Origin of the sequence: Micromonospora sp. NPDC002296 (assembly GCF_040296145.1) — a bacterium.
Classification (GTDB): Bacteria; Actinomycetota; Actinomycetes; order Mycobacteriales; family Micromonosporaceae; genus Micromonospora.
Map to the genome: position 1 here is coordinate 56130 of NZ_JBEOWQ010000001.1, position 56308 is coordinate 112437.

General features: G+C 73.5%; 54 protein-coding genes (1 of these 54 running past the window's edge). 40 read left to right on the forward strand and 14 right to left on the reverse strand.

Features of this window, described 5'->3' with window-relative positions; genetic code table 11:
- The 12 genes from ABT023_RS00285 to ABT023_RS00340 all read left to right on the forward strand — a co-directional run.
- Positions 1–755, forward strand: partial view of an Fpg/Nei family DNA glycosylase gene (locus tag ABT023_RS00285; protein ID WP_350880061.1) — the 3' portion only. The gene continues 106 nt to the left of window position 1, outside the view; 755 of the gene's 861 nt are visible here — the last part of the coding sequence; its start codon lies off the left edge, out of view; its stop codon occupies positions 753–755.
- Between the two features lie 265 nt (positions 756–1020).
- Positions 1021–2592 carry a sugar transferase gene (locus tag ABT023_RS00290; protein ID WP_350880593.1) on the forward strand — a complete coding sequence of 524 codons (1572 nt, stop codon included), beginning with the start codon at positions 1021–1023 and terminating at the stop codon, positions 2590–2592.
- A gap of 40 nt (positions 2593–2632) precedes the next feature.
- A complete protein-coding gene (locus tag ABT023_RS00295; protein ID WP_350880063.1) occupies positions 2633–3856 on the forward strand; it encodes a sensor histidine kinase in 1224 nt (407 codons plus the stop codon).
- Positions 3857–3879: 23 nt separating this feature from the next.
- Positions 3880–4641, forward strand: a complete 762-nt coding sequence (locus ABT023_RS00300) for a LytR/AlgR family response regulator transcription factor (protein WP_350880595.1) — start codon at positions 3880–3882, stop codon at positions 4639–4641.
- A 73-nt stretch (positions 4642–4714) separates the two neighbouring features.
- On the forward strand, positions 4715–5449 hold the full coding sequence (locus ABT023_RS00305) for a DUF5701 family protein (RefSeq protein WP_350880065.1): 735 nt from the start codon (positions 4715–4717) through the stop codon (positions 5447–5449).
- 172 nt (positions 5450–5621) lie between these two features.
- Positions 5622–6299 (forward strand): response regulator transcription factor, encoded by a 678-nt coding sequence (locus ABT023_RS00310; RefSeq protein ID WP_350880067.1) that lies wholly within the window; start codon positions 5622–5624, stop codon positions 6297–6299.
- Positions 6296–7342, forward strand: coding sequence for a sensor histidine kinase (locus ABT023_RS00315; protein WP_350880068.1), 1047 nt, complete (start codon positions 6296–6298; stop codon positions 7340–7342). The genes ABT023_RS00310 and ABT023_RS00315 overlap by 4 nt, the downstream gene beginning before the upstream one ends.
- A gap of 298 nt (positions 7343–7640) precedes the next feature.
- A complete protein-coding gene (locus ABT023_RS00320; protein WP_350880070.1) occupies positions 7641–9302 on the forward strand; it encodes a DUF4153 domain-containing protein in 1662 nt (553 codons plus the stop codon).
- A gap of 188 nt (positions 9303–9490) precedes the next feature.
- On the forward strand, positions 9491–9868 hold the full coding sequence (locus ABT023_RS00325) for a DUF485 domain-containing protein (RefSeq protein ID WP_350880597.1): 378 nt from the start codon (positions 9491–9493) through the stop codon (positions 9866–9868).
- 1 nt (position 9869) lies between these two features.
- Positions 9870–11528: a sodium/solute symporter gene (locus ABT023_RS00330; protein ID WP_350880072.1), complete on the forward strand. Its 1659-nt coding sequence runs from the start codon at positions 9870–9872 to the stop codon at positions 11526–11528.
- A gap of 118 nt (positions 11529–11646) precedes the next feature.
- Positions 11647–12411: an ABC transporter ATP-binding protein gene (locus tag ABT023_RS00335; RefSeq protein ID WP_350880073.1), complete on the forward strand. Its 765-nt coding sequence runs from the start codon at positions 11647–11649 to the stop codon at positions 12409–12411.
- On the forward strand, positions 12396–14084 hold the full coding sequence (locus ABT023_RS00340) for an ABC transporter permease (protein WP_350880075.1): 1689 nt from the start codon (positions 12396–12398) through the stop codon (positions 14082–14084). The genes ABT023_RS00335 and ABT023_RS00340 overlap by 16 nt, the downstream gene beginning before the upstream one ends.
- Positions 14085–14130: 46 nt before the next feature.
- Here ABT023_RS00340 and ABT023_RS00345 read toward each other — a convergent pair whose 3' ends face one another.
- A complete protein-coding gene (locus tag ABT023_RS00345) occupies positions 14131–14388 on the reverse strand; it encodes a hypothetical protein (RefSeq protein WP_350880077.1) in 258 nt (85 codons plus the stop codon).
- An 80-nt stretch (positions 14389–14468) separates the two neighbouring features.
- Between ABT023_RS00345 and ABT023_RS00350 the strand changes: the two genes are divergently transcribed.
- Positions 14469–14963: an SRPBCC family protein gene (locus ABT023_RS00350; RefSeq protein ID WP_350880079.1), complete on the forward strand. Its 495-nt coding sequence runs from the start codon at positions 14469–14471 to the stop codon at positions 14961–14963.
- A gap of 688 nt (positions 14964–15651) precedes the next feature.
- On the opposite strand, the gene ABT023_RS00355 is transcribed toward ABT023_RS00350, so the two are convergent.
- On the reverse strand, positions 15652–16026 hold the full coding sequence (locus ABT023_RS00355) for a hypothetical protein (protein ID WP_350880081.1): 375 nt from the start codon (positions 16024–16026) through the stop codon (positions 15652–15654).
- Positions 16027–16920: 894 nt separating this feature from the next.
- Here ABT023_RS00355 and ABT023_RS00365 point away from each other — a divergent pair.
- From ABT023_RS00365 to ABT023_RS00420, 12 genes are all read left to right on the forward strand, one after another.
- The gene (locus ABT023_RS00365; RefSeq protein ID WP_350880599.1) at positions 16921–17565 is read left to right on the forward strand and encodes a flavin reductase family protein; all 645 of its coding nucleotides are present in this window, start codon (positions 16921–16923) and stop codon (positions 17563–17565) included.
- 189 nt (positions 17566–17754) lie between these two features.
- Positions 17755–18144 carry a DUF485 domain-containing protein gene (locus ABT023_RS00370; protein ID WP_350880083.1) on the forward strand — a complete coding sequence of 130 codons (390 nt, stop codon included), beginning with the start codon at positions 17755–17757 and terminating at the stop codon, positions 18142–18144.
- A complete protein-coding gene (locus tag ABT023_RS00375) occupies positions 18122–19795 on the forward strand; it encodes a monocarboxylic acid transporter (RefSeq protein WP_350880085.1) in 1674 nt (557 codons plus the stop codon). The genes ABT023_RS00370 and ABT023_RS00375 overlap by 23 nt, the downstream gene beginning before the upstream one ends.
- Positions 19796–19896: 101 nt before the next feature.
- A complete protein-coding gene (locus ABT023_RS00380; protein WP_350880087.1) occupies positions 19897–20874 on the forward strand; it encodes an NAD-dependent epimerase/dehydratase family protein in 978 nt (325 codons plus the stop codon).
- A gap of 77 nt (positions 20875–20951) precedes the next feature.
- A complete protein-coding gene (locus ABT023_RS00385) occupies positions 20952–22196 on the forward strand; it encodes an LCP family protein (RefSeq protein WP_350880089.1) in 1245 nt (414 codons plus the stop codon).
- 226 nt (positions 22197–22422) lie between these two features.
- On the forward strand, positions 22423–23613 hold the full coding sequence (locus ABT023_RS00390; protein ID WP_350880091.1) for an LCP family protein: 1191 nt from the start codon (positions 22423–22425) through the stop codon (positions 23611–23613).
- Between the two features lie 200 nt (positions 23614–23813).
- Positions 23814–24782, forward strand: coding sequence for an LCP family protein (locus tag ABT023_RS00395; RefSeq protein ID WP_502890558.1), 969 nt, complete (start codon positions 23814–23816; stop codon positions 24780–24782).
- Between the two features lie 78 nt (positions 24783–24860).
- The gene (locus ABT023_RS00400; protein WP_350880093.1) at positions 24861–25196 is read left to right on the forward strand and encodes a rhodanese-like domain-containing protein; all 336 of its coding nucleotides are present in this window, start codon (positions 24861–24863) and stop codon (positions 25194–25196) included.
- Positions 25197–25207: 11 nt separating this feature from the next.
- A complete protein-coding gene (locus ABT023_RS00405) occupies positions 25208–25996 on the forward strand; it encodes a glycerophosphodiester phosphodiesterase (RefSeq protein WP_350880095.1) in 789 nt (262 codons plus the stop codon).
- A gap of 98 nt (positions 25997–26094) precedes the next feature.
- Positions 26095–27591: a PAS domain-containing sensor histidine kinase gene (locus tag ABT023_RS00410; protein ID WP_350880097.1), complete on the forward strand. Its 1497-nt coding sequence runs from the start codon at positions 26095–26097 to the stop codon at positions 27589–27591.
- 29 nt (positions 27592–27620) lie between these two features.
- Complete coding sequence (locus ABT023_RS00415) at positions 27621–28040, forward strand: ATP-binding protein (protein WP_502890561.1); 420 nt, start codon at positions 27621–27623, stop codon at positions 28038–28040.
- Positions 28041–28107: 67 nt separating this feature from the next.
- A complete protein-coding gene (locus ABT023_RS00420) occupies positions 28108–28992 on the forward strand; it encodes a DUF5926 family protein (RefSeq protein ID WP_350880101.1) in 885 nt (294 codons plus the stop codon).
- 63 nt (positions 28993–29055) lie between these two features.
- Here ABT023_RS00420 and ABT023_RS00425 read toward each other — a convergent pair whose 3' ends face one another.
- Entirely contained in the window at positions 29056–30264 is a 1209-nt protein-coding gene (locus ABT023_RS00425; RefSeq protein WP_350880103.1) for an arginine deiminase, read from the reverse strand.
- A 164-nt stretch (positions 30265–30428) separates the two neighbouring features.
- Here ABT023_RS00425 and ABT023_RS00430 point away from each other — a divergent pair, with 164 nt between their 5' ends.
- From ABT023_RS00430 to pheA, 5 genes are all read left to right on the forward strand, one after another.
- The gene (locus tag ABT023_RS00430) at positions 30429–31169 is read left to right on the forward strand and encodes a hypothetical protein (protein ID WP_350880104.1); all 741 of its coding nucleotides are present in this window, start codon (positions 30429–30431) and stop codon (positions 31167–31169) included.
- 169 nt (positions 31170–31338) lie between these two features.
- Positions 31339–31797 (forward strand): hypothetical protein, encoded by a 459-nt coding sequence (locus tag ABT023_RS00435; RefSeq protein ID WP_350880106.1) that lies wholly within the window; start codon positions 31339–31341, stop codon positions 31795–31797.
- 93 nt (positions 31798–31890) lie between these two features.
- Positions 31891–32274: an ACT domain-containing protein gene (locus ABT023_RS00440; RefSeq protein WP_350880108.1), complete on the forward strand. Its 384-nt coding sequence runs from the start codon at positions 31891–31893 to the stop codon at positions 32272–32274.
- A 151-nt stretch (positions 32275–32425) separates the two neighbouring features.
- On the forward strand, positions 32426–32938 hold the full coding sequence (locus ABT023_RS00445) for a hypothetical protein (RefSeq protein ID WP_350880602.1): 513 nt from the start codon (positions 32426–32428) through the stop codon (positions 32936–32938).
- A gap of 10 nt (positions 32939–32948) precedes the next feature.
- Entirely contained in the window at positions 32949–33905 is a 957-nt protein-coding gene (gene pheA / locus ABT023_RS00450) for a prephenate dehydratase (protein WP_350880110.1), read from the forward strand.
- A 39-nt stretch (positions 33906–33944) separates the two neighbouring features.
- Here pheA and ABT023_RS00455 read toward each other — a convergent pair whose 3' ends face one another.
- The 3 genes from ABT023_RS00455 to ABT023_RS00465 all read right to left on the reverse strand — a co-directional run bounded on the left by ABT023_RS00455 (position 33945) and on the right by ABT023_RS00465 (position 35667).
- Positions 33945–34667, reverse strand: coding sequence for an AIM24 family protein (locus ABT023_RS00455; RefSeq protein WP_350880112.1), 723 nt, complete (start codon positions 34665–34667; stop codon positions 33945–33947).
- 93 nt (positions 34668–34760) lie between these two features.
- Positions 34761–35108 (reverse strand): metallopeptidase family protein, encoded by a 348-nt coding sequence (locus ABT023_RS00460; RefSeq protein ID WP_350880604.1) that lies wholly within the window; start codon positions 35106–35108, stop codon positions 34761–34763.
- A gap of 127 nt (positions 35109–35235) precedes the next feature.
- Entirely contained in the window at positions 35236–35667 is a 432-nt protein-coding gene (locus ABT023_RS00465; RefSeq protein ID WP_350880114.1) for an OsmC family protein, read from the reverse strand.
- A 144-nt stretch (positions 35668–35811) separates the two neighbouring features.
- On the opposite strand from ABT023_RS00465, the gene ABT023_RS00470 reads away from it, so the two are divergent.
- From ABT023_RS00470 to ABT023_RS00480, 3 genes are all read left to right on the forward strand, one after another.
- A complete protein-coding gene (locus ABT023_RS00470) occupies positions 35812–36582 on the forward strand; it encodes a hypothetical protein (RefSeq protein ID WP_350880116.1) in 771 nt (256 codons plus the stop codon).
- A 298-nt stretch (positions 36583–36880) separates the two neighbouring features.
- The gene (locus tag ABT023_RS00475; RefSeq protein ID WP_350880118.1) at positions 36881–37702 is read left to right on the forward strand and encodes an HAD family hydrolase; all 822 of its coding nucleotides are present in this window, start codon (positions 36881–36883) and stop codon (positions 37700–37702) included.
- Positions 37702–38514 (forward strand): HAD family hydrolase, encoded by an 813-nt coding sequence (locus ABT023_RS00480; RefSeq protein WP_350880120.1) that lies wholly within the window; start codon positions 37702–37704, stop codon positions 38512–38514. Before ABT023_RS00475 ends, ABT023_RS00480 begins: the two co-directional genes overlap by 1 nt.
- A gap of 36 nt (positions 38515–38550) precedes the next feature.
- Here the strand turns inward: ABT023_RS00480 and ABT023_RS00485 are convergent, their stop codons facing one another.
- A complete protein-coding gene (locus ABT023_RS00485; protein WP_350880122.1) occupies positions 38551–39162 on the reverse strand; it encodes a bacterial proteasome activator family protein in 612 nt (203 codons plus the stop codon).
- A gap of 73 nt (positions 39163–39235) precedes the next feature.
- On the opposite strand from ABT023_RS00485, the gene ABT023_RS00490 reads away from it, so the two are divergent.
- Together ABT023_RS00490 and ABT023_RS00495 are read left to right on the forward strand one after the other, a co-directional pair.
- Positions 39236–40033 carry an alpha/beta hydrolase family protein gene (locus ABT023_RS00490; protein WP_350880124.1) on the forward strand — a complete coding sequence of 266 codons (798 nt, stop codon included), beginning with the start codon at positions 39236–39238 and terminating at the stop codon, positions 40031–40033.
- Between the two features lie 78 nt (positions 40034–40111).
- The gene (locus ABT023_RS00495) at positions 40112–41314 is read left to right on the forward strand and encodes an ABC transporter substrate-binding protein (RefSeq protein WP_350880126.1); all 1203 of its coding nucleotides are present in this window, start codon (positions 40112–40114) and stop codon (positions 41312–41314) included.
- A gap of 159 nt (positions 41315–41473) precedes the next feature.
- On the opposite strand, the gene ddaH is transcribed toward ABT023_RS00495, so the two are convergent.
- Complete coding sequence (gene ddaH / locus ABT023_RS00500; RefSeq protein ID WP_350880128.1) at positions 41474–42307, reverse strand: dimethylargininase; 834 nt, start codon at positions 42305–42307, stop codon at positions 41474–41476.
- 59 nt (positions 42308–42366) lie between these two features.
- Here ddaH and ABT023_RS00505 point away from each other — a divergent pair, with 59 nt between their 5' ends.
- Both ABT023_RS00505 and ABT023_RS00510 read left to right on the forward strand, forming a co-directional pair.
- Positions 42367–42822 (forward strand): Lrp/AsnC family transcriptional regulator, encoded by a 456-nt coding sequence (locus ABT023_RS00505; RefSeq protein ID WP_350880130.1) that lies wholly within the window; start codon positions 42367–42369, stop codon positions 42820–42822.
- A gap of 321 nt (positions 42823–43143) precedes the next feature.
- Positions 43144–45072 (forward strand): beta-propeller domain-containing protein, encoded by a 1929-nt coding sequence (locus ABT023_RS00510; RefSeq protein ID WP_350880132.1) that lies wholly within the window; start codon positions 43144–43146, stop codon positions 45070–45072.
- Positions 45073–45168: 96 nt separating this feature from the next.
- On the opposite strand, the gene ABT023_RS00515 is transcribed toward ABT023_RS00510, so the two are convergent.
- The 3 genes from ABT023_RS00515 to mobA all read right to left on the reverse strand — a co-directional run bounded on the left by ABT023_RS00515 (position 45169) and on the right by mobA (position 47330).
- Entirely contained in the window at positions 45169–46272 is a 1104-nt protein-coding gene (locus ABT023_RS00515) for a T3SS (YopN, CesT) and YbjN peptide-binding chaperone 1 (protein WP_350880134.1), read from the reverse strand.
- A gap of 150 nt (positions 46273–46422) precedes the next feature.
- The gene (locus tag ABT023_RS00520) at positions 46423–46677 is read right to left on the reverse strand and encodes a DUF6457 domain-containing protein (RefSeq protein WP_350880136.1); all 255 of its coding nucleotides are present in this window, start codon (positions 46675–46677) and stop codon (positions 46423–46425) included.
- A complete protein-coding gene (gene mobA / locus ABT023_RS00525) occupies positions 46674–47330 on the reverse strand; it encodes a molybdenum cofactor guanylyltransferase (protein WP_350880606.1) in 657 nt (218 codons plus the stop codon). Before mobA ends, ABT023_RS00520 begins: the two co-directional genes overlap by 4 nt.
- A 169-nt stretch (positions 47331–47499) precedes the next feature.
- On the opposite strand from mobA, the gene ABT023_RS00530 reads away from it, so the two are divergent.
- Complete coding sequence (locus tag ABT023_RS00530; protein WP_350880138.1) at positions 47500–50421, forward strand: helix-turn-helix transcriptional regulator; 2922 nt, start codon at positions 47500–47502, stop codon at positions 50419–50421.
- On the opposite strand, the gene ABT023_RS00535 is transcribed toward ABT023_RS00530, so the two are convergent.
- From ABT023_RS00535 to ABT023_RS00545, 3 genes are all read right to left on the reverse strand, one after another.
- The gene (locus tag ABT023_RS00535; RefSeq protein ID WP_350880140.1) at positions 50408–50992 is read right to left on the reverse strand and encodes a flavin reductase family protein; all 585 of its coding nucleotides are present in this window, start codon (positions 50990–50992) and stop codon (positions 50408–50410) included. The genes ABT023_RS00530 and ABT023_RS00535 overlap by 14 nt on opposite strands.
- Positions 50989–53109 carry a tetratricopeptide repeat protein gene (locus ABT023_RS00540; RefSeq protein ID WP_350880142.1) on the reverse strand — a complete coding sequence of 707 codons (2121 nt, stop codon included), beginning with the start codon at positions 53107–53109 and terminating at the stop codon, positions 50989–50991. The genes ABT023_RS00535 and ABT023_RS00540 overlap by 4 nt, the downstream gene beginning before the upstream one ends.
- An 81-nt stretch (positions 53110–53190) precedes the next feature.
- Positions 53191–54381 (reverse strand): hypothetical protein, encoded by a 1191-nt coding sequence (locus tag ABT023_RS00545; RefSeq protein WP_350880144.1) that lies wholly within the window; start codon positions 54379–54381, stop codon positions 53191–53193.
- Between the two features lie 324 nt (positions 54382–54705).
- On the opposite strand from ABT023_RS00545, the gene ABT023_RS00550 reads away from it, so the two are divergent.
- Both ABT023_RS00550 and fdhD read left to right on the forward strand, forming a co-directional pair.
- Positions 54706–55293 carry a flavoprotein gene (locus ABT023_RS00550; protein WP_350880145.1) on the forward strand — a complete coding sequence of 196 codons (588 nt, stop codon included), beginning with the start codon at positions 54706–54708 and terminating at the stop codon, positions 55291–55293.
- A gap of 64 nt (positions 55294–55357) precedes the next feature.
- A complete protein-coding gene (fdhD, locus tag ABT023_RS00555) occupies positions 55358–56212 on the forward strand; it encodes a formate dehydrogenase accessory sulfurtransferase FdhD (RefSeq protein WP_350880147.1) in 855 nt (284 codons plus the stop codon).
- Positions 56213–56308 lie beyond the last annotated feature (96 nt).

Sequence of the window (56308 nt, forward strand, 5' to 3'; positions counted from 1 at the left end):
CGTACGAGCCGGCGCCGGCCGCCGTGTCGGGCCGTACGGTGACCGACGCCCGGCGGCACGGCAAGTTCCTCGCCGTGGTCTTCGGCGACGACCTGCACCTGGTGGTGCACCTGGCCCGGGCGGGCTGGCTGCACTATCGGGAGTCGTTCCCCTCCGGCGGGCCGTTGCGCCCCGGCAAGGGGCCGATCGCCCTGCGGGTCCGGCTCGACGACGACTCCGGCTTCGACCTGACCGAGGCGGGCACCCAGAAGAAGCTGGCCGCGTACCTGGTCACCGACCCGGCGGCGGTGCCCGGGGTGGCGAAGCTCGGCCCCGACGCGCTCGCCGCCGACCTGGACACCTTCGCCGGCCGGCTGCGCAGCCGGCGGGGGCAGGTCAAGGGGGTGCTGACCGACCAGACGGTGCTGGCCGGGGTGGGCAACGCGTACTCCGACGAGATCCTGCACGCCGCGCGGCTGTCCCCGTTCGCGCTGACCGACCGGCTGACCGACGAACAGGTCGCCGCCCTGCACGAGGCGACCGGTCGGGTGCTCGGCGACGCGGTGTCCCGCTCACTGGGACAGAAGGCGGCGGAGTTGAAGGGCGAGAAGCGGTCCGGCCTGACCGTGCACGCCCGGACAGGGCTGCCCTGTCCGGTCTGCGGCGACACGGTGCGGGGGGTCTCATTCGCCGATTCCAGCCTCCAGTACTGCCCCACCTGCCAGACCGGCGGCAAACCCCTCGCTGACCGTCGGTTGTCGCGCCTCGTACGCTGAGTGACCGAGAGGGGTGGTTACGGAGTGGAATCGCCGGGCGAGCACCGATCCTCCCGGTCCGCGCCTCTACCGGGGCCGTCATCCATCGGTATAGTGGCTCGGTCCCCGGCTTTCGCACCTGAGGTGGAGCCGGCCGGATCCCGCGCGGCACACCGGGCGAGAAGTCCCTCGGGTCTCCAACCGGTGCGGACCCCGCGTGGGAAACTGAACGGTGGGCGACCCGAGCCCTCACTGCGAGTGAGCGGCGCGTGTCATGCGGGAGGACATGGGTGAGGTGACGACAAGCCTCCAGCGCCCGGTAACCAACGAAGGCCGGAGCAAACTCGTGCGGCACGTCGACAGCTTCGAGATCCAGCCGCCGACACCGCCGTCACACAACGGCGTGCCTCGGTCGGCCTGGGCCCGGGCCCGCCGACGCGTCTCCCGCTGGCACCGCCCCTACACGACCGTCCTGCTCCTGCTCGACTTCGGGGCGGCGGCGCTGGCGAGCTTCCTCGCCATCCAGATCTTCGATCAGGCCGCCTCCGGCTTCTACGGCGTGAAGGAAAATCCCACCTGGTTCTACACGGTCGCCTTCGGCCTGCTGCCGCTCGGCTGGGTGGTGATCCTGTGGGGCAATCGGGCGTACGACCGGCGCTACCTGGGCCTGGGCCCGGACGAGTTCAAGCGGGTGATCCGGGGCGGCGTGGCGGTCGCCGCGACCGTCTCCTTCCTCGCCTTCGCCACCGTGACGCAGCTCTCCCGGTGGACGGTCGGCTTCGCGCTGCTCGGCGCCCTGGTGCTGATCCTGTTCGGCCGCATCCTGGCCCGCTCCACGCTGCACGCGGTCCGCCGCCGGGTCGGCCAGGCCGGGCACCGGATGGTGCTGGTGGGCACGCTCCCGGAGTGCCTGGAGGTCTACACGGCGGTCACCCGCAACCCGAGCGCCGGGCTCGTGCCGGTGGCCATCCACATCACCGACGGGTACGCCGCCGCCCGGGGCATGCAGACCCCGGTCCCGGTGTACGCCGGCCGGGACGTCCTCGCCCTGGTCCGGGAGGTCGGCGGCGACACGATCGCGGTCTGCGGCTCGGCCAGCTCCGAGCCGGGCGAGCTGCGCCGGCTGGCCTGGCAGTTGGAGGGCTCCGGCGTCGACCTGGTGGTCGCCCCGCAGCTCACCGACATCGCCGGCCCCCGGGTGCACATCCGCCCGATCGAGGGGCTGCCGCTGCTGCACGTCGAGGAGCCGACCCTGTCGGGCCCGGCGCTGCTGGTCAAGAACCTGATGGACCGGGTCGCCGCCGGGCTGGGCCTGCTCCTGCTCGTACCGGTCTTCCTGGCCGTCGGGGCCGCGATCCGGCTCTCCGACCCCGGGCCGGTCTTCTTCCGCCAGCCCCGGGTCGGCCACGAGGGCCGGACGTTCCGGGTGTGGAAGTTCCGCACCATGTACGTCGACGCCGAGGACCGGCTGGCCGGCCTGGTCGACCAGAACGAGACCGACGGCATGCTGTTCAAGATGAAGCAGGACCCCCGGGTCTTCCCGGTGGGCCGCTTCCTGCGGGCCTCCTCGCTGGACGAGCTGCCCCAGCTGATCAACGTGCTCTGGGGCGAGATGTCGCTGGTCGGGCCGCGTCCGCTGCCCGCCGACGACGGCGACTTCCTCGGCGACGTGCGCCGCCGGCTGCTGGTCCGTCCGGGCATGACCGGGCTGTGGCAGGTCTCCGGCCGATCCGACCTGTCCTGGGACGAATCGGTCCGACTGGACCTCTACTACGTCGACAACTGGTCCCTGGCGTACGATCTGAGCATCCTGTGGCGCACGGTGGGCGTCGTGCTGGCGAGCAGGGGCGCGTACTGACGGGCTTGGCGTAGCGGGCGGGACAGGCCAGGATCGCTGCGTGGCTGGCAACATCTCCGCCGTCGTCGGCGTGGTCTCGCTCGGCACCGCGCTGGCCGCGGCGCTGTACGCGGTGGTCCGGCTGCGCGCCCGGCGGGGCATCGCCACCGCCACCCAGCGGGCCACCTACGAGGTGCTGCACACCGCCGGGCTGGCCGCCGAGCCGCTGCGGGCCGGCCTGAGCGCGGCGGGCGCGGCGAAGGCCGTACGCCACCTGCGGGCCCTGGTCGGGGCGGTCGGGCTGGCCCTCACGGACCGGGAGTCCCTGCTCGCCCTCGACGGACGCGGGACGCACCACACCGACCAGCTCGTCGCGGCGGCCCGGCGGGCGGTGGCCGGCGGGCGGTCGACCGTGCTGGGGGAGCCGGAGCTGCACTGCGACCGGGTCGACTGCCCGGTCCGGGGGGCGGTGGTCGCCCCGTTGCGCGCCGACGGCCGGGTGGTCGGGGCGCTGGTCGCGGTCGCCGACGGCCCGCCCGCGCCGGGGCTGGTGCAGGCCACCCTGGAGACCGCCCACTGGGCCGGCAACCAGCTCGCCCTGGCCGAGCTGGACGCCTCCCGGGAGCGGCTGGCCCGGGCCGAGGTGCGGGCGCTGCGCGCCCAGATCAGCCCGCACTTCATCTACAACGCGCTGACCGCGATCGGCTCGTTCGTCCGGACCGACCCGGAGCGGGCCCGGGAGCTGATCCTGGAGTTCGCCGAGTTCACCCGGTACTCGTTCCGCGCGCACGGCGAGTTCACCACCCTGGCCGAGGAGCTGCGCTCGATCGACCGGTACCTGACCATCGAACGGGCCAGGTTCGGCGATCGGCTCCAGGTGCGGTTGCAGATCGCCCCGGAGGTGCTGCCGGTGACGCTGCCGTTCCTCTGCCTCCAACCGCTGGTGGAGAACGCCGTCCGGCACGGGTTGTCCCGCAAGCCCGGCACCGGCATGGTGAGCATCGAGGCCCGGGACGCGGGTGCCGAGTGCCACATCACGGTGGAGGACGACGGAGTGGGCATGGACCCGACGACGCTGACCGCCGGGATCGCCGAGCTGGCCGGGGCCGGCAGCGACCCGACCGACGACCCGGGCCAGCACGTCGGCCTCTCCAACGTCGACGAGCGGCTCCGCTCGGCCTTCGGGGACCGGTTCGGCCTGGTCGTCGAGACCGGCCTCGGCTCCGGTACGAAGGTGAGCATGCGGGTGCCGAAGTTCCACCCCGGCGTGCGGGCGGGCTCGTGAGCGAGCGGCCCGGCCCCGCCGGCCTGGCCACCGGCGCCTTCCTCCGGGTGCTGGCGGTCGACGACGAGCCGCCGGCGCTGGACGAGCTGGCGTACCACCTGCGGGCGGACCCCCGGGTGGCCCGGCTGCACACGGCCGGGGACGCCACGGAGGCGCTGCGGGTGCTCCGCGACGGCGACATGGACGTGGTCTTCCTGGACATCCGGATGCCCGGGCTGGACGGCATGGAGCTGGCCCGGGTGCTGCGCCGCTTCGCCCGGCCCCCGGCGATCGTCTTCGTCACCGCGTACGACGACGGCGCGGCGGACGCCTTCGACCTTGGCGCGACGGACTACGTGCGCAAGCCGGTACGGGCCGAGCGGCTGGCCGAGTCGCTGCGCCGGGTGATCGGCTCCCGGGTGGTGCCGGCGCACCCGGCGGCGCCGGCCCGGGCGGAGGACGACCCGACGATCCCGGTCGAGCTGGCCGGCACCACCCGGATGCTGCCCCGCTCGGCGGTGCGCTGGGTGGAGGCGCAGGGCGACTACGCCCGGCTGCACACCGCCGACGGCTCGCACCTGGTCCGGGTCTCGCTGGCCACCCTCGCCGAGCGCTGGGCGGACGCGGGATTCGTGCGCATCCACCGGTCGTACCTGGTGCAGTTGAAGCTGATCGCCGAGCTGCGCCTGGTCAACTCCGGCTACGTCGTGGTGCTCGACGGCACGGAGCTGCCGGTGAGCCGGCGGCACACCAGGGAGCTGAAGGACAAGCTGGTCCGCACCGCCAAGCAGGACTGGAACCGCTGAGCCGGGAACAATCGCAACGCTGCCGTACGTTGTACGGTAGACGTACGACTCCCGGGAGGCCACCGTGACCGCCATGGACCACACCACCGACGCCCACCGCACCGCCGACGCGGACCGCAGCTCCGACCTGGACCGCACCGCCGTCATCGAATCCGGCGGCTTCGACCCCGGCGCCGAGTTCGACCGGCAGGTCGCCGACCTCGTCCGCCTCGGCTACCCGGCCCTCGCCGGCCGGACCGTCGACCGGTTCACCGAGCTGGTCGCGCCGCTGCGGGCCGCCGCCGTGGCCGGCGCAGCCGAGCTGCCGCCGCCCACCGAGGCGCGGGTGCCGTTCCTGCTCGTGGTCACCCGCGACCTCGTACCCGTGCCCGACCGCCTCGCGCTGACCACCCTCGCCGGCAAGCGCAGGCCCGGCTTCCTCGACAAGAACTTCCCCCTCGCCGACCTGCCGAGGTTCGAGCCGGTCAAGGAGCTGGAGCTGCCGGCCGGGCCGGCGTACCTGCTCTTCGACGTCGACCGGGGGGAGGAGTTCCGCAACGTGACGCCGGCCGCCGCCGTGGACGCGATGGCCACCCGGGGCCGGCTGCCGATCACCATCGACGAGGGGATCGCCCTCGTCACCCAGTTCCCGGCCGCGCTGGCGAGCAACCGGTGCTTCTCGCTGGTCGGGTCCCGCTGCGGCGACCGCCGGGTGCCGGCGCTGTGGATCAGCCAGGGCGCGCCGAAGCTCGGCTGGTGCTGGCACGGCAACCCGCACACCTGGCTCGGCTCCGCCTCCGCCCGCCCGGAACGGATCGGCCTGGGCTGAAGCGCCGGAATCGGGCGACGTTCACCGCCACACGGCGCAGTCACCACCGGCTCCGTTCCTTGTCACCAACGCGTTGTCCACCGGGTTATCCACAGGGTGTGGAGAGTTCTCCACAGGTTGTTCACAACGTGCCCCACCGATCTCCACGGCCCCCTGCCTACAGTCACCTCCCATGAGGGAACGCAGGGTGCTGGTGGTCGAGGACGAGCGGACGATCGCCGAGTCGGTCGCCACCCGGCTGCGGGCCGAGGGATTCACGGTGGAGATCGCCGGGGACGGGCCCACCGCCGTGGACCGGTTCCGGACGTGGCGGCCCGATCTCGTCGTCCTCGACGTCATGCTGCCGGGCTTCGACGGCCTGGAGGTGTGCCGGCGGATCCAGGGCGACCGCCCGGTGCCCGTCCTCATGCTGACCGCCCGCGACGACGAGACCGACCTGCTCGTGGGGCTGGCCGTCGGGGCGGACGACTACCTCACCAAGCCGTTCTCGATGCGGGAACTGGCCGCCCGGGTGCACGTGCTGCTGCGGCGGGTCGAGCGGGCGGCTGCCGCCGGGCCCGCGACGCTGACGGTCGGCGACGTCGAGATCAACCAGGCCGAGCGCCGGGTGCTGCGCAACGGCGTGGAGGTGCACCTGACCCCCACCGAGTTCGACCTGCTGGTGCACCTCGCCGGCCGGCCACGCGCGGTGCTGCCCCGGGAGCGGCTGCTCGCCGACGTGTGGGGTTGGGCGGAGGGCGGCGGCACCCGGACGGTCGACAGCCACGTGAAGGCGCTGCGCCGCAAGCTCGGCGCGGACCTCATCCGCACCGTGCACGGCGTCGGCTACGCGCTGGAGACACAGTCGTGATCGAGCGCCTCGTGACGTGGCTGAACCGGGTGCTGCCCCGGCCGCTCGACCCGGTCCGCTCGATCAAGGTGAAGCTGGGCGTCCTGCTGGTCATCTCGGGCGCCGCCGGCCTGTCCTACTTCTGGTACGCCATCGGCTGGCTGCCCCCGATGACCTCGGCGACGGCGATCGGCCTGGCCCTGCTCACCTCGCAGGTGCTCGCGCACGGGATGACCTCCCCGCTGCGGGAGATGACCGCGGCGGCCGGGGCGATGGCCCGGGGCGACTACTCCCGGCGGGTCCGGGCCACCTCCCGCGACGAGGTCGGCGAGCTGGCCCACGCGTTCAACAAGATGGCCGCCGACCTCGCCGCGGCCGACCAGCGCCGGCGGGAGCTGATCGCGAACGTCTCGCACGAGCTGCGTACGCCGATCACCGCGCTGCGGGGGGTGCTGGAGAACCTGGTCGACGGCGTCGCCCCGACCGAACCGGCCGCGCTGCGCACCGCGCTGGCCCAGACCGAGCGGCTCAGTCACCTCGTCGCCGACCTGCTCGACCTGTCCCGGCTGGACGCCGGGGTGGTGCCGCTACGCCGGACGCAGATCGACGTCGCCGACTTCCTCGACGAGGCCGTGGAGCACGCGGCGGCGACCGCCGTCGGGGTCGGGCGGGACGTCCGCTTCCGGCTCGACCCGCTGCCGGACCCGCTGACCGTGTACGCGGACCCGGCGCGGCTGCACCAGGTCTTCGCCAACCTGCTCGACAACGCCGCCCGGCACAGCCCGGCGGGCGGGACGGTGCTGGTCGGCGCGGAGGAGCGGGACGGCCACCTGCACTTCGAGGTCACCGACGAGGGCGAGGGCATCCCGGCCGCCGAGCGCTCCCGGGTGTTCGAGCGGTTCACCCGGGGCGACCGGTCACAGGGCGGCGGGACCGGGTTGGGCCTGGCGATCGCGCGCTGGGTGGTGGAGCTGCACGGCGGCGCCATCGCCGTCCTGGACCCCGACCCACCCCACCCGGGCTGCCGCATCCGGGTGTCCCTCCCCCACCCCACGCACCCCTGACCCTTCCCCTCTTCCCCTTCCTTCCTCTCCCCTCGGCGTCGATCAAGGAGTTGCGGTGCCCGACATGAGCGACAAATCATCAGACGTACCACAGCACGAGCCCCTGATCGACAGGAAAACGGCGGACGGAAACGGGCAGCAGGTCGCGGTGGCGGGCGGTGGGGGGCAGGCCGCCTCCGGGACGCCCCGAACAGGGGTGCCGCCGCAGCCAGGAGTGCCAGCGCGGACTGGGCTTCCGCCTCGGCCACCGTCCTTTCTTGAGCGGCGGTGGCCGGGGCCGAACGGGCCGGCCCGGCCCGTGGTGCTCGGCGCGGTCGCCGTGGCCGCCGCCGTGGCGGCGTTCTTCGTCCCCTTCGACCGCCCCGGGCTCGGCTGGCTGGTGGCGGTGCTCGCCGCGACCGCCGCGCTCGTCACGGCCGCCACGGGACGCCGGAACCCCGCACCGGACGGCTCGACGCCCGGCCCGGCGTCCGATCCACCGCCCGGCACGATGGTCCGTCCGGAGGCAACTGCCGGCACCGACGTCTCCCCCGACACGACCGCCCGAACCGGGGCGGCTGCCGGGTCCGCCGGCCGTCCCGACGCCACGGGGGCGCCGGGGCGGGCGGCGGATCAGGCGGAGGGCCGCGCACCGGACCCGGTGCTGGGCCAGCCGGCGGGCCCGGCACCGGGCCGGGCCCCGAGGCGGGCACCGGACCGGCTGATCTGGGCCGTCGCCACCATCGCGCTCGTCTCGGTCGGGTACGTCCGGGCGGCCGGCTGGCTCTTCGTGCTCTGCCTGCTCGCCGCCGTGGTCACCGGCGTCCTCGCCGTGGCCGGCGCCCGGACGCCGCTGGGCATGCTCACGGCCGCCTCGATCACCCCGGCGGCCCTGTTCCGGGCGCTCCCCTGGGCGGGACGCGGGCTGCCCAGGTCCGGCCCCGGCGGGTCGACGGTCGGGCGCGGCCTCGCCACCGTCGCCGCCTCGGTGGCGCTGCTGCTCGTCTTCGGCCTCCTCTTCTCCTCGGCCGACGCGGTCTTCGCCGACCTGGTGACGGGCCTGCTGCCCGAGGTGTCGGTGGGCGCGACGATCGGCTGGCTGTTCCGCTGCGCGCTGATCGGTGCCGGCCTGCTCGGCGCGGCGTACCTGCTGGCGGCACCCGCCGACCTGGACGGGCTACGGGCCGCCCCGGGCCGGCCCGTGCGCCGGCTGGAGTGGGTGGTGCCGCTGGCCCTGCTCGACGCGCTGTTCGCCGCGTTCGTGCTGGTGCAGCTCACCGTGCTGTTCGGCGGCTCCGCCCACGTGCTGCGCACCGCCGGCCTCAGCTACGCCCAGTACGGCCGCGGCGGCTTCTGGCAGTTGCTGACGGTCGCCGCCCTCACCCTGCTGGTGATCGCCGGAGCCACCCGTTGGGCACCCCGGGCCACCCGAGCCGACCGGCTCCTGTTCCGGCTCCTGCTCGGCACGCTCACCGCGCTCAGCCTGGTCGTGGTCGTCTCGGCGCTGCACCGGATGCAGGTGTACGCCGACGCGTACGGGGCGACCCGGCTGCGGCTGGTGGTGGCCGCCGTCGAGCTGTGGCTCGGGGTGCTGTTCGTCCTGGTCGGCGTGGCCGTGGTGCGCCTGCGGGCCGACTGGCTGCCGCCGCTGGTGGTGGGTACGGCGGTGCTCGCCCTGCTCGGGTTGGCGGCCGTCAACCCGGACCGGCTGATCGCCGAGCGCAACGTCGACCGGTACCGGCTGACCGGAATGATCGACGTGCGGTACGCCTCCCGGCTCTCCGCCGACGCGGTGCCGGCGCTGGACCGGCTGCCCGAGCCGCTGCGCTCCTGCGCGCTGTGGAACATCGCCCTCGATCTGCCGGTCGACCACGTCCGGACGGCCAACCTGGGCCGGGCGGCGGCCCGTGACCTGCTGGACCTGTCGCCGGTCGGGGCGACGGCCCTGAGCTGCCCCACCCTTCCGCCGCGGGTGAGGTGAGGACCGACACGCGGACGGCCCGACGGACAGCGGCCCCGCGCGGCGGACGGCCACGGCGCGGACGCCCTTGACAATCCCGTCGATCGGGCGAGACTGCCGGGGTGGCCGCACCTGACGATCCCGTACCGCCACCCCGGGCCCCGGGCCCGGCCGGGTCACCGGTCACCCCGACCGGGACCCCGGGCCGGATGCCGGTCGCGCCGGGCCGGACCCGGGTCGTGCTGGCCGAGGTGTCCCGCCGGGAGCCCGACGCGGACCGGGCCCGGGCCGAGCTGACCCAGCAGACCCGGGTGGGGGAGGCGCTGGTCCGGGGGCTGGTCCGGGCCCAGCTCGCGTTGGCGTTGCGGCTGAGCCTGGTGGTGCTGATCGGGCTGGGCGGCCTGCCCCTGCTGTTCGCCATCGCGCCGGCGGTCGGCCGGGTCACCGTGTTCGGGGTGAACCTGCCCTGGCTGCTGCTGGGGGTGGCGTCCTTCCCGTTCCTGATCGCGGTCGGGTGGGCGTACGTGCGGCTGGCGGAGCGCAACGAGCAGGACTTCACCGACCTGGTCCAGCGGCCGGAGCGCTGAGATGGGCAACGGGTACGTCGTCCCCGCGATCGTCGCGGTCACCCTGGTCACCCTCGGGATCGGCTTCTACGGGCTGCGCCTGGCCCGCACCACCTCCGACTTCCTGGTCGCCTCCCGCTCGGTCAGCCCGACCTGGAACGCCGCCGCGATCGGCGGGGAGTACCTGTCGGCGGCGAGCTTCCTCGGCGTGGCCGGGCTGGTCCTCAAGTACGGCGTGGACGTGCTCTGGTACCCGGTCGGCTTCGCCGCCGGCTATCTCGCGCTGCTGCTGTTCGTGGCCGCGCCGCTGCGCCGGTCCGGCGCGTTCACCCTGCCGGACTTCTGCGAGCTGCGGCTCGGCTCGCGCCGGCTGCGCACCCTGGCCACCGCCTTCGTGATCTTCATCGGCTGGCTGTACCTGGTGCCGCAGCTACAGGGGGCGGGGCTGACCCTGGCCACGCTGACCGGAGCGGCGTACCCGGTCGGGGCGGTGCTGGTGGCGGTGGTGGTCACCGCGAACGTCGCGCTGGGCGGGATGCGGGCGGTCACCTTCGTCCAGGCGTTCCAGTACTGGCTGAAGCTCACCGCGCTCGCCGTACCCGCGATCTTCCTGGTGTTGCAGTGGCAGGCCGACGCCCGCCCGGCGGTGACCCCGCCCGACGGGCCGGCGTTCCGGACCGCGACCACCGTCGTGGTCGAGCACCGGGCGACCCTCACCTTCCCCGACGGCGACGCCCGCGAGGTACGCCCCGGCGACCGTCTCGACTTCGCGGCCGGTGACCCGGTGCCAGAGGTCTCCGGCACGGCCACCCACGCCGCCGACTGGCTGCTGCCGGACACCGCCGGGGACGACGACCGGGGGCTGTTCGCCACGTACTCGCTGATCCTGGCGACGTTCCTGGGCACCATGGGGCTGCCGCACGTGCTCGTCCGGTTCTACACCAACCCGGACGGCGCGGCGGCCCGACGCACGACCCTGGTGGTGCTGGCCCTGGTGGGCGCGTTCTACCTGCTGCCCACCCTGTACGGGGTGCTGGGCCGGATCTACACCCCGCAACTGCTGGTCACCGGGCAGACCGACGCGGTGGTGGTGCTGCTGCCCGGGGCGGCGCTCGGGGACGGCACGACCGGCCGGCTGCTCGCCGCACTGGTCGCGGCCGGGGCGTTCGCCGCGTTCCTGTCCACCTCGTCCGGGCTGCTCACCAGCGTGGCCGGGGTGATCTCCACGGACGTGCTGGGGCGCGGCTCGGTACGCGGCTTCCGGCTGGCCACGGTGATCGCGGGCGGGGTGCCGACGGTGCTCGCGCTGAACGTCTCGGGGCTGGACGTCTCCCAGGTGGTGGGGCTGGCCTTCGCGGTCGCCGCGTCCAGCTTCTGCCCGCTGCTGGTGTTGGGCATCTGGTGGCGCGGCCTGACCGACGTGGGTGCAGCCGCCGGGGTGCTGGTGGGCGGCGGCGCGGCCGTCGGGGCGGTGCTGCTGACGGTGCTCGGGCCGCCGCTGTCCGGCTGGCCGGCCACGCTCACCACGCAGCCGGCCGCCTGGACCGTCCCGCTCGCCTTCACGGTCATGATCGCGGTGTCGACGGCGACCCGTCGCCGGCTTCCCGCCGACATCGCCGGCACCATGCTCCGCCTGCACTCCCCCGAGGCGCTCCGCGCCGAGGGAAGGTCCCCCTCCTGACGTTTCCCCTGAACGGGCCCGGTCAGCCGTGCGCCGGACCCGCCTCCTGCCGAAGGAGGAGGCCAGGCTCGTCCCGTGGCGGGAGCGATCACTCGTCCCGGCCGGATACCGTCGGACCATGACTGATGAGCACCCCGCGCTCGCGCTGCGTGGCCTCGCCAAGCGGTTCGACGGCAAGGTGGCGGTGGCCAGCGTCGACCTCGACGTCCCGGCCGGCTCGTTCTACGGGCTGCTCGGCCCGAACGGCGCCGGCAAGACCACCACCCTGTCCATGGCGGTCGGGCTGCTCCGCCCGGACGCGGGCGGGGCGTGGGTGCTCGGGCACGACGTGTGGGCGGATCCGGTCCGAGCCAAGCAGCTCCTCGGCGTGATGCCGGACGGCGTGCGGCTGTTCGACCGGCTCACCGGTGCGGAGCTGCTGGCGTACCACGGTCTGCTGCGCGGCATGGACCCGGCGGTGGTCGACCAGCGGGCGGCGGAGCTGCTCGACGTGCTCGCCCTCGGCGACGCCGGCCGGACCCTGGTGGTGGACTACTCCGCCGGCATGAAGAAGAAGATCGGCCTGGCCTGCGCGCTGCTGCACGGGCCCCGGCTGTTGGTGCTCGACGAGCCGTTCGAGGCGGTCGACCCGGTGTCGGCGGCGCTGATCCGGGACATCCTGCACCGGTACGTCGTCGGCGGCGGGACGGTGGTCTTCTCCAGTCACGTGATGGAGGTCGTGGAGCGACTCTGCTCACACGTGGCGATCCTCGCCGAGGGGACGATCAAGCAGGTCGGCACCCTCTCCGAGGTGCGCGGCGACCGCTCGCTGGAAGACGTGTTCGTCGAGGTGGTCGGCGGGCGCACCGCGACGGGCGAGGAGCTGGCGTGGCTGTCCCGGTGACCGCGCCCGCCGAACGGGCCCGACCGGTCTCGGCCCGGCACTTCGTGCGGCTCAAGCTGCGGGTGATGGGCAACAACTTCCGTGGCCAGGGCTGGCGGATCGCCATGTTCGTGGGCGGGGTGGTCGCCGGGCTCTGGTTCGCCGCCACCGGGTTCTTCCTGCTGGCCGCCCCCGGGCTGTCCGACGAGCCGAAGTACGCGCTGATGGTCGCCGCGTTCGGCGGTGGCCTGCTGGTGCTCGGCTGGCTGCTGCTGCCGCTGGTCTTCTTCGGCGTGGACGAGACGCTCGACCCGGCCCGGTTCGCCCTGCTGCCGCTGACCCGGCGCACCCTGGTCACCGGGCTGCTCGCCGCCGCGCTGGTCAGCGTCCCGACGGTGGCGGTGCTGATCGCGACCCTCGGGCTGGTGCTCACCGCCGGCATGCTGGGCGGGTGGGCGGCGGCGCTGGTCGCGGCCGTCGGGGTGGCCGCCGGGCTGATCCTCTGCGTCGCCGCGAGCCGGGCGGTGACCAGCGCGTTCGCCACGATGCTGCGGTCGCGGAGGGTACGTGACCTGGCGGCCGTGCTGCTCGCGGTGCTCGCCGCATTGCTGGGCCCGTTGCAGCTCGTGGTGCTGGCCGCCGTGCGGCAGGCCGACTGGGACCGGCTGGCCGGCGTGGCCCGCATCGTCGGCTGGACCCCGTTCGGCGCCCCGTGGACGGTCGGCATCGACGTGGCCGAGGGGCGGGCGTGGGCGGCCCCGCTGAAGCTGCTGATCACGGCGGCGGCCATCGGGGCGCTGCTGTGGTGGTGGTCCCGGTCGCTGGAGTCGGCGATGGTGGGGGCGGCCGGCGGGGGCGCGGCGAAGGTCCGCCGCGGCCCGGTCGGCGGCGCGGTGGCGCAGCTCTTTCCCCGGGCTCTCGGCTGGGCCCGGCGGGACCGGTTCGGCGCGCTGGTCGCCCGCGAGTGCCGCTACTGGTGGCGGGACGCCCGGCGGCGGGCCAACCTGATCACGATCGCGGTGATCGGGATCTTCGTGCCGGTGATGGTCAACTTCGGCGGGACGAGCTTCTCGACGGAGAACGGGATGGAGTTCGCCGCCCCGGACTCCTCCCCGGTGCTGGCCAGCCTCTCGGTGATCTTCGTCGGGGTGCTCGCCTCAGTCACCCTGGCCAACCAGTTCGGGTTCGACGGCAGCGCGTACGCGGCGAACGTCGTCGCCGGGGTGCCGGGCCGGCTGGAGCTGCGCGCCCGGGCGGCGGCGTTCTCGGTGTACGTGCTGCCGATCCTGGCCGTCGTCGCGGTCGTCCTGACGGTGGTGCTGGGCCGGCCGGCGTGGCTGGGCCTGTTGGCCGGCACCCTGCTCGCCTCGTACGGGGTGGGGCTGGCGATCAACGCGCTCATCTCGGTGCTCGGGGCGTACTCGCTGCCGGAGACGAGCAACCCGTTCGCGATGAACAGCGGGGCCGGGTTGGCGAAGGGTCTCCTCACCCTGCTGTCGATGATCGGCTCGGCGGTCGCCGCGGTGCCGATGGTGGTCGCGGCGGCGCTGCTCGGCGACGTCTGGCTCTGGCTGGCCCTGCCGCTGGGCCTCGCGTACGGCCTGGGCGCGGCGCTGCTCGGGACGTACCTGGCCGGGGACCTGCTCGACCGGCGGGCCCCGGAGCTGCTGACGGCCGTCACCCCGCGCCGCTGACGACCCACCCGGCGGTGACCGGGCAGCGGCGGCGCGGGAACGCGGGTCAGCGGCGACGCAGGAACGCGTAGAGGAACACGTTCCGGTTCGTGTCGGTGACGTTGACCAGTTCCCACCCGAACTGGGACAGGTACTCGACGCCCTCCATCAGCAGGGTGACGGCGCTTGGCCGGTCAAGGCCGGGGCGGGCGAGCAGGGCGAGGTGCCGGTGCGGGTAGGTCCGCAGGTCCACCTCGTTGCGGGCCAGGGCGTCGACGTCGAGGATGCGGGTCTGAGCGAGCTTCTGCGGCGTCACGGGGGCCATGCCCGGCACGATAAGGCCCCCGCGCACGCGCCGCCGGCCGTCCTCATGCGTGGCTTGGCGGGTGGCGGCACAATGGGCCGATGCCTGTCGTCGAGTCGGCGATCACCGTTCCGGTGCCGCCCGAGCTGGCCTTCGCGGTGTCGCAGACCGTCGCTCCGGTGCGTTACCGGTGGGACCCGTTCGTCCGCGAGCAGCACTTCACCGACGGGGCGACCCGCCCCGGCAAGGGCGTGCGCACGTTCACCCGGTCCCGGCACGGCCTGGTCATGGTCAGCGAGTACGTCTCCTTCGCGCCGCCGAGCCACGTCGGGATGAAGATGGTCCGGGGCCCGTGGTTCTTCGAGATGTTCGCGGGCGGCTGGCGGTTCACGCCCGGCCCGGAGCCGGGCACGGCGGTCGCCACCTGGCGGTACAGCTTCCGCTGCCGGCCGGCGTTCCTGCGCCCGCTCGCCGACCGGGTCGGGGTGTGGCTGCTGGGCCGGGACATCCGCCGCCGGATCGCCGGGTACGCCACCGGCTGCACCGACCCGGAGGTACTGACCGCCGCCCGCCGCTCCCTCACCACCGACGAGTGAATGTCAGCAGACGATCATGGGCACCTCGCCCGCTGGATGAAGTCGTGCCATGCCTCGGGGGCAGGTTGAGCACCGGACCGGACCGATTGCACGACCGCAAACGCTGGTGCCAGTTCCTCAGCTCCCTCAAGACCCTACGCGCCCGATGGCCCGACCAACGCCTGCACTTGATCGCAAATTACTTCTCCCGCACAAGCATCCCGAGGTCCGCGCCTGGGGTAGCACCAACCCGACTCGGCGCTTCGCCCTAAACGGCATCGACTACCGCAGCCACGCCGAGCAGGACACCCCCACCAGCGCCTACATCCGATGCCCCAACCAGCACACACGGCCGAAATCCGCGTTCGCCGTCAACTCCAAGATCGCGCCCGAATTCAACCGTTCAAGGCTGTTGACCGAGCACTAATTAACTCAGGCAGGGCTGTTACCCAAACAGACCGACAGGCTCCAACGGCTTGGCATCGATCACGAACGCGAATCCGATGAACAACCCACATGGACCACTACGGCAGCACTTCAATAATCGTACCGACCTAATCCTCAATAACCTCGTCAGCTTTGCCGCAGTCGTTAAACTCACGCAAAATGCCCGACTGGGGCACCCCACCCCAACCGAGCATCTCGCCAAACTTCCAGCTCCTCGCAAGAATAAAACCCCGTGCTGCAACCCTTAGATCCGCTCAGCACGTCAGCAAGTTGTGTCGCTGCCCCAGTCCCAGAGGAGAGTGTCGCTAACCCAACCATGATAACCAGTAGTTACATCCCTCAGATAGGTCCAGGTATTGGACGTACGGCCGTTTGCCGTCACGGAATCACCAGTGACGAAACAATAGTAATCTACCAGATGTGAAGTCTGGCCATAGGCGACAACACCACACGACGTGTGCGGGCCGCTACGAATATTGACGTTGGCGACCTCAAACCAGTTTCCGTAACGGCCATCCCCATAAGTATTAGCATGGCTGCATGACGCGCTGGCTGGCGCGGCGGTGCTGACAACCACGGAGCCCATTGCAGTAAGCAGCAGGACTGAGGTAGTTGCGGCCAGTCTTTTGAGTTTCATCTGTCCCTTCCCATGAGAGGAATCCGGGTGAACAATCACTACAGAAGCGTAGCATGCACTTCGATAGATGTCGATATCATGACCTTGTCCGCCACAGGGGTACTGCCACCCGGACGCAAGCCCTCGGATGACCGCAAGGTGTTGTGCGGGATCCTGTTCGCGCTTTGCACCGCGATCCCGTGGAGTACCTCTCTCATGTCCGGACACTCAAGAGCGTCCCAAAACCGGTCCGAGCCCGTCGACCGCCGGTTCCCAGATCCGCACCGGCACCGAACCACAGGTCATGGCCGCCCTCCGCAACGCCGCCATCGGCGCACTACGCCTGACCGGGATCACCAACATCGCCGCCGCCAACCGCCACCACGCCCGCGACAGCCATCGACTACTGATCTCTACTTGGCATCACCTAACGAGTTTGCCGGGGCCCTGACCAGGACCCCTTCTTACGTCGGTCGGCGTCCTGGTCGGCATTGAAGGGATGGTCGCGGCGATCCCAGGTCGGGGTAGGCAGCGGGGGTTGGCCTTGGACGTGTACGCCTTGTCGACCAGGACCCAGCACGGACGGTTCCTGAGCCGGCCGCCGCCCGCTTTTGCCCGCAGGCCATATATCTGCCCGGCGGTTCGGCCTGCGGATCCCATTTACACGCCCGGCACGTCGCACCCAAATCCCATCAATGAGCTGCCGTTTCGTCCATGTCGGCGGCCGACCTGGCCTACGCCCCACGGGTGCCAACGCCGCCCGCTGCCCATCACTCAGGTCATGCCACCTCGCCGGCAGGGTGATCCAGAGGCCTCCTCTGATGGTCTTCTTCGTTGATAAATGACGTACCGGAGACTTCACTTATCGATCACCCGCGCCGCAACTCCCACACCCGCATCCACGGCGCGGATTCGATTCGGGCGCTAACGGCGGAGGCGGGCGACCAGCTCGCGCAGCTCGGTGGTCGCGCGCGCCCGGCCGGCCTGCACGAGCGGTTCCTGGGCTGGGCGCGCGCCCGGGGCGGCACAATGTTTCACGTGAATCATCAGCCGGGTGCCGAGATCCACCACACCGACCCGTTCGCCGTGCCCTCCGGGCAGAAGTCTCCGGCCCGTCGCCTGCGGGGCCGCCTCGCGGCTCCGGTGACGCTCTGGACCGCGCCCGGGCCGGCCGGCCTGACGGTGTCGTCCACGCTGGTCGCCGAGGGAGAGCCGGACCGGCTGCTCGGCCTGGTCGACCCGGAGTCGGACCTGTGGGCGGCGGTCGAGGAGGCGGGACGGTTCGCGGTCGTGCCGCTGGGCCCGGCGCACCGGCAGCTCGCCGACCGGTTCGCCGGCCTGTTCCCGTCGCCGGGCGGCCTCTTCGCCACCGGCGGCTGGGCCGACACGGAGTACGGCCCGGTCCCCGCGGACACCGGCGGCTGGGCCGGCTGCCGGCTCGACACCGCCCGCGAGTACGGCTGGGCGCTGCTGGTCGAGGCCACCATCGAGGCCGTCACCCTGACCGAGGAGACCACCCCCCTCCTGCACTACCGGGGCCGGTACCACGAGCTGACCTGAGCGGGGAGGCCGTCACGTCGCCGCGTGGGGTCCGCCAACCGGTCACCGGAGTGACGTGGGTCACTTGGCGCAGGCAGGCGACCGTTCGGCGCAGTGGGCGACCGGGGTCGGCCCACGTCTTCCCGGGCGAGGGGCGGGGTTCATACCGTGCGCGAAACTCCCCACGCCTGTGAAGGTGGTGATCCACAGATGTCAACGGACACACCCGCGCCGGACGCGCCGGAGACGGCGACCTCGGCCGCGTCCGCCGCTGACCGGTACCTCGCCGTACAGCGGTCGGACGAGTTCGTCGGGTTGCGTCGCGCGCTGCGCGGCTTCGTCTTCCCGATGACCGTCGCGTTCTTCCTCTGGTACGCGCTCTACGTGATCCTGTCCGCGTACGCGCGGGACTTCATGGGCACGCGGCTGTTCGGCAGCCACATCAATGTGGCCCTGGTCTTCGGGCTGCTCCAGTTCGTCTCGACGTTCCTCATCGCCTGGCTCTACTCCCGGTTCGCCGACCGGCGGCTCGACCCCGTCGCCGACCGGATCCGCAACGAGATCGGGGAGGTGAGGCATGAACACGGTCCTCGCGGCTGAGGCGGGCGGCGGCACCGCCCGCAACCTGACCATCACCCTGTTCCTCGTCTTCGTGGCGATCACCCTCGCCATCACCGTCTGGGCGAGCCGGCAGACCAAGACGGCCACCGACTTCTACGCCGGCGGCCGGTCCTTCTCCGGGTTCCAGAACGGCATGGCGATCGGCGGCGACTACATGTCGGCGGCGTCCTTCCTCGGCATCGCCGGCATCATCGCCCTCTACGGCTACGACGGCTTCCTGTACTCGATCGGCTTCCTGGTCGCCTGGCTGGTGGCGCTGCTGCTCGTCGCCGAACTGCTGCGCAACTCCGGCCGCTACACGATGGCGGACGTGCTGGCGTTCCGGATGCGCCAGCGCCCGGTCCGGACGGCGGCGGCGGTCTCCACGATCACTGTGTCGATCTTCTACCTGCTGGCCCAGATGGTGGGCGCGGGCGCGCTGGTGGCGCTGCTGCTCGGCATCAAGCCCGGCACCACGTTCCTCGGCATGGACGCCGACACCGCCAAGATCGCCACGATCATCATGGTCGGCGCTTTGATGATCATCTACGTCACCGTGGGCGGCATGAAGGGCACCACGTACGTCCAGATCGTCAAGGCGTTCCTGCTGATGACCGGCGCGCTGGTGATGACCCTGCTGGTGCTGGCGAAATACAACTTCAACCTCTCGGAGCTGCTCGGCGCCGCCGCCTCCTCCTCCGGCAAGGGCGAAGCCCTCCTCAGACCGGGCCTGAAGTACGGCGTCGAGGTCGCCGGCGACGCGACGCAGACGTTCTACAACAAGGTCGACCTGCTCTCGCTCGGCATCGCGCTGGTGCTCGGCACGGCCGGCCTGCCGCACATCCTGATCCGCTTCTACACCGTCCCGACCGCCAAGACGGCCCGCAAGAGCGTGCTCTGGGCGATCGGCATCATCGGCGCGTTCTACCTGCTCACCCTCGCCCTGGGCTTCGGCGCGGCGGCGCTGGTCGGCAGCAAGGACATCGTCGCGCAGGACAAGGCCGGCAACACGGCAGCGCCGCAGCTCGCCGAGGCCCTCGGCAGGGAGTTCTTCGGCGGCGATCTCGGCGGGGCGACCCTGCTGGCGATCATCGCGGCGGTCGCCTTCGCCACCATCCTGGCGGTGGTCGCCGGGCTCACCCTGGCCTCGTCGTCCAGCCTCGCGCACGACTTCTACGCGAACGTGGTCAAGAAGGGGCAGGCGTCGGAGCGCCAGGAGGTCCGGGTCGCCCGGCTCTCGGCCCTGGTCATCGGCGCGGTGTCGATCGCCCTGTCGATCTACGCGCAGAGCCTGAACGTGGCGTTCCTGGTGGCGCTGGCGTTCGCGGTGGCCGCCTCGGGCAACCTGCCGGCGATCCTCTACAGCCTGTTCTGGAGGCGCTTCAACACCTCCGGCGCGGTCTGGTCGATCTACGGCGGCCTGCTCTCGGCCGTACTGCTGGTGTTCTTCTCGCCGGTGGTCTCCGGGGCGCCGACCGCGATGTTCCCGGACCACGACTGGCACTGGTTCCCGCTGTCCAACCCGGGCATCATCTCCATCCCGCTCGGCTTCCTGTGCGGGTGGATCGGCACGGTCATCTCGAAGGAGCACGACGAGGAGAAGTACGCGGAACTGGAGGTGCGCTCGCTCACCGGCGCCGGCGCGCACTGATCCGGACCCGCTCGGCACCGCACCGGCCGAGCTGTCGAGGGGCCCCCGCCACGCCCGAGGCATCGGCAGGGGGCCCCTCCTCACCTCTGTAGGCTGGCCGTATGAAGGTCGCTCCGCGCTTCGGCCCCGGTCACCGTGTCCTCGTCACCGGCGGCGCCGGCTTCGTGCCGTCGCACCTGGTGGACTCCCTCGTCGCCCGCGGCTGCACGGTGGTGGTGCTGGACAACTTCGTCACGGGCTCCAAGGACAACGTCGCCCACCTGCTGGAGAAGCCGACGTTCACGCTCGTCGAGGCGGACGTCTCCGACGGCCTGCCGAACCACCACCCGGCGCTGGCCGAGCGGTTCGACGCGATCCTGCACATGGCCTCCCCGGCCAGCCCCACGGACTTCGCCACCCTGCCGGTGGAGATCCTCCGGGTCGGCTCGGTGGGCACGCTGCACCTGCTGGACCGCGCGGTCGCCGACGGTGCCCGGTTCCTGATGGCCTCCACCTCCGAGGCGTACGGGGACCCGAAGGAGCACCCGCAGCGCGAGACGTACTGGGGCAACGTCAACCCGATCGGCGTGCGCAGCGTCTACGACGAGGCGAAGCGGTTCTCCGAGGCGGCCACGATGGCGTACCACCGGTATCGGGGGCTGGACGCCGCGATCGTGCGGATCTTCAACACGTACGGCCCACGGATGCGACCGGACGACGGCCGGGCCATCCCGACGTTCATCTCGCAGGCGCTGCGCGGCGAGCCGATCACGGTGCACGGCACGGGCAACCAGACCCGGTCCATCTGCTACGTCGAGGACCTGGTGCGCGGCATCCTGCTGCTGCTCGACTCGACCGAGACCGGCCCGGTCAACTGCGGCACCGAGCACGAGCTCACCATGCGGCAACTCGCCGAGTTGATCGTGTCACTCTCCGGAAGCGCGTCACAGGTGACGTACGTCACCCGGGCTGCCGACGACCCGGAGATGCGCCGACCGGACCTCACCCTCGCCCGTGAACTGCTCGGATACGAGCCGTCGGTGGCGCCCGAGGACGGCCTCCGACGCACCATCGACTACTTCCGCGAGCGGCTAGGGTAACCGCCCGACGGGCCACGCCCCGCCGGGCGACCTGCGCTTCGGCGCGACACTCGACGGGGCTACGTACCCTCGGGTACATGTCAGCGACCACTCCCGCCGGCGTCCCGCTACCGCACCTGAGTCGCAGCGCCGGACGCGCCTCGGTCCCCGGCCCCGGCCAGGGCTCCCCGGGACGCGCCCGCGTGTCCGACGCCCAGCCGTACCCCCCGCCCGGCGACCGGTCACCGGGCGGCGGCTTCGGCGGCCCCGGCGGGCCTACCGGCCCGGGCGGGCCCACAGGTCCCGGCGGGCCAAGGCGGCGACCGGGCGGGCAGGGGCCGCGGTGGCGCCGGATCGGCCTGGTGGCCGGCGTGGCGGTGCTGGTGCTCGCGCTGCTCGGCGGGGCGGGCGCCTGGCTCTACACCAGCAACCTCAACGACGACCTGGCCCGCACCGACCCGTTCTCGGAGCTGACGGGCGGTCGCCCGGCCAAGGCGGTGAACGGCGCGCTGAACATCCTGCTGGTCGGCAGCGACTCGCGGGACCCGGACGCCCCGGTGGACCAGCAGAGCCAGTGGCGGGCGGACACGATCATCGTCATGCACATCCCGGCCGACCACAAGTCCGCCTACCTGGTCTCCGTTCCCCGCGACCTGTACGTGCCGATCCCCGAGAACGCCCAGTCGGAGTGCGGCACGGGTCAGCGGGGGAAGATCAACGCGGCGTTCGCGTTCGGCGGCCTGCCGCTGGCCGTGAAGACGGTGGAGTGCTTCACCGACGTGCGGATCGACCACGTGCTGGCGATCGACTTCGCCGGCTTCAAGCAGGTCACCGACGCCCTGGGCGGGGTCGACCTGAAGGTGGAGCGGTCGGTCACGTCGATCCACAAGCCGTTCCGGAAGTTCACCAAGGGCACCATGCACATGGACGGCGCCCAGGCGCTGGACTGGATCCGGCAGCGCAAGCAGTTCCCCGACGGCGACTTCGCGCGGATGCGCCACCAGCAGGAGTTCCTGAAGGCGCTGATGGACAAGGCGGCCAGCACGGGGACGCTGACCAATCCGAAGAAGCTGAACGCCTTCCTCCGGTCGGTGACCGACGCGGTCACGGTGGATGAGGGGTTCTCGCTGGTCGACATGGCATTGCAGTTCCGCAGCCTGCGCGGGGAGAACCTGATCTTCGTCACCAGCCCGAACTCGGGCAGCGACACGATCAACGGGGAGTCGGTGGTGGTCTCCGACCGGGAGAAGGCCCTGGGGATGTACAAGGCCATGACGACGGACACGATGGCCGACTGGGTCAAGGCCAACCAGCCGGCCGGCGGCACCGGTAACGGGAACTGACGCGCAGCACCCGTTACTTCGACGGACGTCATCGCCGGTCGGCGGTAGAACCCCCATCCCGGGGGTCGAACCGCCGACCGGTCGCATCGACCTGGACGTTCGGGCAATTCCCGTAAGTGACGACCGGGAGAACAGCAAATAATCACGTGACTAACTCGCCTTGACGGGAAGCGGTACGTACAGTGGTCCCGCCCCCGCCCCCCCGAAAACGCGAGCTGGAGCACGCATGCCGGTTCAAGCCAGCCGTCGCCCCCCGTCGCTGGAGCCCGTCGGCGCAGCCGCGCGGGTCACGTCGCAGCCCCGCCGCGGCGGCAAGCGCCCCAGCCGCGGCCCCGCGAAGAAGCGGGCCCGCCGCAAGGACCCCCTCTGGGCGCGTCTCACCCTGGTCTTCGGCGCGGTGCTGATGTTGACCAGCGGCATCGCCATCGTGGGCAGCAAGGCGCTGATCGGTCAGGCCACCGGAAACATCGCCCAGGGCAACCTGCTCGGCGACGCCGGCAAGTCCGACGCCGAGGGCGGCGCGAACCTGGACGGCCCGATCGACATGCTGCTGCTCGGCGTGGACGCGCGCGAGCGCTGGGCCGCCGACGACGTCCGGGCGGACAGCATCATCGTGCTGCACATCCCCGCCTCGCACGACCAGGCGTACCTGATCTCGATCCCGCGCGACACCGAAGCGGAGATCCCGGGCCACGGCGTCGAGAAGATCAACGCCGCGTTCCAGTACGGCGCCCAGAACGGGGGCGGCTGGGAGGGCGGCGCGCAGCTCATGGCGAAGACGATCAGGAAGATGACCGGGGTCAGCTTCGACGGCGCGGGGATCATCAACTTCGGCGGCTTCAAGAAGATCATCGACACCCTCGGCAGCGTGCGGATCTGCGTCTCCCAGGAGGTCAAGTCGCACCACATGTCGTACGTCGACGGCAAGCCGATGTGGAACGCAGACGCCAGGAAGACCGGCAAGAAGATGACCCCGGTGCTGCACAAGAAGGGCTGCCGGGAGATGGAGGGCTGGGCGGCGCTGGACTACTCCCGCCAGCGATACGGCCTGGACGGCGGCGACTACGACCGCCAGCAGAACCAGCAGCAGCTGATCAAGGCGATGGCGAAGAAGGCGACCGAGAACGGCACCCTGACCAACCCGGTGAAGCTCAACGCGCTGATGAAGGCGGCCGGCGGGGCCCTCGTGCTGGACACCGGCGGGGTGTCGATGATCGACATGATCTTCACGATGCGCGGGGTCACCGGCAACGACCTGACCATGCTGCGCACCAACGGCGGGAAGTACTTCTCCACCGCCGACCGCTCGAAGGAGATGCTGAGCCCGCAGACCCTGGAGATGTTCCAGGCGATCAAGAACGACAAGCTCGCCGAGTTCGTGTACGCCAACCCGGGCGTGCTCTCCACCCGCAAGTAACCGTCCGGCCCGCAGTTAGCCGTCCCACCTACGGGTAAGCCGTCCGAACTGCGCGAAAGCCGCCCGTCGGTCCAATCGCCCCCATAGTCTGACGCGAGAAGGTTTCACGTTCGGCGGCGGGGGGCGTCACGACCAGGTCAGGGGAAGCCGGGCGGGGGCGGCGCGAGCCGGCCCGTCGGCGCGTACCCCGGTGGAGCCGGGTGCTCCTCGGGGCCGGCCTGGCCCTCACCCTGCTGGCCGCCGCCGCGGTGGCCGGGCTCAAGATCCTGAGCCACCGGTACGAGCGCACGGTGACCCGGGAGCAACTGCTCGACCCGGATGCCCGGCGGGACCGGACCGACCTCGACGACGCGCTGAACTACCTGCTGGTCGGCTCGGACCGGCGGCCCGGCGCCACCGGGGACGACCAGCGGTCGGACACCGTCCTCGTGGTGCACGTGCCGGCCGGCACGAAACGGGCGTACCTGATCTCCATTCCGCGCGACCTGCTGGTGGCCATCCCGCCCGCGCCGAACGGTTGGGGCGGCGGCAGCGACAAGATCAACTCTGCGTACGAGCACGGCGGCGGCGGCGAGGCCGGGGTCCGGCTGCTCTCGGCCACCCTCACCCGACTCACCGGCCTGCGCTTCGACGGGGCCGCGCTGATCGACTTCGCCGGGCTGCGGCAGGTCGTCGACCTGCTCGGCGGGATCCGGATGTGCGTCGACACCGAGGTCCGCTCGATCCACACCAGGACCGTCTTCCCCGTCGGCTGCCAGCAGATGGACGGCGCCCGGGCGCTGGACTACGTCCGCCAGCGGTACGACCTGCCCGGCGGCGACTACGACCGGCAGCGCCACCAGCAGCAACTCCTGCGGGCGATGCTGGACCGGGCCGGCGAGACGAACCTGCGGCGCGACCCGGTGCGGCTGGACCGGCTGATCCGGGCGGTCGGCGCGTCGCTGACCGTCGACACCAACGGGGTACCCCTGGAGGAGTTGGCGCTCGCCCTGCGGGACCTGCCCCCGGACGCGCTGACCGGTGTGCAGGTCCCCTCCCACGCGGAGACCATCGACGAGGTCTCCTACGTGGTGCTCGACGGCGGGGGGAACGGCCTGTTCGACGCCGCCCGCGGCGAGCGGATGCCCGACTGGGCCCAGGCCAACCCCCGATGGATCACCCGGCTCTGACCGCGTCACGGGCGCGGTCGCATCTCTTCCGCACGTCGCCCGCCGGTTCGGTCCGGCGAGGATCTAGGCTTGGTGACCGTGTTCGGACCCCAGGTTCCCACCGTGCCCGTGACCGAGATCGCCGACGACACCTACCTGCTCGACGTACGCGAGGACGACGAGTGGACCGCCGGGCACGCGCCCGACGCCCACCACCTGCCGATGACAGAGTTGCAGGCCCGCCTGGCCGAGGTCCCGACCGATCGCGAGGTGGCGGTGATCTGCCGCTCCGGCGGCCGGTCGGCGCAGGTGGTGGCCTACCTGATGAACAACGGCTGGGACCAGGTGCGCAACGCCGACGGCGGGATGCGCCAGTGGGCCGCCGTCGGGCGACCCGTGGTCGATGCGGACGGGCAGCCGGGCCAGGTCATCTGAGAGCGACGGGCATGGATCCCCTCGTCTTCGCCCACCGTGGCTCCTCGGCCGACCTGCCGGAGCACACCCTCGCCGCGTACCTGCGGGCCCTCGACGAGGGCGCCGACGGGCTGGAGTGCGACGTCCGGCTGACCCGGGACGGCCACCTGGTCTGCGTGCACGACCGGCGGCTGGACCGGACCAGCAACGGCACCGGACTGGTCAGCGCCCGTACGCTCGCCGAGTTGGAGGCGCTGGACTTCGGCTCCTGGCACCCGGGCTGCGCCCCGTCGGACGGCGACGAGCCGCCCGACGAGTCGCACACCCGGCTGCTCACCCTGGAACGGCTGCTGGACGCCGTGCTGGACGCCGGCCGGCCGGTCCGGCTGCTGATCGAGACAAAACACCCCTCCCGGTACGGCCGGGACGTCGAGCGCCGCCTGGTGGCCCTGCTGCGCCGGTACGGCCTGGCCGAGCCCGGGGCGGACAGCCCGGTCCGGGTCACCGTGATGTCCTTCTCCCCGCTCGCCGTGCGCCGCGTCCACGACCTGGCCCCCGGCCTGCCCACCGTGCTGCTGCTGGACGTGCTGCCGCGCTGGCTGCCACCCGGACGGGTGCCGGCCGGCACCCGGATCGCCGGGCCGGGGATCGGGCTGGTGCGGTCCCGCCCCCGGCTGTTGACCGCGCTGCGGGCCGCCGGCAACCAGGTGTACGTCTGGACGGTCAACGAGCCGGCCGACCTGGAGCTGGTGCTCGACGCCGGAGTCGACGGGATCATCACCGACCGTCCGGCCCACGCGCTGGCCCGGCTGGGCCGGTGAGTCCCCGGGGCGGGATGACCCGCTGGCTCAGCGGCGCGGCACGGACGCCAGAACAGCCGGGGGTGTCGATGGAAGAGTCGGCGCGGCACACTCGGGACATGCCGGAGCGCACCGACCTCGCCACTCTCATCGCCGGCCATGGCAGGGTGATCGAAATGATCAACTCTGGGGAGGCCGGACTGCCGGTCCTGAACCGGCTGCTCCAGTTGGTGCGGCCGGCCGTCGGGGCGGCCAGCACAGCGTTCGTGGAGTTCGCGCCCAAGGGCGGCCGGGTGATCGCCGCGACCGAGGGCGCCGAGTGGGCCGTCGGCCGCCCGGTGTCGCCCACCGACCCCGCCACCGTCTGTCTGCTCTCCGGCACCCGCGTCCGCGACATCCGGGTGGACCGGATCCCCGGCCCGGTCGGCCAGGAGCTTGTCGACCGGGGGCTGCGCCGGATGGTGGTCGCGCGGGCCGAGATCGGCGGGCTCACCGTCGGCACCCTGCACGCCTTCTACCTCGACCACGACGAGTCGACGGCCGCCGGGCAGCACGAGGTGATGGCGTACATCGCCGCCTGCATCGCCCACATGTACGGCGACCAGACCGGCCTGCCGGTGCACGGCGACGGCCCGGTGGTGGCGGCGCTGGCCGACGGGCTGGCCGTGGTCGACCGGGGCGGCCACGTCCGGCTGTGGAACCCGGCCGCCGCCGCGGTGACCGGCCTCTCGGCCACCGAGGCGCTGAACCGTCCGCTGCCGTTCCCGCTCCCCCCGTCCGGTCAGGTCCTCGACCACCGGCTGCCGGACGGCCGCTGGCTGAAGATCACCTCGGGTGAGCTGCCCGGCCCGGGCGCGCTGTGGGTGGTCACCTTCCGGGACATCACCGACCAGCAGCTACGCGACCAGGACCGGGACCTCTTCGTCGCGGTCACCAGCCACGAGCTGCGCACCCCGGTCACCGTCATCAAGGGGTACGCGGACACCCTCACCGACCACTGGGACTCGCTGACCGACGTCGACCGGCGGCACGCCGCCCGGGTCATCGGGCAGCGGGCCAACGAACTGGCCCGGCTGGTCGACCGGCTGCTCACCTCCGCCACCGAGGGACGCCCCGGTGAGTCGCTGGCCCCGTTCGACCTCGGCGACGCGCTCCGGTCGGCGGTGGCGGACCTGCCCGCCGACCTGCGCCGCCGGATCGTGCTGGACGTGCCGGTCGGCCTGCCGAGGGCGGTCGGCGAGCGGCAGAGCCTGACCACGGTGCTGACCGAGCTGTGCACCAACGCCGACAAGTACTCCCCGCCCGACTCGCCTATCGAGATCGCCGGCACCGGCAACGACCAGAGCGTGTCGTTCCGGGTCAGCGACCGGGGCATCGGCATCCGGCCGGAGCATGTGGAGCGGGCCTTCGACCGGTTCTGGCAGGGCGAGTCCGGCGACCGCCGCGGCTACCCGGGCGCCGGACTCGGCCTGTACCTCGTCCGCCGGATCGTCGAGCAACAGAATGGATGGGTATCCCTCCGGCCGAGGGCAGGTGGCGGTACGGTCGCAGAGGTGCGGCTGCCGCGCGTGAGCGCGGCCGGGCCGCCGCCCGAGAGGCGTGAAGGAGCGCGGTGACCTCAGGGCCGGTCCAGCGGTCGTGGTGCGTGGTGGTGCCGCACCACCCCACCGGCGCGCGCCTGGCCCGGCACCGGTTCGCCGACGAGCTGGCCGGCCTCGTCCCCGCGGTGCTGCTGACCGACCTGGTGGCCGTCCTGGCCGAGCTGGTCGGCAACGCGATCCGGCATGCGGAGCCGCTCCCCGGCGGGGTGGTCCGGGTGGCCTGGCGGCTGAGCCCGGCTTCCGGCGACGGGCACTTCGTCCAGCTCCGGGTCACCGACGGCGGGGCGGGCACCGGGCCCCGGATGCGGGCCGCCGGCCAGGACGCCGTCGACGGCCGGGGCTTGCACATCGTCTCCGGCCTGGCCAGCAGCTGGGGCGTCGACCGGGACGGCCTCGGGCAGAGCGTCTGGGCCCAGTTCGACCCCGCCGGCACCCCCAGCCCGGGCCTCGTCGCCGCCGGCTGACCCCCGTCCCGCCGAGCGGGGCGGGTCGGGTCCGCCGCCTCCGGTGGGGCCTCTAGGCTGATTCGCCGTGAGCAAGCGTCGAAAGAGCCAGCGGGCCGCCGAAGTTACCCCCAAGCGGGAGAAGGTACGGGACGTCTTCGTCCCCCGACCGTTCGAGGGGCTGACCGACGAGCCGGAGTGGATCGCGCTGCGCGAGCTGGTCCCGGCCGCGTCCGCGCCCCTGCGGCTCGTCCCCGAACTGGTCGAGGAGCACGGCGACCGAACCGTGACCCTGGCGACCGTGCTGCCCATGGCGGCCCCGGCAATGACGAAGGCCGACGGCCGGGTCTTCGTCGGTCTCCAGCGCCACCAGCAGTCCGGCGACGTCTCCCGGGACCTGGCCGAGGCGCTGCTCTGCGCGCTGCGCGCCGAGCCCGGCAAGGCGGTCGCGGTGCCGCCGCTGCCGGGCCTCGGCCCCCGGCTCCAGGACATCCTGGTCGACGGGCCGCTGGACGTCGCCATGCACGAGGGCTTCGAGTTCTGGCTCGACCCGGGGGCCGCCGACGACCCGACCGTCCAGGCCTCGCTGGAGCGGGCCAACGCGGCGATCTACCCGACCGTGCGGCTCGCCGCGGCGCGGGCCGCGTACTGGTGCCAGGTGCCGGAGAAGGCGCACGTGCGTTGGGTGCTCCCGGACGACGAGGACGCCGCCCTGGACGCGCTGGCCCGGCTCAGCGCCGCCGGCACGCTGCCCCTCGCCGGGAACACGAAGTTCGCCGGCATGTTCCGCGCGCACGGCCGCCTCGTGCCCGTCTGGGACCTGCCCGAGGACGTCCCGGCCGTCGAGTGGGAGGAGCCGGTGACCGAGTTCGCCAAGCGTTACGCCGAGGCCCTGGAGACCGGCGAGCCGTTGGACGCGGCGGGCCGCCGGGCCCGGCACGGCCTGCTCGGCCGTCAGCTCACCCTCCGCTGAGGCACCCGCGCCGGGCGTCGGAGGGGCCCCTGTCGACGCCTGGCGTGGGCAGGGGCCCCTGCCCTACCGGTTCAGGGGTTCGCGGACCAGGGGGCAGGACATGCACCTCGGGCCGCCCCGGCCGGAGCCCAGCTCGGAGCCGGCGATCGGGATGACCTCGATGCCGGCCCGTTCGAGCTGGGCGTTGGTGCCGGTGTTGCGTTCGTAGCCGACGCACAGCCGCGGGGCCAGCGCGAGGGTGTTGTTGCCGTCGTCCCACTGTTCCCGCTCGGCGGTGACCGGGTCGAGGCCGGTGTCGATGACCCGGAGCTGGTCGAGGTCCATCGCGTCGGCGGCGGCCCGCAGGAACGGCGCGGGCCCGTCCACCCGCAGCTCGCCGTCGGGCCCGGCCACCACCGTGTACGCGGCCAGGGTGCTCGCCACGTTCGCATACATCAGCACGGCGTCGACGTCGACCATCGTGCAGATGGTGTCCAGGTGCATGGTGGCCCGTTCCTGGGCGATCGGGACGACCAGGATGGTGTGCGCCAGCCCGGCGGCGAAGACCTGCCGGCCGAGCCGCTCCGCCCCGGCGGGCGTGGTCCGCTCGCCCACCCCGACGGCCAGCACCCCGGGAGCCAGCAGCAGCACGTCGCCGCCCTCCAGGTGCTCCAGCCCCGGCTCGTAGACGAACTCCGTGCCGACGAAGCGCGGGTGGTGCCGGTAGATCGCGTCGGTGATGGTGGTCTCCCGGCGGCGGGCCGGCATGGCCAGGCTGGTCACCCCGACGCGGTCCCCGATCCACAGTGAGGAGTCCCGGGTGAACAGCAGGTTGGGCAGCGGGTCGATGACGAACTCGTGCCGGTCCATCAGGGCGTAGACCAGCCCGCCCGGCCGCTCCTGGCTGATCCGCAACTCCTCGTGGGCGAGCCCGGCGATGAGCACGTCGGCGAGGGCGGCCGGGTCGAGGTAGGCGAGGTGGTCGGCGACCCGGCGGCGCAGGGTGTCGCCGAGCCGGGGTGCGCTGAGCACCTGCTCGGTCAGCTCGGCGCGGGCCTCGCCGACGGCCAGCGTCTCGGCCAGTAGGGTGGCGAGGTAAAGCACCTCCACCCCGCGTTCGCGCAGGGCGGAGGCGAAGGCGTCATGCTCCTCCTGCGCCCTCCCCACCCATGGGATAGCGTCGAAGAGGAGAGAGTCGTTGTTGCGCGGGGTGAGTCGGGCCAGCTCCGGCCCGGGTCGGTGCAGCAGCACCGTGCCGAGGCGGCCGACCTCGCTGTCCACGTAGTGGGTCACCCGACCAAGGGTAGGGCAGGGTTTGGCGGCATCCGATAAAACATCGGTGGATGAATATGGCATTCATCCACACTCACTCCGGCGCTCCGACTTGCCGAGTACCCGGTATGTCGACGTAGGGTAGTGAGGACATAACTTCGAGGGACCTTTTGCCGGAGGTCGCGATGACTGTCTTTCCCGCACGCCGAGCAGCACCCACCTCGCGGGCACTGCCGCCCGTGTCGGTGCCACACCCCCGCGCCGAGGCGCCGGGGGCGCTCGAGCCGGTCCGTCCGAGCCCCCTGGAGTGGGCTCGCCGCCGGCGCGCCGAGCGAGGCGCCCGCCGGTTGGAGGCAGCCGGGGCGCGGGCCCTCGGCCGGCTCGACCACCTCGGGCCGGCCTGGCACGTCATCGAGTGGCCCCGATCGGACAATTCAGACCTCCTCCTCGACCAGGGGCAGGACGAGCGGGCCGGGTTCCTCGCGATCGGCCCGAGCGGCCTGTTCGCGGTGACCATTGCCGACCACGGCCGGGCCCGGGTGCTGGTGGCGGGGGACGTCGTCCAGATCAACGGCAAGCGCCCGGCCTACGTGGCCGAGACCCGTCGGGACGCCAAGCGGGCGAGCAAGGCGCTCTCCGCAGCCGTCGGGCTGCCGATCCCGGTGACACCGGTGCTGACCTTCGTCGGTTCCGGCGTCATCAGCGTGTACGGCCTGCCGAAGGACTGCCTGATGGCCACCCACCGCGAGCTGGACCGCCTGCTCGTGGCCGGGGGCAACCGGATCAGCCCCGCCACCGCCGACAAGCTGGCCCGGGTCGCGCAGCACCCCGGCACCTGGATGAACGGCACGTACCGCCCCGCCGCCGACTACCGGTGGTACGACGACGGCCGAACGGCGGCTGACAAGCCGGCCAACCGCCGGTAACGTCTCCGGCGACGCCACGCGGTCCGGTCACCACCCGGAGCACCGGCCGCGCCGTCGCCGGCCGGGTCAGGGCAACCGATCACCGGCGGCCTGGTGGCTGAAGCGCGGTCGACGGTCCCCGCGACAACCGGTCAGCGTGGACAGACCGTCGGTGCAAATAGGAGGCGCGGTGGCCCACGTCGAACTCTCGATCTCGGAAGTGTTCGTGCCCGCCGCTCGGACACCGCCGGAGCAGGAGTCCGACAATTTCGGCCAGTGGTCCGCCACCGTGTCCCACGCCGCCGAGCCCTGCCTGCTGATCGACGTCGAGACCCGCGTCGTCGCGGTCTCCTCGGCCGGCTGCGAGCTGCTCTGCCTGTGCTGCCCCGAGGACGTGATCGGCCTCCCGCTGCTCGAAGGGTGCCTGCGCCTGCTCGACTTCACCGCGAACCGGGGCGAACTCACCGAGCAGGACACCGACAAGATTCCGCCGCTGCTCGCCCTGCGCTCGGGGCGCCTCGCCCGGGGGCTGCTCCGGGTCCAGGCCTCGACGGCGGGCCGGTCGGACGCCACGGTGGATGCCATCTCCACGCCGGTGCTGACCCATGGCAAGGTGGCCGGGTCGCTCACCTTCTTCTCCGAGATCTGATCCGCCCATCGCCGTCCTGAACTGCACGAATGTGGCGCTCGCCGCACCCTTCGGCGCTGGGTCGGACCGGCACCCAGGCCGTAGGGTGCCCTCATGCTCGATGTCGCTCTGCTGCCGGGGGAATACGCGGTGTGCCGGTTGACCGCCGATTCCGCCATCCGGCCCGACCTGTGGGGCGACCTGGGCGACGGCGAGGTGGTCAGCGTGAGCTGGTCCGCCGATGGGGTCTCGGTGATCTGCCCCGCGTCCCGCGCCCCGGCCGAGGCCGAGACCGACTGGCGGTGCCTGCGGGTCGTGGGGCCCCTCGGCCAGCCGGTGACCGGCACCCTGGCCGCGCTGGTCGCCCCGCTGGCCGCGGCACGGGTCAACGTGGTGGCGTTCTCGACCTACGACACGGACCACGTACTGGTCCCGGCCGTGCGGCTGGACGAGGCGACCGCCACGTTGCGCCGGGCCGGCCACCGCCTCCTCGACTGACGATCCGCGCCGCCACCCTTCACCTGCGCGCCTACGGCTCCTACGATGGGCACGGCCGCCCGGCCGTCACGACGCTCTTCGATGCAAGGATCGGCTCGTGCCGCCCACCGCACCGCCCCGTACCGCACCCCGCCGGCCATCCCGCCCGGCCGTGCTGCTCGCCGTCGCGTCCCTCGCCCTCGCGTCCGCAGGCTGCGGCACGCCACCGGAGCTGCGCCGGCCGGCCCCGGCGCCGACCGCCACGGCGGGCGCCTCCGCCGGCCCGACCACGCCGGCCACCGCGACCGTCCCACCCGGCCCGGTTCCCCCGCCGCCGGCCGTCCCGCCGCCCACCGCCGGCTCCGACCTGGTCGCCACCGCCTGCCGCGAGGGCCCGTCCGGGGACCGGGTGATCACACTGCTGCGCGGCTCGGCCGACGTGCTGCCCCGGGCGGTCGGGGTGCGGGTGCGCACCGGCCCGCTCTGCGCCGGGGACTGGCAGTACACGGTGCTCCGGGTGACCGGGCACGAGGAGCTCCAGGTGGTCACCCGGGGCCGGCCGGGCGCGCTGGAGCTGGTCACCGCCGGCACCGACGTCTGCACCATCGAGGTACGGGTGGCCGGGCCGACCGGCATCCGGACGCTCGCCTGCGACGCCGTCCCGGGGGGCGTACCGGGTGCGTAGGCTGGGCGGCATGCCCGGAACACCACCCACCCGCTTCGTCTACCTCGGCCCCGAGGGCACCTTCGCCGAGCAGGCGCTGCGCACCGTGCCGGCCGCCGAACACGGCACCCGCACGCCCGCCCGCAGCGTCGGCGAGGCGCTGGAAGGCGTCCGGGCGGGGGACGCCGACGCGGCCCTGGTCCCGCTGGAGAACTCGATCGGCGGCGCGGTCGGGGTGACCCTGGACGAGTTGGCCGAGGGCGATCCCCTGGTGATCACGCGGGAGGTGATCCTGCCGGTCGAGTTCGTGCTCGCCGCCCGCCAGGGGACGTCCCTGGCGGCGATCCGGTCGGTTGCCGCCCACCCGCAGGCGTCCACCCAGTGCCGTGGCTGGCTGCGCACGTACCTGCCGGACGCCGTCGTGGTCGACGTGCTCTCCAACGGGGCCGCCGCAGCCGGCGCGGCGGGTGGCGGGTACGACGCGGCGATCTGCGCCCCCATCGGGGCGGCCCGGCACCGGCTGGCCGTGCTGGCCGACAAGATCGCCGACCACGCCGACGCCGTGACCCGGTTCGCCCTGCTGTCCCGCCCCGGCCCGCCGCCGCCCCCCACCGGGGACGACGTGACGTCGTTGGCCGTCTACATCGCCCACGACCGGGTGGGCGCCCTGTTGTCGGTCCTGATGGAACTGGCCGTGCGCGGGGTCAACCTGACCCGGATCGAGTCCCGACCGACCGGCGAGGCACTGGGTCGGTACGTCTTCTTCCTCGACTGCACCGGCCACGTGGCCGACATCCGGCTCGGGGAGGCGTTGCGAGGGCTGCGCCGGGTCTGCGCGGACGTGCGCTTCCTCGGGTCGTACCCCCGGCACCGCTGGGCCGACGGGGCGGGCGAACGGCCGGTCCCCGCGCCGGCCGGCCTCTCGGACGCCGACTACGCCGACGCGGCGGCCTGGCTGGCCCGGCTGCGTGCCGGCGAGCTGAACTGAGACCGGGGTGCCCGGTTTGCGGCGGGCACCCCGCCCCGGTCAGCTCAGCAGGCCGCCGAGCAGGCCGCCCTGCTGCTCCTGGGCGCCGCTGCCGGCGACCGGCGGCTCCTCGGAGGGCTGCACCACCACGAAGCCCTGCCCGGCGAAGCTCATCGTGAACGCCTCGCCGGTGGTGCGGCCCAGCAGCGAGCCCAGGCCGAACTGCTCGGCCCGGTGGTAGCCGGTCTGCAGGTTGGCCGACCAGCAGACGGCGGCCTGCGGGTCGACGTACGTCGGGGCGTCGACGTTGAGCACCACCGGGGTGCCCTTCGTGGTGATCGCGATCCGGCCGTGACCGGTGAAGACGCAGTTGAACAGGCCGGACGAGGAGGCCATCCCGGCGCCGCCCACCATCCGGATGTCGTACTGGAGGGTGGAGTCGAAAGCCAGCACGCTGGAACCGTTGATGGACAACGCGTCGCCCGGCTCCAGGTCGACGATGTGCACGTCCTTGGCCAGCTCGGCGAGGAAGACGTCGCCCCGGCCGCTGAGCTTCATCAGCGGGACGCCCTCGCCGGTGAGCTTCTGCTTGAGGAACTTGCCCAGGCCGCCGGAGCCGAGCGCCTGGAACTGCACCTGGCCCTGGTAGGCGACCATCGACCCGACCCGGGCCATCGCCTCGCCGTTGAGCTCGATCTTCAACATCTTGGAGTTCTGCAGCCGCATGCCGGGCTGGGCGGACTCCTTCTCCAGGTTCTCCGCGGAGAACAGCGCGCTGCGCATGGAAGTGCCTCCTGAGTCGGGGTGTTCTGCTCGGAGGGTAGGTGACCAGCGCAACCGGCGGAACGGGCCGGCGGGCCGGCGCCGGGGTGGATCTCAGCCCCAGCCGAGGTCGTGCAGCCGGTCGTCGTCGATGCCGAAGTGGTGGGCGATCTCGTGCACCACGGTCACCGCCACCTCGTCGACGACGTCCTCCTCGGTGTCGCAGATCCGCAGGATGGGACGGCGGTAGATGAAGATCCGGTCCGGCAGGACGCCGGAGTAGTCCCAGCCCCGGTCGGTGAGCGCGTGCCCCTCGTAGAGGCCGAGCAGGTCATCGTCGCCCGGGGGCGGGTCGTCCTCGACCAGGATCACCACGTTGCTCATCAGCCCGAGCAGTTCCTCGGGCACCTCGTCGAGGGCGTCGCCGACCAGTTCCTCGAAGCGTTCCCGACTCATCTCCACCGCCACGCCCCCATTCTTCCCGAGCCGCCACGCTCCGCCGAGCCCAAGATCCGGCCCGGGACGCCGAGGCCCCCATCCTGATCGGACGGGGACCTCCGCGCCGGGCGGGCGCGGTGCGCCGCAGGGATCAGGAGGCGAGGCGGGCGGTGAGGCTGATCTGGGCGCCCGGGGAGAGCAGGCGCGAGATGGGGCAGTTCTCCTTGGCCGTCTCGGCCAGCTTGGTGAACTGGACCTCGTCGAGGCCCGGCGCCTGGCCGACCGTCTCCAGGTCGATCCGGGTGACGGTCATCCCCGCGTCGGTCTTGTCGAAGTGCACCTTGGCGGCGGTCTCCACCCAGGTGCCGGTGACGCCGGCGTCGGCGAGTTGCTTGGAGAACGCCATCGAGAAGCAGGCGGCGTGGGCGGCCCCGATCAGCTCCTCGGGGTTGGTCCCCTCGCCCTCCTCGAAGCGCGACTTGAAGGAGTAGTTCCCCTGGAGTCCGCCCTTGCCGGTGCGGACCGTGCCGGAACCCTCGGTGAGATCGCCCTGCCAGCGTGCGGATGCGGTACGGATAGGCATGCACCGACGCTAACCGAAAGCCGGGCGGCGGGCGAGCCACTGCGCCCGATCGGATCCGGTCCCGGGACGGCCCCGGTTCCCGGCCGCGCGGTGTCGGCTGTGTCATGATTCGACTCAGGCCCGCGAGCGGTGGAGAGGTGGCCGATGTCCCAGGATCTCCCCATCCCTCGGCAGGACACCCGGTCCGACGGCACCGCCGTCGTGGAGTGGGGCGGGCCCGAACCCACGCCTCCCCGGCGGGCCGGTCGGCCGCTGGCGGGGCTGGGGCGGGACCGGCGGCTGCCCCTGCTGCCGGCCGGTCTCGGCGTGGCGGCGGCCTTCGCCTCCCTGGTCGGCGAGTGGATGGTGCTGACCGTGCCGAACGGTGGCCCCACGGGCAACACCATGTTGCGGGTGCCGGGCGGGGTGTCCGACATCGGCGGGTTCGGGGTGGGCTACCTGATGGGGCTCTTCGCGCTGGCGGCGGCGGTGGCCCTGGCCCTGCGGGGCACACCCGCCGTGCGGCACAACGCGCGGGTGGCCGGCCTCGCCCTGGCGGCGGCCCTGCTCGGTGTCCTGGTCGCCACGGCCTTCTCGCTCGACGACTCCGGGCAGCGCACCTTTTTCTACTCGACCGAGGACGGATTCCGGGTCGAGTACGGCCGGGGCCTGGTGATGGCCTTCGCGGCCTGTGCGCTGCTGGCCGCGGCGCTGCACCTCGCCGGTCGGGTGCCGGCCCCCGGCCCGCCCGGCCGGGAGAGCGCCCCGGTCGACGAGGCCGGGCCGACGGGCCCGGACCCGGAGCCCGAACCGGGCCGCTGGGGCCGGCGGGGCGGCACGCCCCGGTCGGGCCGCGACGCCGACCTGCCGCCCGCGCCGGCGGATCTCACCGTCCAGACCGCGCTGCCGTTCGCCCGCCCCGAACCGCCCGCCTGACTGAGGGCCCCGGCGGCCCGCACCCATCCCCGGTGGCGTCCGGCGGGGGTGCCCACCGGACGGCGCGGACCGGCGGACGCCACAGCCCCGGGCGGCACCGCCGGGCCCGGCCGCACCACGTCGCCCACGCCCGCCGCCGGGACACCGGATGGACGTTCAGCGTCGCCGGCCGGTTCGCCGGGAAGCCCCGCTACGGCCTGCGCGGCGAGGTACGGTTGCTGCCCGCCGTCACTCCCGGTCGAGGCACCGACGACCGAACGAACGGGCCGGCGCGACGGCGGCGGGCGAAGGAGGAACGATGACCCGCCCGGGACTGCCCAAGCTGGTCGCCACCGACCTCGACGGGACCTTGGTCCGCAGCGACGAGACGGTCTCCGCGTACACGCACGAGGTGCTCGACCGGGTGCGGGCCGCCGGCATCCCGGTGGTCTGCGCGACCGGTCGGGGGCCCCGGCTGACCGAGCTGACCCTCAACGACATCCGCGCCGCCGACTTCCTGGTGATGGCCGGCGGGGGCCGGGTGGTCGACCAGAGCGACCCGGCCGGCCCGCTGGTGCTGCGCGACGAGCGACTTCCCGGCGAGGTGCTGGCCCGACTGGTCGCCGACCTGGAGACCGAGGTCGGCCCGCTCACCGTGATGGTCGAGGCGTCCGACGAGCACGACGCCCCGCTCTGGGGCGACTACCACCCGAGCTGGCCGTACCCGGACCGGTTCGAGGCCCGGACCCGCGACGAGTGCCTCTCCGGCGACGTGATCAAGGCGTTCGCCCGGACCGCCGAACACCACGTGGACACGCTGCTGGAGACCGCCCGCCGGATCATCCCGGCGGAGGTCGCCTCGTTGACCCAGGCCGGGCTCGGCTTCATCGAGATCTGCCCGCCCGGGGTCGACAAGGCGTCCGGGCTGACCGTGGTGGCGCAGCGGCTCGGGGTGGACCCGGCCGAGGTGCTGGTCTTCGGCGACATGCCCAACGACCTGCCGATGTTCGCGTGGGCCGGATGGGGCCGGGTGGCCGTCTCCAACGCCCACCCGGCGGTCCGGGCCGCCTCCGACGAGGTGACCCTGCGCAACGACGACGACGGAGTCGCGGTCTACCTGGACCGACTACTCTCCCGGTGATGGGAGAGACACCTCGGCTGGTCGCCACCGACATCGACGGCACGCTGCTCGGCGACGACCGCGCGATCAGCCCACGCACCCGGGACGCGCTGGCCCTGATGTCCGCGCGGGGCACCCCGGTCGTGCTGGTCACCGGCCGCCCGCTCCGCTGGCTCTCCCTGGTGTACGAGCAGCTCGCCGAGCCGCTGCCGGCGATCTGCGCCAACGGCGCCGTGGTGTACGACCCGGTGACCGACGAGGTGCTGCGGGCCGACCCGCTCGCCCCGGAACTGCTCGCCGAGGTGGCCCGCCGGCTGCGCGCCGAGGTGCCCGGAGTGAGCTTCGCCGTGGAGATCGTCGACAGCCGGGAGATGCGACACGAGGCGGGCTACCCGCTGCGCTGGGACGCCGACGCCGAGGCTATCCGGGCGGTCACCTCGCCCGAGGAGCTGCACTCGGTGCCAGCGGTGAAGCTGCTGGCCCGGGCCGGGGAGCAGGATCCGGACCTGTTCGTCCAGGTGGTCGCCGGGGCGCTGCGCGGGCTGGCCGAGGCGACCCACTCGTCGTACACGGGGCTGGTGGAGATCTCGGCGGCCGGGGTGACCAAGGCCGCCGGCCTGGCCTGGTACTGCGCCCGGGCGGGCATCGAACAGCGGGACGTGCTGGCCTTCGGCGACATGCCCAACGACGTGCCGATGCTGACCTGGGCGGGGCGGGGGGTGGCGGTCGCCAACGCGCACCCCGCCGTCCTGGAGATCGCCGACGAGGTCACCTCGGCGAACTCGGAGGACGGCGTGGCCGCGTACCTGGAGAAGGTCTTCGGGGTGGGGTGAGCCGCGGCGGGCCGCGGACGGCCCGGCGCGCGACGGTCAGAGGTACTGGCCGGTGCTGTGCCCCTCGCCGCCCTGCGGCTGGCCCACGCCGGGCATCCCCGGCATCCCCGGCACCAGTCCGGCCGGGCCGCTGGGCAGCGCCTGCCGGCCGGAGCGCATCTGCTCCAGCTGCACCCGGGCGGCCATCTGCTGGGCCACCAGGGCCGCCTGGATGCCGTGGAACAGCCCCTCCAGCCAGCCGACGAGCTGGGCGTGGGCGATCCGCAGCTCGCCCTCGCTGGGCGCCTTGTCCTCGGTGAAGGGCAGCGAGATCCGCTCCAGCTCCTCGCGGAGCTCGGGGGCCAGGCCCTCCTTCAACTCGACGATCGAGCGCTCGTGGATCTCCCGCATCCGGTGCCGGCTCGCGTCGTCGAGGGGGGCGGACTTGACCTCCTCCAGCAGCTGCTTGATCATGCTGCCGATCCGCATCACCTTGGCCGGCTGCTCCACCAGGCGCGTCGGGTCCTCCCCGGCGGCCCCGTCGGTCTGCACGGTGCCGACCGGCCGGCCGTCCGGGCCGACCACCACCACCGTGCCGGCGTCCCCGACGCCCTCGTGATCCGGATCGTCGTTCTGTCCAGCGAAGTGTGCTTCGGTCATGCCTCCCATCTTCGCCCAGCCGACGGGCGGCCGGCTCGGCGGGACCGATCCCGGCCGGGGTTTCCGCGCTACCGTCGCCGGCATGCCCGCCGACCCCCGTGCCGTGCTCACCCGCCCCGCCCCCGCCCCGGACGCCACCGTCGCCTACGGCAGGCATCCGGACCAGGTCGCCGACCTGCGCCGACCTGCGGGGAACGGCCCGCCCCGGCCGCTGGTCGTGGTGGTGCACGGCGGCTTCTGGCGGGCGGAGTACGACCGGGCCCACACCGGCCCGCTGGCGGCGGCCCTGGCCGGGCTCGGTCACCCCGTGGCCCAGTTGGAGTACCGGCGGACCGGGCAGCCGGGGGGCGGCTGGCCGGGCACCCTGACCGACGTGCTGGCCGGGGTGGCGGCGCTGCCGGGGCTGGCCGGGCCGGCACTGGGCGATCGGCTGCGTCCCGGCCCGCCGCTGCTGGTCGGCCACTCGGCCGGCGGCCACCTCGCGCTGTACGCCGCCGCGTCCGCCCCGGACACGGTGGCCGGGGTGCTGGCGCTGGCCCCGGTGGCCGACCTCGCCGAGGCGTACCGGCTGGACCTGGACTCGGGCGCGGTGGCGGCGCTGCTCGGCGGCGGCCCGGCGGAGCACCCCGAGCGGTACGCGGACGCGGACCCCACGGTTCGGGTACCGCTGTCGACACCGACCGTAGTCGTGCACGGCGTCCTGGACCGGCAGGTGCCGGTGGCGCTGAGCCGGTCCTACGTCGCCGCCGCGCGGGCGGCGGGGAGCCGGATCCGCTTGATCGAGCTTTCCGAATGCGAGCATTTCGGGATCATCGATCCGGAGTCGTCCGCGTGGCCGGAAGTGGCCCGTGCGCTGCGTTCCTTGCAGGTTGATCACTGATCATTGACGCAGCGTCGCGGAGGGGGTAGAACGCCGAGGGGGCGGTATCGGCCCTGCTCAGCTCCCGGAAGGAACTCGGTGTCCCAGATGAACCGTAGGCGGGCGCTCCACCTGTTGGCCGCTCTCGGTACCACCGGCCTCACCACCGCCTGCGCCGCGGAGGACGAGGACGACTCGGCCCCCACCGGCGCCCCTGTCAAGATCGGCCTCATCGCACCCCAGTCCGGCGGCTACAAGGCCATCGGCGACGAGGTCCTCAACGGCTTCCAGCTCTACCTCACCCTGCACGACCAGCAGCTCGGCGGCCATCCGGTGACCCTGCTGACCGCCGACGAGGGCGACAACGCCAAGACCGGCAAGGCAGCGGTGGACAACCTGCTCAAGCAGGGCGCGCTGGCGCTGACCGGGGTGGTCAACTCGGCGGTCATGGTCGGCATCCGGGACACCGTGGAGAAGGCCCGGGTCCCGCTGGTCGGCTCCAACGCCTCCCCCAAGAGCCTGCAGAGCGTCGTCTACATCTGGCGTACCTCGTACGTGCTGGACGAGCCGGGCCGGGCGCTCGGCCCGTACATGGCGCAACGGCTTCCCGCCGGCAGCCGGATCTCCATCATCGCGCCGGACAACCTTGGCTCCCGGGACGTGATCCAGGGCCTCCAGGCCCAGTTCAGCTCGGCCGGGGCGGCGGACCCCAGGATCTCCGACCCGGTGATCTGGGCCGACCCCACCACCACCCCGGGGAGCACCACCTACGCCGCCGACATCCGCAAGGCGCTGAGTCGGAAGCCGGACGCGATCTTCTGCCACTTCGCCGGGCCGGCCGCGGTGCAGTTCATCAAGCAGTTGCACCGGGAGCGGTACACCGGCCCGGTCTACGCCACCGGCTTCCTGACCGAGGGCACGGTGCTCAGCGAGGTGCAGGAGGTGGAGGCGCGCAACATCGTGACCGCGCTGAACTACTCCGCCGACCTCAACAACACCGCGAACCGCACCTTCGCCTCGGCGTACCGCAAGACCCACGGCACGTCGCCCACCACCTACGCGATGGCGTCGTACGACGCGGCTCAGGTGCTGGACAAGGCGATCCGGCTGGCCGGGCCGGACCCGACCTCGCAGCAGGTCAACCTGGCGATGGGCAAGATCGGCCAGATCGACAGCCCGCGCGGGGCGTGGCAGTTCAACCAGCCGCGTACCCCGCAGCAGAAGTGGTACCTGCGCAAGGTCCAGCGGGACGGCCGACTGCTGTCCAACGTGCTGATCAACGAGCTGGCCACGCTCGGCTGATCAACGAGCTGGCCACGCTCGGCTGGACGGGCCGCCGCCGACGCCGGCAGGTGTCGAGCGGGAGCGGACGTGCGACGGGCCGGTCTCCCCCCAGGTGAGACCGGCCCGCCGTCCGTCGGCGCGGCCGTGCGGTGGCGCGGCCGTCGAGCGCCGCCGTGGTCAGTGGCGCAGTTCGGCGACGCAGCACTTCACGCTGCCGCCGCCCTTCTTCAGCTCGGACAGCTCGACCGGAATCGGCGTGTATCCGGCGGCCTTGAGCCTGCCGGCGAGCCGGGTCGCGGCCCCGTTGAGCACGACGTTCGCGCCGTCGCTGACCAGGTTCAGCCCGAAGGCCAGGGCGTCGGCGTCGTCGGCGAGCACCGCGTCCGGGAAGAGTTGGGCGAGGACCTGCTGGCTGGCCGCCGAGAAGGCGCCCGGGTAGTAGGCGATGTTCCCGTCGTCGATCGAGGCCAGCGCCACGTCGAGGTGGTAGAAACGCGGGTCGACCAGGTGCAGCGACACCACCGGTCGACCGAGCGCCTCCTGCGCCTCGGCGTGCGCGGGCAACTCGGTGCGGAAGCCGTGGCCGGCGAGGATCAGGCCCCCGTGCGCCTCCGGCAGGTACGCGAAGTCGCCCTCGCCCTCGTTGATCTCGCCCGGTCCGATGAACCGCCACCCCTGGGCCTCGTAGAACGCCCGGTGCAGGGCGGCCTCGGCGGACCGCTGCTCGTGCTTGTACCGGGCGCCGTACACCGTCCCGTCGACCATGAACGCGCCGTTGGCGGCGAACACCATGTCGGGCAGCCCCGGCTCGGGAGTGAGCAGGTGGACCTCGTGACCGAGGTCGACCAGGGCCCCCCGCAGCCGGTCCCACTGTTTGACCGCCAGCTCCGCGTTGACGGGGGTGGTGACGTCCATCCACGGGTTGATCGCGTACTCGACGGCGAAGTACTCCGGCGAGCACATGAGGTATGTCCGCTTTCGCGGGACTCGCTGCTGGTTCACGGTGACCAAGGGTAGGTACCGTACAACTTTGGTAACAGCCACAACCATTGCTTCCCGAAGGCGAAACGTTGCAGATAGACGCCGTAGACCAGCGAATCATTGCGCTACTTGTGGCAGACGCGCGCGCGTCGTACGCCGACATCGGCACCCGGGTGTCACTCTCCGCCCCCGCCGTCAAGCGCCGGGTCGACCGGATGCGCGCCACCGGGGTGATCCGGGGGTTCACGGCCGTCGTCGACCCGGCCGCCGTCGGCTGGACCACGGAGGCGTTCGTCGAGCTGTTCTGCGCCGGACGGACCACTCCCGCCCAGATCGGCGTGGCCGTCCGCCGGCACCCCGAGGTGGTCGGCGCGTACACCGTCTCCGGGGAGGCGGACGCGTTGGTGCACCTGCGCGCCGCGGACATCGCCCACCTGGAGGATGCCCTGGAGCGGCTGCGCGCCGAGTCCTTCGTCACCTCGACCCGGAGCACCATCGTGCTGTCCCGCCTGGTCGAGATCCCCGGCGTCGGGCCTTCCGCGTAGCGGCCCGGGGGTCTCCAGGAGCCGAGCTGGAGCGCAGTGCCGTGGCCGCCGATCCGTCGGGCCGAGGTCGCCGCTCGGGCGGGTCACCCGGGCAGCGGCTCCCGACGGGCGATTTCGGATGCCCGTAAACAACGTCGTCGCAGTTGCAGCGGAAGGCGGCGCCAATGCGGCACCGCCTTCCCGAGCCGGCCCCGAGAAGAGTCGCTACATAGGTCGCCGCGCCGGCCGGCGGTCGGGTCGTCCGCCGCCTTCTCGGCGCGGCGACGTCCGTCGGGAACGCCGGCCGGGAACCGGAGCCGGACACGCGGCGTCGAAGCGGGCATGACACGGGGACACCTCGCCGCCGCGGCCGGCACGCTGGCCGCGCTCACCCTGCTGGCCGGGAGTGCCGCCGCCCTCCCACGCCACGAGCCGGAACCGCCCCCGCCGGGCCCGCTCCGGCTGGTCTCCTTCGACACCTGCGCCGAGGCGCTGACCCGGCTGCGCGCCGCGGCCTCCGCCTCGGTCGGGCCGTGGGGCTTCCAGCCCAACTGGCGCACGGGCATGGCGCCGGGCGGGCTCGCCGAGCCGGCGAGGGTGCCCAAGACGGTGGACGGCGCGCGAGCGGCGGCCGGTGCGGCGGCGGAACCCTCCGGCACCAACAACCACGAGCCCGGCGCCGACGAGCCGGACCTGGTGAAGACCGACGGCCGGCGGATCGTCACGGTCACCGGGGGCGTGCTGCGGGTGGTGGACGCGGCGACCCGGCGGGCTACCGGGCAGCTCGACCTGACCGGCGACGACGGTCGTTTTGAGTGGTCCCCGGACAGCCTGCTGCTGCACGGGGACCGGGCGCTGGTCCTCGTGCGCTCGGCGACGGTCCGTCGCATCGAGCCGTCGGGCGGCCGGCGGCCGGCCGGCGTCGCCGCCGGGCAGGAGAAGGTGGCCGAGCCGGCCGGGCCCCGGCTGCTCCTGGTGGACCTGGCCGGGCGGCCCACGCTGACCGGGACGTACCGGATCGAGGGGAACCTGCTCGACGCGCGGCTCACCGGCCCGACGGCCCGGGTGGTGGTCCGCTCGCAGCCCCGACTGGTCTTGCCCGACCTGGGCGAGGACGCCACCGACGCGCAGCGGCTGGCGGCGAACCGGGCGGTGATCGCCCGCGCCGGCCTCGACGCCTGGCTGCCGACGTACGACCGGACCGAGGGTGGCCGCAGCGAAGCCGGCCGGGTCGGCTGCGACCGGCTGAGCGCGACGGCCGACAGCACCGGCACCGCCGTGCTCACCGTGCTCAGCTTCGACCTGGCCACGGGCCGGCTCGGCGACGGGGACCCGGTCAGCGTGGCCGGCGACGCGGACACCGTCTACGGCACCGCCGGGAGCCTCTACCTCGCCGGCCAGCAGCAGCGGCCGGGTCAGCTCCGGCCGCGCGGTCGGCCCGGGTCCTCGGGCGACGCGACCACCGTGATCCACCAGTTCGACACCGGCACCCCGGGCCGGCCCCGCTACCTGGCCAGCGGCGCGGTGCCGGGCACCCTGATCAACCAGTACGCCCTGTCGGAGTGGCAGGGTCACCTGCGGGTGGCCACCACCAGCAGCAGCAGCGCCGGGCGCAGGGCCCGGCCGACGACCGAGTCCGCCGTGTACGTGCTGACCCGCCGGGACGGCGCTCTGGCCCGCACCGGGACGGTGAGCGGGCTCGGCCGGGGCGAGCAGATCCACTCGGTGCGCTACCTCGGCCGGACCGGGTACGTGGTGACCTTCCGACGCACCGACCCGCTCTACTCGCTCGACCTGACCGACCCGTCGGCACCCCGGGTCACCGGCGAGCTGAAGATCACCGGGTACTCGGCGTACCTGCACCCGGCCGGCGAGGGACGGCTGATCGGGGTGGGGCAGGAGGCCGACGCCGACGGGCGGGCGCAGGGCCTCCAGGTCTCCCTGTTCGACGTGGCCGACCCGGCCCGGCCCACCCGGCTGGCCCAGTACCACCTGCCGAGGACCGGCTCGGCGGCGGAGTTCGACCCGCACGCCTTCCTCCACGACCCCCGGACCGGCCTGGTGGCGCTCCCGCTCCACGACGGCTCTCTACTGCTGCTGCGGGCCACCGGCGGGACCGTCACGCGGGTCGGCGCGGTCGCCCACCCGGGCCGCACCCCCGTCGCCCGGTCGGTGCTGGTCGGCGACACCCTCTGGTCCGTCTCCGCCGCCGGCCTGCGGGCCAGCGACCCGACCGGCGGCACCACGCTGGCCTGGCTGCCGGCGACCTGAGCCGCCCACTGCCGGCGGGTGGGGCCCGGCACCAGGGCCGCCCGGGTCCCACCCGCCCTTGACGTCATCATGGCGTGGCCGTAGCCGGCCCCTCCGTCAGAGGTACATGCCGGTGCGGTGCTCGTCCTGGTCCCGCCGGCCGGGCTTGTCGGCCTCGCCGAAGAAGCGCTTCCCGCCGAACTCGCCGTGCAGCCGGTCGTCCAGCTCGTCGGCGAGGCCGGTCATCACCTGCACGGCGAGCATCAGGTGGGTGGCCTGGAAGTCGCGGCCGAAGACCGGGATGGACGCCCACACCGTGTCGTCGGCGCAGTAGAGCCGCCCGATCGGCATCCGGTTGGTCAGCTCGGAGAGCTTGACGTAGAGCCGCTCGGTCGGCTCGACCTCGGTGAGCACCGGCGAGAGGACGTCGACCAGGGGCGGGTTGTCGCGGACCCGGACGAAGACCATCGCCGACCCGGCCCGGATGTTGATGTCCCCGTCCGAGTCGACCTGCAACTGGTCGGAGCTGGACTTGAGCATGGTGGAGACGACGGTGCGCACCCGCTCCGCCAGGTCCAGCACGTCGCTCCCGGCACCCTGGGCGCTCGCGGCGGCCAGGGCCTCGTCCAGGTCGGCCTCGACGTCCTGATCGGGGCCGAACTCGCTGCGCGCGGTGCCCAGCGGCTCCACCGGCACGGGCTCGCCCTCGGCGTCGTGCACGACGTAGACCAGGAAGGCCGGGTGCGGCGCGCCGTAGACGTCCCGCAGGGTGCGGGAGAGCAGCGCGGCCAGCCGGGTCGCCTCGGCGGTCTCGCCCTCAAGGCCGAAGTGCTCGCCGGAGCCCGGGACCACCCCGGGCGGGGACCAGCCGAGCGCGACCATGTCGGCGACGGCGGACCGGTCCAGCCGGTAGCCCTGCGGGAGGGCCGCGTTGCCGACGGCCCGCGCCGAGAGCCGACCCTCGGCGGTGAGGTCCACGCTGATCGAGTAGACGGCGTTCCCGGTGCCGGAGGCGGTGGGGTCGAGGGTCAGCTCGACGTGGGTCCCGGCTGGCAGCTCACGCAGCCGTTCGGCCAGGGCCCGGGCGAACTCGCGCCAGGCCTCGGTCACCTTCGCCCGCAGGTCAGCCGTGGTCGGCTCGTCCAGCAGGATCGATTCGTGCTGCTCGGGCGTGCCGCCTGGCGGTTCTCCGTCCGGTGCCGAGGGGTGGCCTACCGTCATGATCGCCTCCGTCCGTCACGGTCACCCTACCCAGGACGGCTCGGGGCCGAATCAGGCCGACCAGGATCGGACACCGGCCCGTGGCTCCCGTCCGGAGGCGGCGGCTGTGGGCCGTTCCCGTTCGCAGGACGGGTGGAGAGCCGGGCGGGGTCAGGCGGGAGGCTGGTCGCCCAGCTCCACCGGCCAGGTGCCGGCGAGCGCGCTCAGGCGGCCGGCCGTCGCGGCCGGATCCGCCCCGCGCCCCACGGCCAGGCCGAGCAGGTACGCGCCGACCGGCGCGCCCGGACGCAGCACCTGGTGGGCGACGTCCCTCGCCAGGTCGAGCACGACCGGCACCGGCACCTGGTCCGGGTCGAGGCCCAGCTCCGCGCAGGCCGCCGTGACCCAGTCGTCCATCACCGTCATCGTGTCCACTCCTCCGCCCGGCGTACGTCCTCGTCAGTGTCGCAGTCGAACCAGGGCGGCGGGCCCGTCCCCGACCAGGGCAGGTCGCGCACGGTCAGGCCGGCGAGCAACGCCCGCACCGCCGCGCCGTCGAGCGTCCCGCCCCGGGCGGCGGCGAGCCGGTCGAGGGCGGCCCGCAGCGGCGCGACCCGCCACACCCCGCACAGCGGCTGCCGCCGCCCGTCGGGGTCCACGAGGCACGCGCCGTCCACCGTCGGGTCGGCGAGCTGGTCGCGCAGCGCCCGCACCGCGGCCCGGGTGAGCAGGGGCAGATCGGCGGCGAGCAGGGCGACGGTCGGCGTATCGGCGGGCAGCAGGGACATGCCGGCGGCCGTGGCGGCGACCGGGCCACCGCCCGGCGGGCTCTCCCGGGTCAGCCGGACCCCCGGCGGCACCGGGCCGGCCGGGCCGACCAGGACCCGGACGTCGGCGTCGGCCACGGCGTCCAGCACCCGGTCGCGCATCGGCCGGCCGCCGACCGGCAGGGCGGGCTTGTCCACCCCGCCCATCCGGCGCGCCGATCCACCCGCCAGCACGATCGCCGCCCAGCCCGCCACCCGGTCACCGTACCGCCTGCCCGCGGCGGGGACGCATGTCACTGAGTCGACGGGCAGGGCGGAGCGGTCGGTCCGGACGGGTCTGTAAATCTTGTTAATTCCTTCATAGAGTGACGACTCAGAAACGCTCCGTCCGAAGCCTCATGGCGCTCGTGGCCGAGCCGGTCGGCAGCGCTTCGAGGCCGGGGCGCCACGCTCTTCGACGTTGGACGGAGGACAGGTGCACATGCCAGCAGGAGACCACCCGGAGCTGCCCACCCTGGTCGGCCGGGACCGGGAACGCGAGTTCCTGCACGATGCGCTGGACCAGGCCCGGCGGGGCTGCGGCGGCACGATCTTCCTGGTCGGCGGCGACGGAATGGGCAAGTCCCGGCTGACCCTGGAGACGACCCACCGGGGGCGGCGGGCCGGGATGGGCGTGCTGCTCGGCCGGGCGGGCTCGGCCGTCCGGGCCGTGGCCCTGCGTCCCCTGACCGAGGCGTTGGCCCTGCTGTTCCGCACCGAGCCGATCCTGGAGCACGCCAGCCTGCGGCCCTACCGGTCCGCCCTCGGCGGCCTCATTCCGGAGTACCGGTCGGCGGAGACGGCGGAGACCGTGCCGTCCCCCGTGCTGCTCGCCGAGGCGGTGCTGCGGCTGCTCTCGGTCACCGGCACCGGCCGGGGCTGCCTGCTCGCGCTGGAGGACCTGCACGACACCGACCCGGCGACGCTGGCGGTGGTCGAGTACCTGGCCGACAACATCGCCGACCAGGGCACCCTGCTGCTGGCCACCCTCCGGCCCGAGCCGGGGCCGGCGTGGGACCTGGCGCAGGCGCTCGGCCGGCGGTGCAGCGGCACCGTCCTGCGTCTGGAACCGCTGGGCCGCCGGGCCGTGCACCTGCTCGCGGCGTCCCGGCTGGGCCTGGCCCCGGAGCGGATACCGGAGCCGGTCCTGGACCGGCTCTGCCGCGACAGCGCCGGCAACCCGTTCCTGGCCACGGAACTGCTGCGCGCCATGTGGGACAGCGGCACCCTGGTGGTGGAGTCCGGCGGGTGCCTGTTGGTCGACGAGGTGCACACCGAGGTGCCGCCGACCGTGCGGCACAGCGTCATCGACCAGGCCGACCGGCTCGGTCCCGCCGGCCGGCACCTGCTCACCGCCGCGGCCGTGATCGGCGAGCGGTTCCCGATCTCCGTGCTCGGCCGGGCCCTGCGGATGGAACAGGGCGCTCTGCTCGGGCACCTGCGCGCCGCCGTCACCGCCGGCCTGCTCGCCGCCGAGGGCGACGACCACGACTGGTACGCCTTCCGCACCATGACGACCGCCGTCGCGCTGCTCGGCCAGCTCACCCCCACCGACCAGGCCGCGCTAGCCCTCCAGTCGGTCGACGCGGTGAACGAGCTGTACCCGGGCCTGCCCGGGGAGTGGTGCCGGTTCACCGCCCGGCTCACCCAGCTCGCGGGCGACGTGCGGGGCGCCGTACGGCTGCTCGCCCTGGCCGGGCGCCGGGACCTCAACGCCGGGCGGCTCCGGTCGGCGACCGAGACCCTCGACCGGGCGTGGCGGCTGTCGCAGGCGTCGGCCGACAACCCGCTCCGCGCCGACGTGCTGCACGAGCTGCTCTGCGCGCTGGTGGAGAGCGGCGAGGCCCGGCGCGGGTTACGGCTGCTCGACAACCTCGACGACCTCTGTCATCCGGCCGTCCCGCCCGAGCGGCTGGCGGCGGTGCACGTCCTGTTCGCCCGGCTCGCCCTCCTCGCCGGTCGGCGCGCCGACGCCACCACGCAGGTCGACGCCGCCCGTACGGTGCTCGGCCCCGGCGCCCACGACCGGCAGACCGCGGCGGTCGACGCCGTCGCCGCCGCCCACCTCGGCCCGGACGCGCCGGAGCGGGCCGCCCGACTCGCCACACGCGCCGTGCGGAAGGCCGAGCTCGCCGGGCTGCCGGGCGTCGCCTGCCTCGGCTGGCAGGCGCGCGGGGTGCTGGCCCGGCGGCAGGACGTGGACGAGGCCCAGTGCTACTTCGCCCAGATGCGCCGGCTCGCCGAGCGACACCACCTGCCGCTGTGGCGCAACCGGGCCGCGGTGCTGCTCGCCGAGCAGCGGTGGCTGCTCACCGGGGACACCGACGCGTTGCTGCGCGCCGCCGAGCGGGCCCGGCGGACGGGCGCGTCGGCCGTGCGGCACACGGTCGACGTCCTGCTCGCCTGGGACCACGCGCTGCGGGCCGAGTACGCCGAGGCCGAGCGGCTCGTCGAGGAGTGCGCGGCCGAGGCGCACCGGCTCGGGCTGGGCGACAGCGCGCCGCTGCTGGCGCTGGTCCGCGCGGTGTGCGCCGGACACCGGGGGCGGCGGCACCAACTGGACGCGGTGCTGGCCGGCCTCTCGGACGACGACCCGGGCCCGCCGGTCGCCGCGCTCGTCCACGGCATGGCCGCCGCGGTGTGCGCCCTGCTGGAGGAGGACCGGGGACGGGCCCGCCGCGAGCTGGACCGGGCGGTGGCGTGCGACGCCGAGCGGCCCGCGCCCTACCCGCTCACCGGCCACCAGGGGCTGGGCCTGCTGTTGGCGGTGCTGGACGGCGACGCCGACTGGCGACGGTGCTGCGAGGTCGGGGCCACGCCGGCCGGGCGGCTGCACTGGAACCGGCAGTTCGTGCTGTTGGCGAAGGCGGTGCTGCTCGGCCGGCAGGGCGAGCGGGAGGCGGCCGGCGCGACGGTGACGGCGGTGCGGCGGGCCCAGGCCCATCCGGTGGTGGTCCACCTCGGCCTGCGCCTTGTCGCGCCGGCGGCCCACGCGGATCGGTGGGGGGACCCGGTCGACTGGCTGCGCGCCGCCGAGGAACACTTCTGCCGGACGGGGCTGCCGGCCCCGGCCCGCGCCTGCCGGGCCCACCTGCGCAGCCTCGGCGTGGTGGTGCCGTACCGCCGCACCACGAGCCGGGTGCCGCAGCCGCTGCGGATGATCGGGGTCACCGAGCGGGAGTACGAGGTGCTCCAGCTCGTGGCGGACTGGTCCGACAACCGCAGCATCGCCAGCGAGCTGTTCATCTCGCCGCGCACGGTGGAGAAGCATGTGGCGAGCCTGATCGCCAAGACCGAGCAGGCGAACCGGGCGGCGCTCAGCCGCTACGCCGCCCGGGTCCGGGACGAGGTCACCCCGGACTGACCGTCCGGTAGTGTCCGCCGAAGAAGACGGCCGGGTCCGCGTCGTCCCCGGCCTGGCACCGGTACGGGGAGCCGAGCACCAGCATGTGGTCGGCGACGCCGATGAGCTGGGTCACCGTGCACACCGCCACCGCCATCGCCCCGTCGAGCAGGGGCAGCCCGTCGACCGTGCGGTGCGCCACCCCGGCGAAACGGTCCCCGGCGGCGGTCGCGAACCGGTCGGCCAGGTCCCGCTGACGGCGGTCCAGCAGGTTCACCGCGAAGCCACCCTCGGCCGTGATCGCGGCCAGCGTACGGCTCGTGCGGGCCAGCGAGACGAGCAGCAGCGGCGGGCGCAGGGACACCGAGGTGAACGCGTTCACCGTGCAGCCGACCGGCCGCCCGGCCAGCCGGCTGGTCACCACCGCCACCCCGGTGGCCCAGTTGCGCATGAACTCCCGCAGCTCGGGGCCGCTGACCGGGGCCGGCCGGGCCGGCTCGGCCCCGGGGGGCGGGGGCGCGGCCGGGGCGGCGTCCGCCGGTGGGACCCGGACGGCCCCCACCCCGGCACGCCGGGAGGCCGTGGTGGTCACCGCGCGCCGGCCAGGTTCGGCTGCCCGGCGGCACCGGCCGCCCGGTCGGCCCTGGAGGCGTCGACGTCGCCGAGTTCGGCGTGGCAGCGGGCGCGCCGGCTGAGCAGTTCCTCCCGGTCCGCACCGGGCGCGTCCAGCGCCCGGCTGTAGTCCGCGACCGCCTCGGCCCACCGGCCCGCCGCCTCGTGGACGAATCCGCGGTTGTACAGCAGGTCCGGGTTGTCCGCGTCCACGGCGAGGGCGGCCGTCAGGTCGGCCGTGGCCCGCTCGTGGTCACCGCCGTCGAAGGCCAGGGCGGCCCGGCTGGCCAGCGCGGCCACCAGCGCCGGGTCGGCCGCCAACGCGTCGTCGAGGTACCGCCGGGCGTCCGCCTCCGCCCCGTCCGTCACCGCCAGCACGCCGCGCAGGTGCAGCAGCCGGGCCTCGCCGGGGTTACTGAGCAGCCCCTCCTCGACGTGCGGCCGGGCGGCGTCGACCGATCCCTCGTCGAGCAGCAGGCTGATCAGGTTCACCCGGGCGTCGAGCTGGTCGGGTTCCAGCTCGACGACGTAGCCGAAGTCGGCGATCGCCCCCGCCAGGTCGCCCAGCTCGGCCTTGAGGTCGGCCCGGTTGTAGTACAGCTCGAAGAAGGGCGGCGACAGGCTGATCGCCGTGTCGCAGTCCGCGACCGCACCGGTGAGGTCGCCCAGTCGCCGCCGCACGTCGGCCCGGTCGAAGTAGTAGTCGGCGTAGTTCGGGTCCAGCTCGATCACGTTGGTCAGGTCCGTCAGCGCCTCGTCCAGCCGGCCGAGGGCGAGGTACGCCTTGCCCCGGTTGTGCACCAGCACCGAGCGGTGCAGCCGGTGCTTGTCGCCGGGCAGCTCCCGGTCGAGCCGGTTCAGCCCCTCGTCGACCAGGCGCAGCGCCGCCGGCAGCCGGCCCAGCCGCATCTCGATCAGCGCCAGCCCGTTGTTCTGGAACACGGAGTGGAAGGCGCGCTTCTGCGGGTCGGGCAGCAGCGAGGCGATCGCGATGGAGTTGTTGATGTAGCCCCGGGCCAGGTGGTGGTCCCTGCGCTCCTCCGGGTGGAAGCGGGTGTAGAGCATGGCCAGCGCGTACCCGGTGGACATCTGCAGCTCCGGCTCCGCGTACCGGCTGCGCAGGTCGAGGTAGGTCGGCTCCGCCTCGACGGTGCGGCCGAGCACCACCATCGCCGAGCTCGCCCGCGTGCTGAGCAGCCAGAACCGCTCCATCTGCGTGTCGGGGTCGACGATCGCCCGGCCACGGGTCCCGTAGTCGATCACCGCGTGGTAGTAGCCCAGCGCACCGCAGTGCCGCGCCGCCTCGTACAGCGCCTCCGCGCCGGCCCCGGCGGGGTCGCTGCCGCGCTCCAGGTGCCAGGGGATCGCGCCGAGCTCCAGGCTCCAATCGCCCAGCCCGCGCAGCAGCGCGGCGCGGGCGTCGTGCAGCGCCACCCGCGCCTGCGGGTCGGCCTGCCGGTACGCGGCCAGCTCGACCGGGTCCGCGGAGGTGCCGTCCGCGTCGACGTACGCCCGGAGCAGTTCCTCCGGGCCACGTTCGGGCCGGCCGGCGACCCGGGTCAGCTCCGGCAGCCGCCCCGCGTACCGGTCGAGGGCGGCGGTCAGCTCGGGCTCCAGTTCCTCGCCGCCGGTGCCGATCAGCACCCGCACCACGTCCGGCCGCACCCGGCGCAGGAAGATGGAGAGGAACTCCTGGTCGGTGGGGTCCGCCTGGTCCACCCGGTCGAACGCGATCCGCAGCGGGCGGCTGCCGGCGCGGGCGGCGTACCCGGCGAGGAACTCCGTCGCGCCGTGCGCCAGGCGGCGGGTGCGGTTGGCGGGGTAGATCCGGGTCCGCTCCTCGGGCACCGCCAGGGAGGTGAGCGTCTCGGGTGCCGCGTCGATCGCCCCGCGCAGCTCCGGGGCGGCGGACAGGATCTCGGTCAGGTGCCGCTGGACGAGGTCCGGCCAGCGCCCGTACGCCTCGGGTACGACCAGCCGCAGCAGGCTGCCCAGGCCGGTGTAGGGGCCGCGCAGCCCCCGGTGACAGTCGACCGCGATATCGACCTGCTCGCCGTCGACCGGCGCCGGCCCGATCCGCCATTGGTGTGCAGTCATGCCTTGCTCCTCCGTTGGGATGGACCTTGCGTCGCGGTGGGTGTCGGGGGTGGCCGGTCGGGGTGGCCGGGCGGGGCGCCGTCAGCCCGCCGTCGCCGGGTCCGGTGCGGGGGCGGCCCGCCGCCGGGTACGGCCGGCGAGCAGCGGCAGCAGCACGATCTCGAAGGCGACCAGCAGCAGCGACCCGATCGAGTCCCAGAAGCCGGGGCCGGTGGGGGAGCCGTTCACGAGGGCGGAGATGACCCGGGAGGCGAACTCCAGCACCAGCGGCGCGGTCCACAGCGTGACGGTCACCAGCAGCGCCACGACCCCGCCGCAGGTGATCAGCGCGAACCAGGGCGCGAGCTGCCGGTCGCGCGGGGACCAGTCGTCCTGGGGCTCTTCGGACGGGCGCACCCAGGGCAGCCAGGCGAACCGGTCGCGCAGCCAGGCCCGGCTCACCTCGTGCAGGTTGGTGCAGCCCAGCGCCGTGGTCGCCACGTAGTACAGGTCGGTGCGCAGGAAGACGTAGAACTGCCAGGACATCCGCAGCAGGACGGTGTAGGCCACCGCCAGCGCCAGCCGTCCCGGCCAGGACAGGCCGTCGGACAGGCCGGCCCAGGCGACGAGCACCAGCGCGCCGAAGAGCACCGCGTCGGCCAGCAGCCCGGCCAGCATCGGCAGGTAGCGCTGCCGGGCGGGCACGGTGAGCAGGGCGTCCAGCTCGGTCTCCACCACCGCGTAGTAGAGCCGGCGGCCGACCCGCATCCGGGTGGGCAGGCCGAGCCTGCGGGCGGCGAGCAGGTGGTACCACTCGTGCCACAGGATGCCCGGCGACTGGCACAGGGCAAGGCCGAGCTGCACGACGAGCAGCGACGGGACGAAGAAGACGTTCTGGGCGTGCGGCCGCAGCTCCGGCCGGCTCACCATGGCCACGGCGGCGGCGATCACGATCAGCGCGTACGCCGCCCAGGCCAGCGGGGAGAAGGCGGCGCGACCGAGCCGCCGGAAGCGGACCTCGGGCGGCCGGGCCGGTGGTTCCCCGTCGGCCCGGATGAAACCGAGTTCACGCAGGGTGTCGACGAAGTCGGCCATGTCCACGGGCTCCCCGAAGGTGCTCCGGTACCACTGCTCCGCCTCGCCGACCGGCATCCCGTCGGCGAGGCGGCGCAGCAGCGCGACCCCGTCCTCGGGCAGCACGGCGAAGGACGCGGCGTCGATCCGACCGACCGTGACGCCGTCCCGCTCCGTCACGTACGTGAGCGGATGGAACTCCAGGCGGGTGGTTGGCATGGTTCCTCCAGGGCGTGGGCCCGGCGAAGGCCGTCCCGGCGCGCCGACGCGCCGGGACGGCCGACCGGTCAGCAGCAGTCCGTGCAGTACAGCGGCGCCGACGTGGTGAGCTTGATGGAGCCCGTCTTGCGGATCGTGATCTTCTTCATGGCCGTTCACCTCCTAGGCCGGCGGGTCGTGGGGGCGGCCGGCTGAGGACGAACCTGCCAGCCGGACGCCCCGGGCGGCATGGGGAGCCGCCCCCAAACTCCCGCGCCGATCCGGCGGCGAAGATGGGGCCGTTCCCCCATGTCCGCGGCGTCCCCGCGCCGGGACGCTGTCCGCATGCGAGACGACGCGCTTTCGGTCATCATCTGCGGCTCCAGCGCCGCGATGGCTGCCTCCGGGTACCTGTCCTGGCTGCGCCAGGAGATCGACCTGCCGCTGCGGGTGCTGCTCACCGCCAGCGCCGAGCGGTTCGTGCAGCCCCAGGTGGCCGCCTGGTACGCGGACGAGGTGTTCGCCAGCGGCGACCCCGCGCTGAACCCCACCGAGTTCGCCAAGCGCTCGCTCGGCATCGTCGTGCTGCCGGCGACCGCCGGCACGATCGCCGCGGCGGCACTCGGCCTGGCCGGCACCCCCGCGCAGACCGCCCTGCTGGCCAGCGACCGGCCGGCGATCTTCTTCCCGAGCATGAACAAGTCGATGTGGACGAAGCGGACCACCCAACGCCACGTGGAGACGCTGCGCGACGAGGGCCACACCGTCGTCGAGCCGCAGGAGCGGGTGATCTTCGAGCTGTGGCAGCGCGAGAACGTCGTCGGCATCGCCATGCCCCCACCCGACGCGGTCGCGGAACTCGTGGTGAGCTGGCTGGAGAGCAGCCTGTCCGGCGAGGCCGAGGAGCCCGCCGGCCCGGCCGCCGCCTCCTGACGCCGGCGGCCCTCCGCACGGGTGGCGCGTGGCCCCGGCCGGGCCGTTCGGGCAGGATGGCGGGATGGGACGGGCCACTGATCGGCGGAGCGTGCTCCGGATCGACCTCGACGCGGCCGACCCGGGCCGCGTCGCGGTGCGCCGGCCGGACAGCGTGTCCGTGGAGGAACCGCTGGAGATCCGGGTCGGCCCGGGCGGGCCGGGCCGGCGACGGCCGTTGGCGGTGACCATGCGTACCCCCGGTGACGACCTGGACCTGGCGATCGGGTTCCTGCTGACCGAGGGGCTGATCCGGTCCGCCGCCGACGTGCACACCGCCCAGCTCTGCGCGGGCGCGGACACGCCGAACACGTACAACGTGGTGGACGTGGTGCTCGCCCCCGGCGTGCCGGAGCCGACCACCGACCCGGCGCGGAACTTCTACACCACCAGCTCCTGCGGGGTGTGCGGGAAGGCCAGCATCGACGCCGTACGGACCCGCTCCCAGTTCGCCGTCACGGACGACCCGCTCACCGTGCCGGCCGGGCTGCTGGCCGAGCTGCCGGACCGGCTGCGGGCGGCGCAACGCAACTTCGACCGCACCGGCGGCCTGCACGCGGCCGGGCTGTTCACCGGCGGCGGGGAGCTGGTGGTGCTGCGCGAGGACGTCGGCCGGCACAACGCCGTCGACAAGGTGATCGGCTGGGCGGTCCGGCAGGAGCGGCTGCCGCTGGCCGGGCACCTGCTGCTGGTCTCCGGCCGGGCGAGCTTCGAGCTGACCCAGAAGGCGTGGATGGCCGGGGTGCCGCTGCTCGCGGCGGTCTCCGCCCCGAGCACCCTGGCCGCGGAGCTGGCCGAGGAGGCGGGGATGACCCTGGTCGGCTTCCTGCGCGGCCGAACGATGAACGTCTACGCGCGCCCCGACCGGATCACCACCTGAGCCGTCAGTGGCCGTCGACTGTTTCCTTGTCGAGGGACGTCAGCGGGGCCGGGCGCCGTTGAGGAAGAGCGCGACGAGTTGGGCGGCACTTGTGGA

Coding starts and splice junctions, on each gene's coding strand:
- ABT023_RS00290 (WP_350880593.1), top strand. CDS start 1,021: ATGGGTGAGGTGACGACAAGCCTCCAGCGCCCGGTAACCAACGAAGGC.
- ABT023_RS00305 (WP_350880065.1), top strand. CDS start 4,715: ATGGACCACACCACCGACGCCCACCGCACCGCCGACGCGGACCGCAGC.
- ABT023_RS00310 (WP_350880067.1), top strand. CDS start 5,622: ATGAGGGAACGCAGGGTGCTGGTGGTCGAGGACGAGCGGACGATCGCC.
- ABT023_RS00325 (WP_350880597.1), top strand. CDS start 9,491: ATGCCGGTCGCGCCGGGCCGGACCCGGGTCGTGCTGGCCGAGGTGTCC.
- ABT023_RS00330 (WP_350880072.1), top strand. CDS start 9,870: ATGGGCAACGGGTACGTCGTCCCCGCGATCGTCGCGGTCACCCTGGTC.
- ABT023_RS00335 (WP_350880073.1), top strand. CDS start 11,647: ATGACTGATGAGCACCCCGCGCTCGCGCTGCGTGGCCTCGCCAAGCGG.
- ABT023_RS00345 (WP_350880077.1), bottom strand. CDS start 14,388: ATGGCCCCCGTGACGCCGCAGAAGCTCGCTCAGACCCGCATCCTCGAC.
- ABT023_RS00350 (WP_350880079.1), top strand. CDS start 14,469: ATGCCTGTCGTCGAGTCGGCGATCACCGTTCCGGTGCCGCCCGAGCTG.
- ABT023_RS00355 (WP_350880081.1), bottom strand. CDS start 16,026: ATGAAACTCAAAAGACTGGCCGCAACTACCTCAGTCCTGCTGCTTACT.
- ABT023_RS00370 (WP_350880083.1), top strand. CDS start 17,755: ATGTCAACGGACACACCCGCGCCGGACGCGCCGGAGACGGCGACCTCG.
- ABT023_RS00375 (WP_350880085.1), top strand. CDS start 18,122: ATGAACACGGTCCTCGCGGCTGAGGCGGGCGGCGGCACCGCCCGCAAC.
- ABT023_RS00380 (WP_350880087.1), top strand. CDS start 19,897: ATGAAGGTCGCTCCGCGCTTCGGCCCCGGTCACCGTGTCCTCGTCACC.
- ABT023_RS00385 (WP_350880089.1), top strand. CDS start 20,952: ATGTCAGCGACCACTCCCGCCGGCGTCCCGCTACCGCACCTGAGTCGC.
- ABT023_RS00390 (WP_350880091.1), top strand. CDS start 22,423: ATGCCGGTTCAAGCCAGCCGTCGCCCCCCGTCGCTGGAGCCCGTCGGC.
- ABT023_RS00405 (WP_350880095.1), top strand. CDS start 25,208: ATGGATCCCCTCGTCTTCGCCCACCGTGGCTCCTCGGCCGACCTGCCG.
- ABT023_RS00410 (WP_350880097.1), top strand. CDS start 26,095: ATGCCGGAGCGCACCGACCTCGCCACTCTCATCGCCGGCCATGGCAGG.
- ABT023_RS00430 (WP_350880104.1), top strand. CDS start 30,429: ATGACTGTCTTTCCCGCACGCCGAGCAGCACCCACCTCGCGGGCACTG.
- ABT023_RS00440 (WP_350880108.1), top strand. CDS start 31,891: ATGCTCGATGTCGCTCTGCTGCCGGGGGAATACGCGGTGTGCCGGTTG.
- pheA (WP_350880110.1), top strand. CDS start 32,949: ATGCCCGGAACACCACCCACCCGCTTCGTCTACCTCGGCCCCGAGGGC.
- ABT023_RS00455 (WP_350880112.1), bottom strand. CDS start 34,667: ATGCGCAGCGCGCTGTTCTCCGCGGAGAACCTGGAGAAGGAGTCCGCC.
- ABT023_RS00465 (WP_350880114.1), bottom strand. CDS start 35,667: ATGCCTATCCGTACCGCATCCGCACGCTGGCAGGGCGATCTCACCGAG.
- ABT023_RS00470 (WP_350880116.1), top strand. CDS start 35,812: ATGTCCCAGGATCTCCCCATCCCTCGGCAGGACACCCGGTCCGACGGC.
- ABT023_RS00475 (WP_350880118.1), top strand. CDS start 36,881: ATGACCCGCCCGGGACTGCCCAAGCTGGTCGCCACCGACCTCGACGGG.
- ABT023_RS00480 (WP_350880120.1), top strand. CDS start 37,702: ATGGGAGAGACACCTCGGCTGGTCGCCACCGACATCGACGGCACGCTG.
- ABT023_RS00485 (WP_350880122.1), bottom strand. CDS start 39,162: ATGGGAGGCATGACCGAAGCACACTTCGCTGGACAGAACGACGATCCG.
- ABT023_RS00490 (WP_350880124.1), top strand. CDS start 39,236: ATGCCCGCCGACCCCCGTGCCGTGCTCACCCGCCCCGCCCCCGCCCCG.
- ABT023_RS00510 (WP_350880132.1), top strand. CDS start 43,144: ATGACACGGGGACACCTCGCCGCCGCGGCCGGCACGCTGGCCGCGCTC.
- ABT023_RS00515 (WP_350880134.1), bottom strand. CDS start 46,272: ATGACGGTAGGCCACCCCTCGGCACCGGACGGAGAACCGCCAGGCGGC.
- ABT023_RS00520 (WP_350880136.1), bottom strand. CDS start 46,677: ATGACGGTGATGGACGACTGGGTCACGGCGGCCTGCGCGGAGCTGGGC.
- ABT023_RS00530 (WP_350880138.1), top strand. CDS start 47,500: ATGCCAGCAGGAGACCACCCGGAGCTGCCCACCCTGGTCGGCCGGGAC.
- ABT023_RS00540 (WP_350880142.1), bottom strand. CDS start 53,109: ATGACTGCACACCAATGGCGGATCGGGCCGGCGCCGGTCGACGGCGAG.
- ABT023_RS00545 (WP_350880144.1), bottom strand. CDS start 54,381: ATGCCAACCACCCGCCTGGAGTTCCATCCGCTCACGTACGTGACGGAG.
- ABT023_RS00550 (WP_350880145.1), top strand. CDS start 54,706: ATGCGAGACGACGCGCTTTCGGTCATCATCTGCGGCTCCAGCGCCGCG.
- fdhD (WP_350880147.1), top strand. CDS start 55,358: ATGGGACGGGCCACTGATCGGCGGAGCGTGCTCCGGATCGACCTCGAC.